Consider the following 57,671-nt stretch of genomic DNA (forward strand, 5'->3'; position numbering starts at 1 on the left):
TGATTCACACCAAAGCGATGCTGCTCATCTGTAATAACCAATCCCAGTCGACTGAATTTCACTTCTTCTTGAATCAAGGAGTGCGTACCCACTATAATATTAATTTCACCCGTAGCTAGTTCAGCTAAAATTCGACGTCTTTCTGCTATTTTAGTCGAACTTGTTAATAATGCGACTTTAACTTCTAGTGGCTCAAATAACCCAAGCAAACTCTCCATATGTTGCTCTGCTAAAATTTCAGTTGGTACCATTAGTGCTCCTTGATAACCTACACTTACTACCGCATACAAACAAATTGCCGCAACAATTGTTTTCCCACTACCAACATCTCCTTGAAGCAAACGGTGCATATGTTTTTCATTTCTTAAATCAGAACATATTTCATTGACTACTCTTTTTTGAGCTTTGGTTAATTCAAATGGTAATGTTTTGATAAATGCTTTTAACTTATCTACATCATATAAAATAGCGTTACCTTGCTCTTTGGACGTCTCTTGATTTTTAAGTTGAATCATTTGTAATTGAAATAAAAAAAACTCTTCAAAAGCTAATCGTCTTTTAGCTAAACGATTTTCTTCAATATTAGTCGGAAAATGCATCGCATAGGCTGCTTGTTTTTTAGGCATTAAACGATATTTTTCGAGTAACCATTGTGGTAGATTTTCAGCCATCTCATGACCATGCATCTCCCATGTACTTCTGATCAGATCAACCAAAGTCTTTTGTTTGATTTTTTTATTTACATGGTAAATAGGAGAAAAATCTTCTTCATCATCTTGTGTTGCTAAAATTTTCATACCTGATAAAGATTTTCTTTTACCATCCCATTTTCCGTATATGGCAATTTCTTCCGAAGCATTTATTTTTGACTTTAAGAAGGGTTGATTAAAAAAAGTAACCCCAATAACAGCTTGTTCATGCATCATTCTAAATACCAAACGACTTTTTTTGAAGCCAAAATAACTTACCACAGGATCAGCTAATACGGTTCCTTTAAGTACCACTTTCTCTTGATCTTGAATTTCATCTAACATTTTTTCTTGAATGTCATCATAGCGAAATGGATAATATGTTAGTAAATCGTAGATCGTTTGGATACCTAAACTCTGTAAAACTTCAGCCCGTTTGGGACCTACACCTTTCAGCGTCTCTATTGAATTTTTTAGATGACTCATAATCTTCCCTCCTTCATAATAAAAAAGAGGTGAGCTCAATTAAACTCAACCTCTTTTATTTTTTTGTCTTATTTATTTTACTCTGCAGCAAAAAGATAAGGATAGACTGGTTGATCTCCTTGATGAATTTCAACTTCTAAATCTTCATTCATTGAAATTAGTGTTGCTTCAATGCGCTCAGCTTCTGCCTTCACGCCATCTTCACCAATAATAATCGTTACTATTTCTGTATCTTCTTGAAGCATTCCTTTTAACGTTTCAATGGATGCATCTAAACGATCTGGATTAGAAACAACAATCTTACCTTCAATCATGCCAATATAATCATCTTTAGTAATTTCAACACCATCAATTGAAGTGTCTCTAACAGCTGTTGTCACTTGACCACTAATGACTTCTTCAAGCATATCTCTCATAGCAGATGTGTTATCTTCTAATGACATTTGCTCGTTGAAACCTAATAAAGCTGTCATCCCTTGAGAAACTGTTTTTGATGGAATCACAACTGCTGGAACTTCACTAACTTCAGCCGCTTGATCTGCTGCCATAAAGATATTTTTATTATTTGGTAAAATAATAACTTTATCCGCATGAACAGCCTCTATCGCTTTTAAGATATCTTCTGTACTCGGGTTCATTGTTTGCCCACCACTAATAATGTAGTTAGCCCCCATGCTCGTGAATAGCTCTTGAACACCTTTTCCAGCAGCAACAGAAATAATACCGTAAGGAACACGTTCTTTAGGTTTTTCAACTTTTGCAGTACTTTCAGTTTCTAAAATGGTTTCATGTTGAACACGCATATTATCTACTTTGATTTTAATCAATGAACCAAATTTTTGACCGTAGTTCATGACTTCACCTGGTTGTTCTGTATGAACATGAACTTTGATAATTTCATCATCAGCTACTACCAATAAACTATCACCTAGTTCATTTAAGTAGTTTCTAAATGTATCGTAATCAAATTCACTATCAACTGTTGGGCCTTCACCGATTCGCACCATAATTTCAGTACAATAACCAAATTTGATGTCTTCAGTTGCAACTGATCCAGAAACACTTCTGTGATGTTCAGCATTAACCATGGCATCCATTTGACCAGGTGTTGGTTGATGTAAGTCACTCTCAACAATCTTACCTGACAACGACTCTAAAAAGCCTTCGTAGACAAAAACAAGTCCCTGTCCACCGCTATCCACTACACCAACCTCTTTTAAAACAGGTAACATATCTGGTGTTTTAGCTAACATTTTTTTAGCACCTTTTAGTGCAGCTTCCATCACTTCGATACAATCATCAGAACTCTTTGCTTTTTTCTCAGCAGCAATTGCTGCCCCACGAGAAACTGTTAAAATCGTTCCCTCAACAGGTTTCATCACCGCTTTATAGGCAGTTTCAACCCCATTTTTTAATGCATCTGCTAAATTTTGAGCACTTAGCGTTTCTTCATCAATAATTTGTTTTGAAAACCCACGAAAAATTTGTGATAAAATAACCCCAGAATTCCCTCTAGCTCCCATTAATAAACCTTTTGATAAAATCGCTGCTAATTCGCCAACATGTTCACTTGTCGAATCTCTGACTGCTTTTGCGCCACTTGTCATCGATAAATCCATATTCGTTCCTGTATCACCATCTGGTACAGGGAAAACATTTAAAGAGTTTACAAACTCTGCGTTTTGATTCAAACGATTCGCACCTGCTTGAACCATTGCTTGAAATTGCCCTCCGTTGATTGCTTTCACTTCCACTAAAATGTTCCTCCTCATTTCATTCAAAAACATAATTCATCTATTGTGCGATTATTTTATTCAGGTTGCACTCTAACACCTTGGATAAAAATGTTCACAGAATTTGCGACAACACCTAGCATTGTTTCAAGGTTGTATTTCACACTTTCTTGCACATTACGACTTACTTCAGAAATTTTTGTACCATAGCTTACCATGATATAAACATCAACTGCAACGCCATTTTCTTCTTGACGAACAACCACGCCTCTTGAGTAATTTTCTTTACCTAAAATATCATTTAAATTATCTTTAATTTGATTTTTACTTGCCATGCCGATAATCCCATAGATATCTGTTGCAGCGCCGCCGACAACAGTAGCGATGACATCATTTGAGATTTCAATGGTTCCAGCCTGTGTTTTAATTTTTACAGCCATTTTGCTACCTCCCTATAGTCAGTATTTTCCCATTATCACCCCTTAGTTTATCACAATCTGCAATAATGTTAAAGAAAAAGTCACAGACTAGTGGATATAAAAAAAAGACACTAAATAAGGAAAAATTTATATTGCATAACTTTCAAATATATGATAAATTATTCTAGTGTGATTAATGTACAAATGATATATACAAAGCAAAGGAGGGATATCATGGCAAAAGAATGTTATATAACTGGGCGTAAAGCAAGATCAGGAAACAACCGCTCTCACGCAATGAACGCATCTAAACGTACTTGGGGTGCAAACTTACAAAAAGTTCGTATCTTAGTAGACGGTAAGCCAAAGAAAGTTTGGGTTTCTGCTCGTGCTTTGAAATCTGGTAAAGTTGAACGCGTTTAATAAAAAAATTATTTAAAGACACTTATATCATTTAGATGATTGGGCGTCTTTTTGTTTGTTTACAGATAAAAATGAGTTTAAGATGAATCCTTTAGAAGGAGCATCTTAAACTCATTTTTTATTTATCCTTTGATTGAATCACACACATTAGACCACTCTCAAAAGAGAAATGACTCGTTTCTCCTACAAATTCATTACTAGATAAAGAGACAGGGTAATCAAAATCAACTTGCTCTAATGTATATTTTGCATCATATAATGATAATTTTGTCACAGGTACTAGGCATACATACGCCAAATATTTCTTATCGGCTTCTTTTATAATTTCATGTGAACCCGCTTTAAAATAGGTTACTTGATTTTGATTATCTAAAATTTGAATCCGCTCAAAATATGGCATAAACCGTTCTTGTAGAGGGAGCCAGAGATTAGATAGATAATGATCCAATCTCCCACCTGTTGCACCTATTAACGTATAACTAGCCTCTGGGTAACTTTCTATAGCCTTAAGTACGCCTAACTGCATATCGGTATCATCTTTTTCAGCAGGACATCTCTCAATATCTGATAACTGATTATTCAACCATAACCACTCATCTTCTGACAAAGAATCAAAATCACCCACAGCAGCTTCAATTGCGAATCCCACTTCCAGACCATATAACGTCCCTCTATCCACGCCAATCCACTTTGTCGTATCCTTATGATAGAAACTCAAATCAGGCCAACTACTAGGATCTCCACCGCCAATGATCACAACATCTTTAATCATTACTTCGTTACTTCTCGTAACTTAGCAATTCTTTCACCTACATCAGGAGAATTATAGACGTAAGATCCAGCCACTAATACATCAGCACCTGCATCTACACATGATTTAGCCGTTTTATCATCTACGCCACCATCAATTTCAATTTCAAATGCATAGTCTTTTTCTTTTCTAATTACATCTAATTGTTTCACTTTTTCTAAACATTCTGGAATAAATGCTTGCCCACCAAAACCAGGATTAACAGTCATAATTAAAACTAAATCCGCTAAAGCTAAAACAGGCTCAATCACTGAGACTGGCGTTCCTGGATTAATCACAACACCTGCTTTTTTCCCTGTTGCTTTAATCATCTGCATCGCACGATGAATATGAACAGTGCTTTCAGCATGAACCGTAATAATATCTGCTCCTGCATTAGCAAAGTCTTCGATAAAACGTTCAGGTTCTACTACCATTAAATGTACATCTAATGGTAACTTAGTAACAGGCCGAATCGCAGAAACAATATTCGCTCCTAAAGTTATATTAGGTACAAATTGACCATCCATCACATCTACGTGAATATAATCTACGCCCTTTTCATCCACTAAACGAATATCTCTTTCTAAATTTGCAAAATCTGCGCTTAAAATTGAAGGTGCTATTTTAACCATTATTATTGCCTCACTTTTCTTTTTTATTATATTTTGGTTTTCTAGTTTTAATTTCCTCATAAAACTGTAGATAATTATCGTATCTTGATTGTAAAATGACACCCTCTTCCAAGCGATGCTTCACTTCACATTTCGGTTCTTTATGATGCATGCATTCTCTAAACTTACAAAATTCAGAAGCCTCTAAAAATTCAGGGAAATATTTAGGTAAATCTTCTAATTCCATTTCTAAAAATTCAATCGAACTAAACCCAGGTGTATCTGCCACCAAACCACCATTAAGTTCAATCAACTCAACATGTCTAGTTGTATGACGACCACGTCCCAAAGCTTCTGATATGTCACCAACTTCTAAATCAAGACTTGGGGCTATCTTATTTAACAACGTTGACTTTCCAGCTCCTGATTGACCCATAAAAACGGTTAACTTATCTTTGAAAAAAGTGGTTAAATTATCCATATTTCCTGACTCTGAATAAAGAACAGGATAACCTACTGATTCATAGTATTTTTTCACGTTAGCCATTTCCGCTTTAATTTCTTCCGTTGCTAAATCTAACTTAGTAATATAAATAATGGGTTGAATATTTTTAGATTCTAAGGTCACTAAAAATCGATCTAATAAATTAAAAGAAAAATTAGGTTTGACACAACTTGTGACAACTACCCCTAGATCCACATTAGCAACTGCCGGTCTAACCAATTCATTTTCACGTTCAAAAACATCTAAAACATAGCCATCTGTTAAATTGCTACTTTCAAACTCCACCCAATCGCCTACTAAAGGCGTGATATTTCGATTACGAAAATTCCCACGGCCTCGTGTTTGATACGTTTTTCCTTCATGAAATATATAATAAAACCCACTTAACGCTTTTCTTATTTGTCCTTTCGGCATACTTTCCTCCTTGTCAAAATAACGGTTTATTTCTATAAATCATTGTAACATAAATAACTGCAAAAAAAGAGGCTGACTCAAAATGTCAACCTCCTTACTTTATTTCTCTTTTTGTTCGTTATCAGGACTATCATTCTTATCTGGAGAGTCTTCACTCACATCTGTTGTTTCTGTTGTTGGTTCTTCTTTTGAACTTGAATGAGAGGAAGAAGAACTAGAAGAAGTCGTAGATGGTTGCGTTGTTGACGGCTGCGTCGGCTCTTTACCTGCGGAGAAAACAACAACGATTTCATCACCTTTTTTCACTTGACTACGATCACCAACTCTTGGATACGCATAAATGACATTCCCTTGCGGAACATTGTCATCGTATTGAGATCCACCGTCAGAATAAACTAAACCTGAACTCTCTAAATAACTCAAAGCACGACTTTTACTATAGTTATACATTTCTTCTAAGGCAAATGTCTCGGCACCTTCACTAACGATCAACGTTACTTTTGTTTCTTCTGGATCTACTTTACGCCCTGATTTAGGCGTTTGTTTAATCACTGCATCCGTCTTAACCGAGGCAGATTTTTCTTTCTTAACTGTGATATTCTCTTCTTTGAATCCTTTGCTTAAAAGATCATCTTTCGCATCTGTTACATCCTCATGGGTATAATCTTTCATAGAAATATCTGATTGACCAGAGCTAACATACAAGGTAATGGAGCCTGATTTCTTCTTAACAGAGGTTCCAATCGGTGGGTCTGTTTTCACAATATATCCTTTTTCAATTTTATCATCATTAATTTTTTCAGTTTTTTTAATGGCTATTTGTTCTTTTTCAAGTATCGCTATAGCTTCTGCTTCTGTCTTACCGGTAACATCTGGAACAGTCACATCTCCACCTTTACGACCTAAAACAAATAGTCCACCGCCTAATAAAATAGCTACTGCTAAAATGGCTAAAAAGATTTTCAAACCACGTTTAGATTTTTTCTTAACTTCATCTAATTCATCGTCATCATCGTCATCTAAATTAGGATTTAATTTAGGCATTGGTTTAGCTGCAGCACTTGGTACATAACTATCGTCTATAGGCTCTAGCATAATAGTTTCGTCCGTCATAGCAGAAGGTTCAAAAACTGATTCCCCTGCTCTATCAGGACTTAAGGATGTTCTAATATCTGCATACATCTCATCTACCGTTTTATAACGATCAGTCATCTCTTTAGCAGTTGCTTTAAGAACCACATTCTCTAACGGTTGTGGAATACTAAGATTACTTTCTCTGACTGAAGGCATCTCTTTTTGGAAATGCTTCAAAGCAATCGATACGGCAGACTCGCCTTCAAAAGGCACACCACCGGTTAGTAACTCATACAAGATTATTCCTAAAGCATAGATATCTGATTGTCGCGTCGCCATTCCACCACGTGCTTGCTCAGGTGATAAATAATGCACTGAACCAAGTAATGTGTTAGTCTGCGTGATTGATGTTTCAGATAAAGCAATCGCAATTCCGAAATCGGTAATTTTTACTGTACCGTCTTCATCCACTAAAATATTTTGTGGTTTTAAATCTCGGTGAATAATTCGATGCTGGTGCGCTAAAGAAATAGCCGATAGCACTTGCCCCATAATATCCACGACTGTCTCTAATGGTATATTCGGATGATTTTTTATATATTGCTTTAAATCAGTTCCCTTAACATATTCCATAACAATATACTGCATACCACTTTCTTCACCAACATCATAAACACTTACAATGTTTGGATGAACCATCTCAGTTGCAGCAAGTGCCTCTCTTTGAAACCTTCTCAGAGAATCTTGATCATTTTGGAAATCAAAACGCAATACTTTAACCGCTACTTCACGATTCAAAATCAAATCTTTTGCTAAATAAACATTTGCCATTCCTCCGCTACCAATATTGCTAACAGTCTCATAGCGTTCCCCTATCTTCGTACCCATTGCTATCATTTATCGTGGACCTCCTTACTTGGAGTTTTGAAATCAATTAATAGTGCTGTAATATTATCTGTACCGCCAGCCTCATTTGCTTCGTTGATTAATTGCTCTACACGATTTTTTAAAGAGTTAGGCTGCGAGACAATATTTTTAATATACGTATCAGATAACATATTACTCAAACCATCTGAACATAGCAAAATATGATCATCTTCAGAAATAGCGACTACTGATAAATCTACTTCCACATCTCCTGGAACTCCCACAGATCTTACTAAAACATTCTTTTTAGGATGTTTGGCAGCCATATCTGGTGTGATTTCTCCCGTTTTAACAAGTTCATTCACTAATGAGTGATCATCTGTTAGCTGCTTAATCCCATTATTTCTAACAATATACGCACGGCTATCACCAACATGACCTAATAAGATATTCTCACCTAATACAGCGACAACCACAACAGTAGTCCCCATACCGTATTTGTCTGGGTTATTATTTCCTTCTGCATAAATAATTTCATTTTCTTTTTGAATCGCTGAAACAATCCATCTAGCCACGTCATTTTGTTTGTACAAATTAGTTTCTTGCCATAACTCACCAATACCTGTTACCGCTAAATAACTTGCCGTGTCTCCTGCTTGATGTCCGCCCATACCATCTGCCACTATACCTAAAACAATCCCTGATTTATTTTCATAAACTCCCACTGTATCCTGATTACTTTTTCTTTTGCGTCCTACATTCGTCTGGAATTCAATATGCATGATTTCACTCCTTCAATCGGTCAACTATTGCTTTCTTTTTAAGCAACAAATAAAAAATCCATCAGTTTGATAATGGTGAGGGTAAACTTGTACCATTTGATCATGATAACTCATCGGTATATTTTCCGCACCCTCAATATCAATTTTTTCAAAATTAGGATGATTTGCTAAAAACTTGTTAATTACCTCTTGATTTTCTTCTGGGGCAATTGTACAAGTACTATAAGTTATTATACCGTATTGTGCCACCTTTGTGACAACACTTTCTAAAATAGCTAATTGAACCTCTTGTAATTCAAGAATATCTTCTATTTTTTTACTGTATTTAATGTCTGGTTTTCGACGTAATAAACCTAGACCTGAACAGGGAGCATCAATTAGAATCCGGTCAAAACTGTTATCTGGAAATACCGACGCTACTTCTCTAGCATCCAAAACCTTCGTTTCAATTACTTCTGAAACACCTAGACGCTCTGCATTTTCTTCGATTAATTTAATTTTATGCTCATAGATATCTAAAGCCGTAATTTTGCCACCCTTAGCTTCATCTAAATACGTTGCCATGTGGACTGTTTTACCACCAGGAGCTGCGCAAGCGTCTAATATTTTTGAGTCTTCTTGAATTTTCATGCTCGGAGCTACTAACATCGAACTTTCATCTTGGACAGTGATTAAGCCTTCTTTAAATAAAGAGCTTCCCGCCAAGAAACCTTTTTTAGCAATGATCCCAACAGGAGAAACCATACTTTCCTCTGCGTTAATCCCTTCCTCTTCTAGACGAGCAATCGCTTCTTCACGGCTAATTAAATGTGTAGCCACTCTAGCACTCGCTTTACTTGGGTTTAAGAGTGAATGACCTAATTTTTCTGTCTCTTCAAAACCAATCGTATCAACTAAACGTTTGGTTAACCACTTAGGAATGCTAATTTCTGTTGATAGACGTTTAACTTTATTTTTTATTTCTTCAGTCGGTCTTAACCCTTCACGCTGCGCACTTCTTAAAACGCCATTAACGTAACGTCCAATACCGGGGTTGCTTTTAGCTTTAGCAATTTCTACCGCTTCACTAATCACACTATATTCTGGTACTTTATCTAAATATTCCATTTGATATAAAGACATTAATAAAAGTTGTTTAACCCAATTATCTATTTTAGACGTATCTTCCACAAAATTAGTTAAACCATACTCTAAAGTTAATTTTCGACTAATTGTTCCGTAAACAATCTCTGTCATCAAGCGACCATCTTTTTCAGATAAACGGTGTTTTGTTATGTATTCTTTTACTAAAAGATTTGAATACGCATCTTCTTCTGATACTTGAACAAGCAACTCAAGGGCTGCTAGTCTTGGTGATTCATACACTTTTCTTGGTAATTTTCTATTTTTATTCAAATTTCATTCCTACTTCCATTGATCTTCCTACACCATTTAAATATTCCACGGCTTTTAGTTTACCTTTACCAGCTGGCTGTAATTCATTAACTTGTAATACTGTATTCCCACCACAAGCCACCCAAAAGTTCTTTTTGTTTAATTGAATGATTGTCCCTGGCTTTTCATCTGTCACTTCTTCAAGTGGTGTCACATCCCATAATTTCATACGTGAGCCTTCATACATACCGTAAGCCACTGGCCATGGACGCATCCCTCGAACTTGGCAATCAATCAATTGACTCGTCTTATTCCAATCAATTTGTTCTTCTTCACGCGTAATGTTAGGTGAATAAGTCACTTGTGACTCATCTTGAGGTGTCGCTTCGATATTCCCAGTTAAAAATTCTGGCAACATTTCTAGTAACATCTCTTTTCCTAATAAACTTAATTTATCAAACATACTGCCCACATCATCGGTTCTTTCAATGGGAATCGCTTTTTGGAATAGTTTGTCACCGGCATCCATTTTTTTAACCATATTCATAATCGTCACACCTGTTTCAGAATCACCATTAATAATCGAATAGTGAACTGGCGCTCCCCCACGATATTTAGGTAAAAGAGAGGCATGTACATTAATCGCCCCATGTTTAGGTGCTTTTAATAATTTTTCTGGTAAAAATTGACCAAAAGCAGCTGTCACGATTAAATCAGGAGCCAAAGCAATAATTTCTGCCATTTCATCTGAGCCACTAATTTTTTCAGGTTGCAAAACAGGTATATTTAATTTAACTGCTGCTTCCTTTACTGGCGGTGGTGTTAATAACTTTTTTCGACCTACTGGACGATCTGGTTGTGTAACCACACGGATGACATCATAACCTTCTGCCACAAGACCTTCTAAAATTGGCACTGAAAAACCTGGTGTTCCCATAAATATTATTTTAGTCATAGCCATGCTCCTCCATATATTTATCTAAATTCTCTGGTTTGATGAAGTCAATGATGTTATCCGTAAATAACTCTCCTCTTAAATGCTCCATCTCATGTTGGAAAGCACGTGCCAAATAACCTGTCGCGTCCACTTCCATCTCATAACCCTCACGATCTACATAACGCATCGTCACTTCTTCAGATCTCTCCACCGTTCCGTAGATATCTGGAAAACTTAAGCAACCTTCCACATCAATTGAAGTTCCTTTTTTAGCTACAATTTCTGGATTAATCATTTCAAACAAACCTGATTCTTCATCTAATTCAATCACAATCACACTTTTTGAAACACCAATTTGATTAGCAGCTAATCCGATAGCATCTTTGGCTTTAATGACTTGGTACATATCATCTAGAAGTTCTATCACCTCATCATCAATATAAGGTACTTTTTTAGTTGGTGTTGTTAATATCTTATTCGGATGTAGTACTATTTTTCGCATATTTTAAATCCTCTCTTAAATAAAATGTTGTGGTTCCATATCAATTGTTATTCGCAAGCCATTTCTCATTTCTTTTTGAGATTCCTCTAAAATAACTTTTAAGCCTTTGGATAATTCTGGCTCATCTTTATATTTAATTACTGTTTGATAGTAATAACGTTTATTCATTCTAGCAACTGATTTAGGCGTTGGACCTAAAAGAATCGCGTTAGGTGATAAAAAATTCTTTAGAAAATTAACCACTTCATACATTTTTTTGGCTGCTAAATGTTCTTCCTCATGACTAACAACTAATTGTGTCGTAAAGTAAAAAGGAGGATAATTACCACGATGACGTAATTTTAACTCGTGTTGATAGAAAGGTTCATAGTGTTGATTTTTAGCTAATTGGATTGCATAATGATCCGGATTAAAGGTTTGAATAATAACTTCGCCAGATTTATCCCCACGACCAGCACGACCACTAACTTGTGTTAATAACTGGAAAGTTTTTTCACTGGCTCTAAAATCTGGTAAATTAAGGGCTGTGTCTGCATTTAGAACACCCACTAAAGTAACGTTAGGGAAATCTAACCCTTTAGCTATCATTTGAGTCCCAAGCAAAATATCTGCTTCTCCAGCTCCAAATTGCTTTAATAGTTTTTCGTGAGACCCTTTTTTCCGAGTAGTATCCACATCCATACGAATCACTCGAGATTCCGGTAACAATTCTTTTAATTCTTCTTCTATTTTTTGGGTCCCCGTCCCGTAATACCTTATTTTATCCCCATCACAAATTGGACAACGATAGGGAATCCGCTCTTCATGCCCACAATAATGACATTTCATTTGTTTGGTATCCATATGTAGCGTTAAAGAAATATCACAGTTTGGACAAGGTAATACATAACCACAATCTCGGCACATCACAAATGATGAGTAACCACGCCTATTTAACATTAAAACTGATTGCTCTTTTCGTTCCAAACGCTCTTTTAATTTTTCTAGCAGCGAACCAGAAAAACTTGTGGATAATGCATTTTTCATTTCTAACTTCATATCCACAATGTTAATAACTGGTAATGTGGCTTTAGAAACGGCTCGCTCTTTTAAAATTAATAACTTATACACTGATTTCTGAGCGCGTGCTCTGGCTTCTAAAGAAGGGGTAGCGCTACCCAACAACACTGGACAACTATGGTACTTACCACGCCAGATTGCTAGGTCTTTTGCGTGATATCTTGGTGTTTCATCTTGTTTATAGCTTCCCTCATGCTCTTCATCAATAACAATTAAACCTATATTTTCTAAAGGAGCAAAAATAGCAGAGCGAGCACCTACTACAACACTCGCTTCTCCTCGTTCAATTTTACGCCATTCATCGTATTTTTCACCTTGAGATAATCCGCTATGAAGAACCGCCACATCATCGCCAAAACGTTGTTTAAATCTAGTGACCGTTTGTGGTGTTAAAGAAATTTCTGGTACTAACATAATTGCTGTTTGTCCTTTATCCAAACATAAAGCAATCGCTTGTAAATAAACTTCTGTCTTCCCACTACCTGTGACACCTTCTAATAAAAAGACATCTGGTTTCGAAGCATCCATCGATTCTTTCATTGTATCTAATGCCACTTGTTGTTCATCATTTAGTATTAAAGGTGTATCTTTTTTAAATTGGTGTAAGGCATAAGGATCACGGTAAACTTCTCGTTCCTCTATTGTTAACCATCCTAGATTCTTCCCATCGTTAATCGCACTGTTAGAAATATCATGAACTTCCATGACTTCTTTAATTCCATGCTCTTCTTCATCTATTTCAAGTAAGAAAGTCAATAGGCGCCATTTTTGGATAGCATTTTTCCTTAAATTTTCCCGCTCTTTTTCTAATAATTCATTCGTTAGCGCTTTTTTAAGAACACGTTTTGTTTTAACTTTATTTTTAGTTGTCACTTCATAACGAATATCAACGTGACCCATTTTTTTAAGTCGAAGTAAATCAGAAAAATGAGGTGAGTCTTTAGCAACTTCCCATTCAACTTCACCTAAACCTAAAAAAAGTTCTTCCTCTATTGCTTTAGGTAAAACATGACCTGTTTGGGTAACATATTTTGTATAAGAAGACTTCATCACACTTGGTAGCATCGTTTGAAGACAGGTTATTTTAAACGAATACGTTGTTTCCTTCATTTCATCTGCTAAAGCGAGTAGTTCATGAGTAAGAACTGGATGTAAATCTAGAACACTAAGAATTGGCTTTAACTCTGTTATTTCATCACTCTCTCTTAGAGAAACAATAAACCCTTGAATATGTCTGTTACCATTACCAAAAGGTACTTCAACACGCATCCCTATCTCTACAACTTCTATTAAATGAGTTGGAATTTCATAACTGAAAGGTTGATCTGTCTGCATAGCGGGGACATCTACAATAATATCTGCTATCCATTTCATTTTTCTCTCACCCTTTCCTATCTGCTTTATTGTACTAAAAATCCAAGCTTTTGTCTGTTTCTATTCTATAAAGAAATAATCTCATATTTTTACCCTAAACCAATAAAAGAAATACATTTTTTAAACCTTTGTAACATTATTTCATTAGTTTTTCCAATCAAAAGGCAGTAATTCTTTCAAGGTATAAACTTCACCGTCAGCTAATAAAATTTCCATATCAGTATTTTTATCATCTAACTGAGATAAAAACTCTCGACAACGGCCACAAGGGGACAAGTACTTTCCTTCCCTATCTATAGCTACCATCCTGACAACTTGTGTTTCTCCATGTTTTAACATATCTGCAGCCGCAGCGTGTTCAGCACAAAATCCCATAGAACAAGCCGTATCGATACAAATACCTGTATAAATATTCCCAGAAATAGTTTCCAAAGCAGCAGCAACTTGACCACCTTCAGCAAATTTAGAATATTCTCTAGGATTTATAACTTTTGAAGCTTCTATTTTTAATTTTTCAAACATCTCAAGACCTCCTAATATTTTCGAAACTAAGCTCATTCAAACATTACTTTATTACAAACGACTGAATATCTGAGCCTAAATAATAGCCAGTAAAAACAAAAAAGATTGACCCTAAAGTCAACCTCTTTTGATTTCTACATCTTACGATCCATTTGAACACGCGCTTCTAATTCTTGATGTTCACGACGTTTCATCGCTTTTTTTTCTTCTTCTTGACGCTTAATTAATTCTCTTTTTAACTCTGGATTAGGATCAATGACAACATCTCCGCTAGCAATTTCTTCTAGACCACGACCTACATTTTTGTAAGAAACAAATTTGCTTTCTTCGATCATTGGTTGTGCGCCTTCATCAAGCTCATGAGCACGTTTACTCGAAAGGATAACTAATGAATATTTTGAATCTACTTGTTCTAATAATTTATCAATTGATGGATTTAACATAATTTAAAACTCCCTTAACATTTTTTCATAGCGTCCAATTACATGTTCAACACGAAAATGTTCGCTTTCGATTATTTTTTTTATCCGATCAACAGCCATGTCTACTTTATCATTGACTACTGCATAATCGTAATGACGCATCATTTCAACTTCTGCGCGAGCTACTTTCATTCTTTCATCAATCACAGCCATATCATCTGTTCCACGATTAACGATTCTTGATTTTAATTCATCAAAATCAGGTGGTGTTAAAAAGATAAAGACACCATCCGGTACTTGTTCTTTCACTTTCATGGCACCTTGAACTTCAATTTCTAAAAAGACATCTTTACCTTCATCTAATGTTTGGTTCACGTAATCGAGCGGTGTACCGTAATAATTCCCTACGTACTCTGCGTACTCTAACATTTTACCAGTTTTAATCAATTTTTCAAATTCTTCTCTCGATCTAAAGAAGTAATCTAGGCCTTCTTTTTCTCCAGTTCTCATTTGACGTGTCGTCATTGAGATAGAGTATTCAAATTCATTGCCTTCACTGTCAAATATCGCTTTTCTTACTGTGCCTTTACCTACACCGGATGGACCAGATAATACTATTAATAATCCTCGTTCTGACATGATGTCTTCCTTTCACATACTTTTTAGTTTTATTTACTATAATGCACTCTGAAAAGAAAATTTGCAAGTTTGATTTAATTAAAAATAAGATAAATATGAATTTATTCGATATTTTGAACTTGTTCTCTCACTTTTTCAATCACAGTCTTCAAGAAAACAACATGCTCTTTAATTGTAACTGTTGTTGATTTAGAACCGATTGTATTGACTTCACGATTCATTTCTTGGATTAGAAAATCCATTTCTTTACCTATCTCACTTTCTTGTTCTAACAATTTAGCTAACTTGCTCACGTGAACTGCTAAACGATCTAATTCTTCATTAATATCACCACGCTCAATTAACAACGCAACCTCAGTTAAAATTCTAGTTTCATCAACTGATTCACCAATTAACTCTTTCAATTTCTTCGTTAATTTTTCTTGATGTTCTTTTTCAATCAACTCTGATTGCTCTTTGATTTTATCAATAGTCTTCGTAATATCTTTTTGATACGTTTCAAAGTAAGTCTGAATCCCTGAACCTTCTTCTGTTCTGCTAATATTTAATTTCTTAACTGCTTCTTCAAAAGTCGCTAGTACATCAGCTTCTAACGCTTCATCACTTTCTTCTTTATCTACAACTTCAAACAACGCAGGATGCATAATAGCACCCGTCATGATTTTAGTTGTCGAAAATTTCTGATCTTTATAACGCTCTTTTTTAGCTTCATTTAAATCATTCATCACTTGATCTAACAAGCCCCATTTAATCGCCATTGTTTGGTAAGCATCTGCTTCTTTTTTAACTGTTACAAAGCAATCAACTCGCCCTCTTACTAAATGTTCTTTAACAATTTTTTTCATTTTCATTTCTAAAGAGTTAAATTCTCTTGGCATTCTAATTTGGGTATCTAAATAACGATGGTTCACTGACTTTATTTCGATTACTATCTGATAATTTTCTTTTGTACAATTACTTTTACCAAATCCAGTCATACTTTTCATTACTTCACCTACATCTCTTTCAATTTTTTTCTTAACAGTTCAAATTCCTCATTAGATAAAGTTACTCCTTTACCCATTTTTTCATGATCTGGTGCCCAGTCTCTTAAATCAAACTTAGGAGGACGCCCGTTCCAACTCACTAAATTTAGTTCTTTACGCCACCCCTTAGGATTTTCCGATAAAACGATAATTTCTTCAACAATATCATATGAAAATTCTTGTGCCATTTACGCCAACTCACTTTCTAAAAATATTAAAAATAATCCTTCTAAACCACTCATCCAAGAAACATCCATTAATAAATAATATGCCTCTCGATCTTTCTTTACGTTGTTATTTTTGAAAAAGTTATAATAATAATAAACTCTTTGAACATCTGATACGGGGGAATTTTGCTTAACCAGCTTACTCAACCATTCTCTTACTGAATACATCATCTCATCATTATTGTCCCTATTATATCCTTTTTCTCGCTTATTCAAATTCTTTAGTATTAAATAAGACAGCTCTTCTAAACTATACAGCTTAGCAGGATCTATTTCTAGTTTTTTTGCCAAGGATTCCATTAAAGTTATACTTAAAAATTCTGGTTGTATTTTATTATTTTGAAGCCATTCCCATTCACGGATTTTTGTTTTTTTGTGAAACCATAGTTCAAAAAATTCACTTTCTCTTAAAAAAATAAGAAATTTCCGACTCATTTTTAAACTCTTTTTCTTAAAATCATCCTTGATATAAGTATACTCAATCCCTTGATATTTACCTAAAGTTTTCATGGCTTCCAAGTAACCTAGACGCATATTCCAAGATGAGCGATTACCATCAAACAGCAAAACATTACCTAATCCCCATTGACTTGAAATCTCTACCTCTACGATCTCACTAGGAACCTTCGTGGCTTTAGTTATTCCTGGACCTTTTACATCAACTACAATCAATTCTGTTGCCCCTTGATTGATCAAGACATCCTTAGGCACATTATTTCTATAACCACCATCTACATAATAAACATCGTCTATTAAACAAGCTGCCATTGCTGGAAAAAAAGAAGAAGAAGCCAGTAACCATCTAGAAAAAGTTTTCTCTGTCATCTCTTTTAAAGAAACAATTTTTTCTTCCATATTAGGCGTAGAAGTTGTCACAATAAAAAAATCTTTTTCACTATTAAAAATATCTTGTGGTGACATTAAATCCTGAATCAATTGATTTAAAGGTTCTGTACTGACACCTTTTGCTTGAATAGCTGTTTTAGTTAATTTTTGAAAATTGACTATTAATTGATTGATTGAATAGCTCATTTGCCTACTATTCTCTTCTTCTGGCACTAATAATATTTGTTGTGTTGTAATTCCTTGCCACATTTTTTCAGCTAGTTCTAAATTATCTTGTAAAATCAGACCACCATTCAACGCACCAACAGATGTTCCACTAATCAATTCAAATTGAATATCGCATGCTTTAAGTGCATTCCAGACACCTATTTGATATGAGCCTTTAGCTCCGCCACCACCTAAAACTAGCCCCGTTCGATAAGACAGATAGCAAACATAGCCCACTCCTGATTCATAAACAAAATTTTTTGATTGTAATTTTAAATCCAAACTTTCATGTTGTTGAGGAAGTTTAAATATAATCTTTTTGACAAATTTTCTTTTGGCAATTGTCAGGATTCCTAATTCATAGTCAGTGACACTTCCATCTTCAGACATCATAATTATGTTATCTACAAGCATACTATCATCTAAAAAGTGAGTTGAGATTATAAAAAGAAGCTTATTTTTCTTATACCAACCATAAAAATTGTCATTTTCATCTAATTTCACAATTTTTTCACTCATATTAAGAACAGCTTGCTTATTTGATTCATAAAAAGGTAACCATTCTTTACATTTTTCAAAATCTAATAATTTAAAATCCGTAGGGTATAGCTCTTTCATTATTTCACACCTCATTTTTTAGTCATACAGATAAACATTGATAATAAGACGTTCCCTTAATTAAAATTTAAAATAAATATTACTATTATTTATTTGACTAAGACAATTTACCTTCGTATAATAGATAACAGGGGAACATAAGGGGGCCAAAAAGATGGTTAGTAGCAATAGATCTGTGAAATCTGATTCGGATAATGGCGTTAAAAAATTTACACGCTTTATTTCTCGTTCGTCTCAACGCTTTTTCTCTTCGTTCATTGATGAAGAAATCGAGAAAGAGAAACTTTCAAAACAAATCTTTCAGCAAATTTCTCAAGCTATCACGCAAAAGAATGTTGTTGTTATTCAATATAGAGATGATTTGCAAGCTAAGTCATCTAAACGATTTGAAACGCTAGTTGGTCGTATATATCAGCATGAAACAAATCCTGAAGCACTTGTTGTAAAACTTCAAAAAAACAATCAGGTCCGAATGATTTCTGCTAATAACATAAAAAAAATATCTATCATTAAACAAAAAAATTAAAAGTTAATCTAAATAAGTCATTATTCACAAAATTATTTTTTATTTTCGTGAGTAATGACTTTTTTTGTTTAATTTTCTACCCCATCATTCTATTTTTCTAAAATAATTTGTGCTATGGCAGTTTGATTAGTATGTGATATAGATACATGGACCTTACCTTCAAAAGGAGATTTAACGACAATAGGTCGCCCATTTTCTTCTCTCAATATTTCTATATCCGTCAATTTAACTTTGCCGATGCCCGTTCCATAAGCTTTAGAAAAAGCTTCCTTACAAGAAAAACGGCCACCTAAAAACTCTACTTTACGTTTTTCCCCGAGTTTATCAAATATTTCCCGTTCATTATCAGTCAACACACGGTCTATGAATTTATCATTTTTTTGAATTATTTCCTTCATTCTATCTAATTCAACAATGTCAATGCCTATACCTATAATCATTATTATCACCTTTTCTCTACTACTCATTATAAGACGCTTCAATAAAAAAAGCTAATACCAAAGTATTAGCTTAAAAAATTATTTTGAGTTATTACGGATAACAAACCCACGTGATTTATCTTTGTTACCTTCATTTCCACGTTTACGGTTTTCACCTGGTTTAGAGTCATCTGGACGTTTTTTCTTGTTGTATTGCTCTTTTTTGCGATTATTATCACGGTCACGGTTTCCACCACGACTGCCATCACGATCGCGATCACGATTACCACCACGGTTATTACCACCACGATTGCCACCACGATTACCGCCACGGTTTCCACCACGGTTATTATTCTTACCACCGCCACCACGACGACTTGGTAATGGACGTTCTGGTGTAATGTTTACTGGCACTGCAGAAGCATCATCTTTAGCAATTTGTTTGATTAATAATGCTGCTAAATCTTCAGCAGAATATTTTTCAAGTAAATCACTTGCAGCTCCTTGGTAACTTTCTAAACCATTCTCTACCATTAATTCTTGAATTGATTCAACAGCTGAACCAATTTGTCCTTCAATCGCTTCTTTTTTAGAAGGAGGACGTAATGTAGTCATTTTTTTCTTCGTTAAGTTTTCAATAACGTGTAAATAACTCATTTCATTAGGTGTTACAAACGTTACAGACATACCTTCTTTACCAGCGCGTCCTGTACGACCAATACGGTGAACATAGCTTTCTGGGTCTTGAGGAATATCATAGTTATAAACATGTGAAACACCTGAAATATCTAATCCACGAGCAGCAACGTCTGTTGCAACTAAGATATCAATCTCATCATTTTTGAAAGCTTTTAAAATACTCATACGTTTATGTTGAGGTAAATCACCATGAATACCTTCAGCTTTATAGCCGCGCATTTCTAAACCACGTGCTAATTCGTCAACACGACGTTTTGTACGACCAAAGACAATTGTTAAATCCGGGTTTTGAACATCGAATAAACGAGTCATAACATCAAATTTTTCAAATTCTTTACATTGCACAAAATATTGATCAATCAAGTTAGCTGTCATTTCTTTAGCTTTGATTTTAACGTGCTCAGGTTCTTTCATAAACTTAACACCAATGCGTTTAATGCTATCTGGCATTGTTGCTGAGAATAATAATGTTTGTCTTGTTTCAGGAACTTTAGAAATAATAGATTCGATATCTTCTAAGAATCCCATGTTTAACATTTCATCCGCTTCATCTAATACTAATGTTTCTACTTTATCTAATTTTAAAGTACGACGGTTGATATGATCTAACATTCTACCTGGCGTTCCAACAACAATATGTGGGTTGTTTTTCAATGATTTAATTTGACGACCAATGTCAGCCCCACCATATACAGCTTGAACTTTAATTCGTTTTTCTTTACCTAAACGATAAATTTCTTCCTGTGTCTGGATAGCTAGTTCTCTTGTTGGTGCAATAACTAAACCTTGAATAGCTGATTTTTCAGTATCAATTTTATCTAACATTGGTAAACCAAAGGCTGCTGTTTTACCAGTTCCTGTTTGTGCTTGACCAATAACGTCTTTACCTTCTAATGCTAATGGAATTGTCTCACTTTGGATTGGTGTAGCTTCCTCGAACCCAATACTTTCTACTGCTTTTAATAATCTTTTGTCTAAATTTAATTCACTAAATTTCAAATGATATCCTCCTAAATTCTTTCACTCGTCCAAGCGTCTATTTTCCTTTATGAAAATAAATGAAAATAGGCATTCGTGTAATACTATCACATTCTATAAAATTTAACAACAAAACACCATCCTGTTAATGATTATTTAATAAATAATCTACTATTTCTTTTAACCCCATACCATTACTAGCTTTCAGAAAAACAGTGTCTTGAGTCTTTAATTTATAACCTAATTCTTTTTTTAAATCTTCTTTTTCTTCTTTTTTAAATAGACGACATTTGTCTGTTTCAAATTTCAATTGAATCATTTCATACAAAGCAACCATCTCAGAACCATATAAAAAAACCTCATCGATTTTTTCAGGATTGAGATGCTCACTCACACTTTCGTGCATTTCTTTTGAATCTTTCCCCAACTCCAACATATCTCCTAATACAACTACTTTTTTCCCCTGACTCTCAATCTTAGAAAATGAATCTAATACTAAATTCATTGCTGTTGGATTGGCATTATAAACATCACTTAAAATATCAATGCCTTCTTTTGTCTTTAACCATTCAGTTCTATTTTTAGTTAAATCAAAGTGCGCTAAGCCTTTTTTTATATTTTCCGTAGAGACATTAAAATGAGCACCTATTAATAAAGCAATCAAAGCATTCGTTACATTATATTGACCCAGGACTGGAATAGTAAATGTTTCTATTTTTTCAACTAACCGTGTCGTAAAAATTGTTTGCTCACGTGTTTCTTCTTCAATTACTGCTGTTAAATCAGCTTGTTTACTCAAACCAAACGTCTGAATACTTTGACTTACTTCTTTCAATAAAGGTTTTAATAAACTTTCATTTTCCGGAACAAGTAAAACACCTTCTTTTTTGAGTCCAGCTGTAATCTCCATTTTTCCTTCTGCAATTCCTGCTCTTGATCCTAAGAATTCGATGTGGGATTCACCAATCATCGTAATAGCTGCAATATCAGGTTGAGCAATAGTTGACAGTAGTTCGATATCACCTTTTCTATCCATCCCCATCTCTAATACTAGCATCTCCGTTTCTTGATCCATACTTAATATCGTATACGGTAAACCTATCTCATTATTATAATTACCTTGCGTTTTATACGTTTTAAATGTTGTACTTAAAACAGCTGCAGTCATATCTTTAGTAGTTGTTTTCCCATTACTTCCCGTAATACCACAGACTTTAGGATTAACTTTCTTCAGATAGAAACTGGCTAAATCTTGTAAAGCTTTTAATGTGTCTTCAACTAATATATAAGGTGTTTTTTCATCCAACACATGATCTGATAAAACTAAACTTGCTCCACTTTCAATTGCTTGTGGTATAAAATCATGACCATCCCGATTACCTTTTAACGGAACAAACAATGTCTTATCCTGAACTTTTCTTGTATCAAATTCAACACTAGTTAATTCCATCGTATTCGATATTTTATTTATATTTTGACCATCGACTGCTTTGACGATTTCACTGACCATTAACTTCACTTGTTTTCCCTCTTTTCAAAACGAACCAAAAAGAGGTAGACTATAAGTCTCACCCTCTTTTTAATCTATTTAAAATTTTTAATTACCTAGCTCGATATTCTGTTTTTTATCAAAGCGCAATTTTGCTAATTGAATAAGCTCTTCTAATAAATCACTATAGTTAATCCCCATATGTTCCCATAGTAGTGGATACATACTAAACGGTGTAAAACCAGGTAAAGTATTAACCTCATTTAAGAAAATTTCTTGATTAGCCGTTACAAAGAAGTCACAACGACTAAGTCCACTACCATCTAAAGCAATATACGCATCTTTAGCATAGTTGCGCATTTTTTGATGTAATTCTTCTGAGACACTAGCCGGAACTTGAAGTGTTACTTTGTTATCAATATATTTCGATTCATAATCATAAAAAGCAACATCTTTAACAATTTCACCAGCTGCTGTTGTTCTAACCTCTTCGTTTCCTAAGATCGCAACTTCTAGTTCTCTAGCTTCAATTCCTTGCTCAACTAAAACACGACGGTCATATTTAAACGCAAATTCAATGGCTGTTGCTAACTCCTCTCTAGAATCAGCTTTACTGATCCCAACACTAGATCCCATATTTGCAGGTTTTACAAAGACTGGATAAATCAACGAGCCTTCACATTCTGCTAGAACTGTTTCTGGGTCATTAGCATACTGACGCTTGATAACTGCTACATAAGGCAACTGTGGAATACCAGCTTGTTGAAACAGCTGTTTAGCGACAATTTTATCCATGGCACATGAACTAGCTAGAACACCGGCACCTACATAAGGCATATTTAAAACTTCAAACAGTCCCTGAACCGTGCCATCTTCTCCATTTGGACCATGTAATACTGGAAAAACAACACTATTAGATTCTTTAATATCACTTGGTAAAATTGGTTGAGCATTTTTTAAGGTTAAATGTAATTCTGCATCAGTTTCTGGTGCTTCATTAAAAAGAGGTCCTTTTAACCAGTCGCCTTCTTTTGTAATATAAACAATTTGTACCTCATAGTAGTTATAATAAATCGCTTTTAAGATTGAAAAAGCCGATAAGATAGAAACATCATGCTCTGCACTTTTCCCTCCATAGATTAACGTGATTTTCATGTTAGTCCCCCTATTTTTCATAGAACTTATTATACTTTATTTTTTTGAAAAAAACCAATCTGCATTTTTACTGACTTTATTAATAGTAAAACCACTAACTTTTTTGCTGTGCAAAAAAATAGTGGTTTAATTTATTGATTCATAAAGAGCGATTCAAATTTCTCATTAATAATTTTCCAACTTTTGGTATGTTGCGAGTAGACAAGTGTGCCTATTTTAAACTCTTGTTTAAAATAATAATTGTCTACTTTTCTTAAATTATCTTCAACCACATGAATAGGTATTATGTACTCACCATTTACTAAACCTACTTGAGAAAAATTAAAAACAATACCTTCTTGCATAACGCTTTTTAATTCTAATACGATATCATCCGATAATTCTGAAATAGCTTCTGTTTTCTTTTTAAAAAAAGAACGATTCCCATCAATTTGTTGATAAGTTAAAAAACTAATTTTCCTTGCTAACGTCTGATAAAACTCATCAATATTTCGATAATAAACTTTAATTGTTTTTTGATTCAATTCAAAAAAAGCAAAACTATTTTGAAGCTGATAAAAGAAAGGTGAGCGAAGTTGATTTTTCATATGACCAAAATAGAGTAATTCTGAAATTTCATTTGGGGTTAAACGCTTCAATGTATCATATTCTTTAAAATCAATCCACTTTAATTCTCTTTGTTCTCTGGCTTCCATTATAGAGAAATATCGGTCTACTTCTTTTGATCCCTTGACTACACGAAATCCTGTATGCCCTTCGTACTCCCCTTCATTTTCATAAGGGTTAAGCAATAGAAGATTTTCGGGTCGATTAATTGTATACCGATTAAAGTCTTCATGGGTCATTCCTTTAGCTAGAATTGAATTACTAATCGCATCCAGATGAATATACAAATAATCCTGCAACACCTTTCACCTCATTCCCACTTTATTCTGTTATCATAACTATACCATTTATTGGCCTTTTTTAAATCCCTATTGAACATTTGTTAAATTAAGTTTATATTACATCCCCTCTACAGAAAACGGTTACTAGAAATACTTATGTAATATTTAATAGTTCCTTTCCTTTTCCCCCATTTTTTATCCATTTATGGTATTATTATCTTAAATCCTTTAAAGGAGGTTTTATTTATCAGCAAGAAAAAAAATGTAAATAATTCAACTAATCGATCAAACAAACATAGTAAAAAACAGAAGAAATCTTTTGGTACCAAGGTTAAAAATACTTTTATTAATTTAATTATGGTTCTCCTCTTACTCGTTGGTTTTGCTCTGATTTTTAACAATCAAATTAAGAATTATTTGGTTAAAGATACGACACAAAAACACACTATTAGTAATGTAACCCGTGAAGATGTCAAGAAAAACGAAAAAAAAGACGCAACTTTTGATTTTAATCAGGTAGAATCTCTCGACTTTAACTTGGTCGCCCAAGCCACAAAGGGACGTGACACCGGCCTTGATACAATTGGAGGTATTGCAATTCCTAGTGCTAAAGTTAAAATGAACCTACCTATTTTTAAAGGCGTTTCTAACTACGTTTTAGCTGTTGGAGCTGGTACTATGAAGGAAGAACAAGTAATGGGACATGGTAATTATGCACTCGCTAGTCATTATATGTATGATCCAGCACTTCTATTTGCCCCTCTTGTTAACGTAGAGCTAGGTGATTCTATCCTACTAACAGATCTTGATTATATCTACGAATATAAAACAATTTCAAAGGAGTATGTTGAACCTACGAGCGTTGAAGTTATCGACGACGTTAAAGATAAACAACTCGTTACCCTTGTCACGTGTGACGTTAGTGGGGAAAATCGTTTAATTGTTCAAGGTGAGCTTGTTAGAAAAGTTAAAGGAAAAGACGCTCCTAAAAATATGCAAGCAGCCTTCGAAATGGATCAAACAAATTATTATTAATCAGAGTGGTGAGAAAGGCGTTAAGCTCTGAGTAACTGGAGGAAATCAACAAAAGCTGAAGCAGACAATTAAGTCAGCCTCAGCTTTTTTTATATTTTAGGTAAATAAAAATTACGGTTATCTAAGCCAAATATTCTTTCCGTGTATTCCCCTGGATCAACTTGTTTTAAAGCGCCTAACATCATTTGCATAGAAGCATCTAAGTTATCTAAGTGATGTAAAATTTCAGCCTCCATAATTTTAGGTCTGACAGGTGAACCATATTCTAGTAAACCGTGGTGCGCTAAAACAACATGCTTCAATACAAGTATTTCTTCGTCATCCTCAGCAATATTAAGCTCTACACAGGCTTTTGTTATTTCCTCATCAACCATCACAATATGCCCCAATAAATTTCCCGCTAAAGTATATTCCGTACCGATGGGACCAGATAATTCCTTAACTTTACCAATATCATGTAAAATCACTCCTGCATATAACAATGATGGATTTAATTCTACATATTGGTTACATACGCTTTTAGCAAGTTCTAACATCGTTACTGTATGATAAGCTAATCCACCTACAAAAGCATGGTGATTTCTTTTAGCAGCCGGAAAGTCAAAGAATTCTTTTTGATATTTACCCACAATATGTCTTACAATTCGATGCCATTTTGCTTGTGTAATCTCGAATAAAAACTCATTAAACGTTTCTTTAAGTTCATCTATTTGAACGGGTGGTTTTTCCATATAAAGTGCTACATCGTTTGGTTCACCATCTTGTGTTAAACGTAAACTTAAGATCTTTATTTGTGGCATATTTTGATAAACTTCTCGTTTGCCACCTAATAGAACAATTTTTCCAGCGACAAAATTTTCTATTTCATCATCTGAGGCTCCCCAGTACTTGCCATCAATTGTGCCTGATGTATCTTGAAAAGTAAAAGCAATAAATTTTTTACCATTTCTTGCTACTCTAACATCAGCTGCTTTTAATAATGCAAATAATTCAAATGTTTCATCTACAGCTAATTCTCTCAACTTTTTCACACTGAACCATCCCTTCCAATTGTTACAATTGATAAATCATGTGCTTCAAAATAAGCCTTTACTGCTTGATCTGAAGACAAACAAATTACTTGTGTATGTTTACTAAAGCCACTCAATAATCTAAATAGAGTCAGTTTTCGTTTCGTATCAAAATGAAGCCAACCATCATCAATCATCACAGGTGTATTATAATCCTCTGTATGTAAGTGGACAAAAGCAAGTCTAAATGCCATATATAATTGATCTTTTGTTCCAGTAGATAACTGAATAATTGACCATCTTTTTTGCTCTTTATCTCTTACATAAAGCTGACCATTAGTGACCAAAACTTTTATATAAGCACCATCTGTTAATATTTTGAAATATGAGGTTACTGTTGCTAACAACGCTGGTAATTGTTGATCTGATAAATATTGAAAAACATCTTGAGTTAATTCTTCTGCAATTTTATATGATATCCATTGGTCTGATAAATCACGAATGACAGACAATTGATTTTCACGTTGTTGATATAAAACATCTAATGAACCGTTTTTTTCCATTTGTGACAGTTCATATTTTAACGTTTGAAACTCATCTTGATAACGACTAATCGTCTCACTTAACTCATCTTCTTTATTTTTAATTCTAATTAAATGTTGATTAATTTCAACTAATTTATACTTTTTCGATAAATCAAAATAGCTTTCAATCGATAAGCCTAAATCTTCTTTTCGGGATTGACTTACTTTGGACATCTCTTGTTTTTTAATCCAAAACATCGCTTCATCAATACTTGTTATTTGTGGTAAATCAATTAACGAAAGAATTATGTGCTTACTTTCCGTTAATTTTTTCCTTAAACTATTTAATTGAGATTGAAAATTTTGTTGTGTATTACTTGATAAAGCTTTTTCATTTAAATAAGTTTTTTGCTCGTCAACAAATTGTTTCATTGCTTGAAAACTCTCTTTTGTTGTTCGATTTTCAAGAGGAATCCATTGTTTTGAAAAAGCTAATAAATCACTATACGAACCTAATACTCGATCTATTTCGGCCAAATTTTTGGTCATCTCTAGTTCTTTTTCTTGAATCGTTTGAAGTTGTATATAAATCGGAATACGAGACAACCATAAAGTCATTGTTTCCTTCATTGAAAAGCCATAAATTTCAGCCCAATTCTGTTTCTTTGTTTGTAAACTAGCTAATCGTGTTTCAATTCCCACAAGTTTATTTTCTAGTTCATGAAGCGAATGCTCTACTTCATCGGACTCTGATAATTGAAGTAAGTAATCATCTCTGACTTCTTCAGACGTTGTGATGCTATTTTTTTTCTTGCCTGCCGTTAAAAAGCCAAACACCCCTACACCAAATAAAATCACTACTGGAAGATATATCCAATTTTTACCTAAAACAACTGCCATTATTAAAAATAGAAGGGAAACTGCTATAGATAATCCCGAGAACATTCTTTGTGTTAAAGGATCTATTTCTTTTTTATTATCTGATTTAGCTGAATCAACAACTTTTGTTGATAGTTGATTTTCAACAGTTGTTAAGGCATAATTCATATCTTTTTGACGAATAACTAAACGGCTTTTTTCATTAGATAAGACCACTTTTTCACGAATTAACTCTTCTTCTTCTTTAGCAAGAATCATCATCTCATCTTCCACATCATCGGATAAATCAATTGTCACTATTTCTTTTGATAATCGATATTTTTTATAAAGTGTTTCTTTACTTTCTTGATAATCTAATAATTGTTCTTCTAATAATTGACGTCTTTCAGTCATTGATTCCACTGCTAATTGATCGTCTAGTAAGTCATCAAAAATTTGTTGATTTTCAATATAGAAGTGATACGCAGGTGATTGCGTTTCTAATTGTTCACCTTGACTCTCTAGCAACTCTTTTTCTTTATCTAATAAGAAGCGATAATTTCTAACCTCTTGTTTAATTTCTTCTATCTTCGAAATAGCAGAATTATCTGATTCAGAAAATTCTCTAGACAAGGATTCCCATTCGATGTACATTGGAAATCTTTTTTGTTGTTCTAACACAGTTTTTTCTAATTCTGATTGATAATCTTTCTCTTTCTCAGCAGTTTCAACTAAGTTAGTTAACTTACTCATTCGAGTATTTTTTTCTTGATAAGTTGCTTCTTGCGATTCAACTAATTCAATTTGTTGCTCTACTTTTTTTAATTGACGCAATTTTTGATTAATCTCAGGCACTCGACCGCTTGGTTTGAATAATTTTTGACGTTCTTTCATAAACGTATCATTCATTTTAGTTAAGCGTTCGCTACCCGTTAAACCAACTGTTAAAAGTAAGTGTTGTAGTCTAACTTCATTCAATTGGGTTAAGTCAGCTAGTTGTTCTTGTTGAAAACTAAAAACTTGGTCGAAACTTTCTTTTGTTAGTGGTGCTAATACTTTCTCAAGAAATAAATCATTACCTGATTGACCATTTTCTAAAGTTACTAAAGCTTGCCCTTTATTCTTCTCTTTAAAACGCTCAACCGTCACTTTACCATAAACTTTATCTTCAAAAATGACCTTTCCACCATAAATAGCACCATTAACAGGTGTAAAATCACGAATAATTTCTCTTTTTTTAGGAAATCCAAAAAGAATGGTGCGAATAAACTGATAGATTGTTGACTTACCAGCTTCATTTTCCCCAAAAAACAATTGATTATCTGAATAGATATCAAACACTTGATTATTAAATTTTCCAAACCCATCAATTTTTAATTGTAATAGTTTCATTGATCTGCCTCATTTTTAAAAATCATTTTATCTTTAATTAATTGACTGCTCTCATTAACACGCTCAGCAATATCTTCTTTTTCCCACGATAAATATTTAGCGATTGCCGTTTGTTCCGTTAAGTCGCTGACAGTTTTTTTAAAGAAATCTTCCGTTTTATACTTTCTACCTAAGTCATCAATTAAGGTTGTTTCAAATCCCATAATCAATTTATCCGAGGTACTTTGAGTTAACACTAAATCTTTTAACCATAAACGATTACCTGACTGTTTTAGTAATTGCTCTTGCAAATAGATAACTATCTCTTCTTTTTCTTTTAAAATTAAGCGAGTCGTTTCAGCAGTTGTCACTAGGTCAGCCTCTATTATATTTAAAGAATATTTATTTTTGGGTATGAATAGTGCTTCCTCTAGGCTAGATAATAATTCTTTTTTATCTAACGCTTCTGAAATACTAACTTCTTTTTTATGCCACTTGATATTAGAAACTTCTAACCACTCATAAGTTGTCCCAGCTGATTTAACATCAACAAGTAACACACCTTTTGTTTGGTTTTCTTTTTTAGTATGACCTTGTGGCGTTCCAGCGTAAACTACTACAGGATTCGTTGAAATGACCTCACTTTTATGAATATGACCTAACGCCCAGTAATCATAACTTCCTGGCAACTCACCTGGTGTAAACGGTGCATAATTTTTAGAATTATCACCATGATAAAAGCCAATATGATAAGTTGTATCAGTTGCTCTTCTCGGATAAAAAGGCACCATTGACTGATTAATCCACTGATTTTCATAAGAAAAACCACTAATTGAGACTGACTCACCATTTTTTAGCTGAATCGTTTTTGTTTGCACTTCTTCTTTTTTAAAAAGAATGACATTATCTGGCCATTCAAACCAGTAACGATTTTCTGTATAATAATCATGATTACCAAAAGACAGAACTACTTTGATATCTTCTTGTTGTAATCTTTCAAATTGGGTCATGATTGCTTTTTGTGTGTGGATAGATGACTGTGCTTGATGAAATGTATCTCCTACGATTAGCAAGAAATCAACTTTTAGTTCAAGACAACGGTCCACTATTTCTGATAAAACATCTTGATTTGACGTTTTCAATAAATTTTGAATTTCAGCTTTATCTGATTCAATTCCTGAAAAGGGTTGGTCAATATGTAAATCAGCCGTATGAATAAATCTCATCTTTATCACTCCTTCTATACATCATACCTATTTTAAGCTTATTTTTCTATAAAAAAATAAAGCAGCGTGGTGAAATGGCGTTTAGCTCCAGTTATCGCGGGAGCTGATTTTTTATTCCGAACTATTAAAATATATTCAGATAAATAAGAAAGAGGCTGACTTTTGAGTCAGCCTCCTATAAGTCTTATTCACCCATTTGATATAATTCTTGAACAGGTTTCATGATGATACGGTTTAAATCGTTCACGATCATGCTAAAAGTTTGTTCTTTTTGCATTAAATCTTGAATGACTTCAGCTTCTTGAACTTTAGCTGCCATTTCTTGCGCTTTTAAAACATCTTCTTCAGATAATTCTAAACCTTGCATTTGTTTTTGTTGTAATTCCATTTGTAACTCTTGGAAACTTTGGAATAAGTTAAATGATTCTTCTTCTTTTTTCATTGCATCAAAAGCTTCTTTTAAAGCAATAAATTCGTCCATTTGACGGATTTCGCGTTCGATTTGGTTGGCACTATCATAAATATTAGCAGTCATGAAATAAGCTCCTTTAATTTTAATTCTTCTTTATTATTGTAACATTGTTATAGGTAAAAACCTACCCATTATTGAGTGACTTTATTCCAAAATCCGTTCCACAGCTCCCCTGCAGTATCCACACCTTTTTTAATGCCATCACCAATTGTATTAGCACCTTCTTTAACCTTATCTCCGATATCATTCATCGACTCACCCAGACCAGCTCCTGGTTTTGTTTCTTTTTCTTCCGCATTCTCTTGAGTCACATCTCCCACAGTAAAAGCGGTATTAGGTGAAGCGGCTAAAATACGTTGCGTTTCATCTTTAAAGATACTCGATAAATTACTACCACTACTTCCGGTTAAGAAATGATCTGGACCACTTTTATCAAAACCAATCCAAGTTGACACAACAACATCTGGCGTATAACCAATAATCCATTGATCTTTAGACATACCATCTGCATTAATATTTTCTGTGGTTCCTGTTTTCCCAGCAATTGTATAACCTGCTGGCTTGGCTTCAATCCCAGTTCCTGAGCTGAAAACACCTTGCAGCATGCTTGTCATTTCATCTGCTACTTCTGGAGTTGTAACTCGTTTGGATTTAGATTTCTCGTTTTCATAGATTATAACCCCGTTAGCATCCTCTATTTTAGTAATAAAATGAGATTCCATTTTTTGACCCTGATTAGCAAAGACACCATAAGCGCTAGCCATATTAAGAGGTGTCGTTCCTTTAGTTAACCCACCTAGTGCTAAACCAGGATATTTGTCTTTTTCATCTAACTTAATACCGAACTGTTCTGTTTTCTTAAAGCCACGATCGATGCCAATTTCATTTAATAACCACACAGCAGGTGCATTTAAACTTTGAATGATTGATTGGGTCATTGTTGCTTCACCTGAATACGTTCTCGAATAATTCTGAACATCATAGTAACTTTGCGCTTCGTCTTTTAAAATATCATCCGGTTTATATCCTGCTTCAAGAGCGGGTGTATAAACTGAAATTGGTTTTAAAGTTGATCCAGGTGAAAGTTCAGATTGAGTCGCTCGGTTCCAACCTCGATAGGTATAATCACCCCGTCCGCCGACAATTCCCATCACTCCACCTGTTTTAGGATTCAAAGCAACCGATGCCCCTTGAACAATGGCACCATCACTAGCTGCTTGCGGAAATAAACTATCATTAGCAAAGCTTTGATCCATGCCTATTTGATACTGTTGATCCAACGTCGTAAATATTTTGTATCCACCTGTTGAAAGTTCCGTATCTTTAAGTCCTGATTTATCCACCGCCTCAGCAATCACCGCATCAAAATAATACGGATATTTATACGAGTCATGTTCTGGTTGGTAGGCGTCATGTATTTCTAAGGGTTGTTTCATTAAATTATCTGCGGTTGCTTTGTCTAATTTACCATTATCCACCATCACAGAAAGAACTGTATCTCGACGATTAATCGCGCTTTCCATGTCATCAATTGGATTATAAAGATTAGGACCTTTAAGCATACCGACTAACACGGCAGCCTCATCAATGGTCACATCACTCGCATTTTTACCGAAGTATTTAAGTGAAGCATCTTGAATCCCAAAGACCCCATTACCAAAATAGGCTTTGTTTAAGTACATTTCTAAAATCTCATCTTTAGTATATTCTTTCTCAATTTCAATCGCTAAAAATAATTCTCTGGCCTTTCTCGTCATGGTTTGATCCTGTGTTAAAAAAGCATTTTTAGCCAATTGTTGCGTGATGGTACTACCACCACCACCACTATTATTTCGCCTAACAACTTTTCTTACCACGGCCCGTGAAATCCCTTTAATACTATAGCCTTTATGTTTATAAAAATCACGGTCCTCTGTAGAAATCAACGCATCTTTAATATAAGGTGAGATATTTCCAAATTCTACAAAGCTTCCTTTAGATCCATATTTAGCTAACGTTCCTGCTTCGTCTCCGTCCTTATCATAAATGGTCGTTACTTGTTCTAAACCTGTTTTAAGACTTGAGACATTGGTGCTTTTGGCTAAATAGAACAAATAAATACTTGTGACTAAAACAACAGTCATTGTCACTAATATCAAAATTTTATTAATATGATACTTTTTCCAAATACGCTTTCTAGCTGCTCTAAATTTTTGAAAATGTGGTTTAAACCACGTCCAAAACTGCATGGCATATTTTTTTATGCTCTCCCATATTTTTTTTATATTATCCATGTTAACTCCTCATTGTTCATTTTATTATACTCATTCTAACATATACAACAAGTTAGAAGATGCGGCTAAAGCCTTAACTTATTCGCGCTAGCCTATCTTAACATGAAGTTGTTACCGAAATATGTTACAATTTTAAAAAATATATAAAGTTTTATAAATATAGTATACGGGAGTTTTACATGAAGTTCACATTCGTTCTACCAAAAGAGCTTAAGCCAATGCCATTAACTGACTTATTAGAATCAGAATGGTTAATTCCAAGAAAAGTTAGACATTTTTTAAGAGTAAGAAAAAATGTAGAAATTAACAACATAGTAGGAATGTTCCATCAAGAAGTTCATCCTGGAGATAGTATCACTTTAACTTTTGAAGAAAGTGACTATCCATTACCTACAATACTTTTAGGTAATGCTCAAAATATCCAACCTATTTGGGAAGATGAGCACATAATTATTATTAATAAGAAGCACGGGCAAAAAACACATCCGAATCAACCAAATGAAACAGATACCTTGTTAAATGATTTAGCTGCCTATTTAAAGCCTAAAAACCAAGTTCCTTATGTTGTTCATCGTTTAGACAAAGAAACAAGTGGTGCAATTATTTTTGCTAAAAATCCAATCATCTTACCTATCTTAGGCCGAATGCTTGAAAAAAAAGAAATTCATAGAATATATGAAGCTCAAATCGAAGGTTCTTTACCTAAAGAGAACTTGTGCATTAATAAAAAAATTGGACGAGATCGACATGATCGTCGTAAACGCGTGATTGATGAAAAAAATGGGCAGACAGCAATTACTCATATAAGTCTTCAAACAAAGGAAGAAAAAACATCTTGGGTGTCTTGTTGGCTTGAAACAGGCCGTACCCACCAAATCAGAGTTCATCTTACTTCAATAGGAAAGCCTATTTTAGGAGATCCTTTGTATCATCCAGTACCTAATTCCAGACCGAGACTGCAACTTCATGCTAAGGAATTACAACTGACACATCCGTTTACTAAACAAGATATAAAAGCACACGCATATCCCTTTCTTTCTGAGGGCAAATAAAAGAGAGTGGGTTAAAAGTTGTTTTGCTCTGAGCAACTGGAGGCAAAAACGAACAATCGGTCTTTTTGATTGATCGTTTTTGGTGAAGTTGTCGTGAGAGCAGACTTTTTATCCCCTGACTATTAAAAATTATTCATATAAATAAAAATAAGACTGACATTTTGGTCACCCTCTTTACTATCTTAAGCATAGAAAGAATTCATCATTAGATCTAATTTCTTTAAATTATCACTTACTATTACGTCTTTTGCTAATACTGCTGTTCCTTCTATCCTCAATATTTCAACACTTTTAAAGCCCATTATTTCTTGAAATATTCCTTTAAGATACAGTGTACTAATGTCTAAATCTTTGTATCTATCTTCTTTTGTATAAATCGAACCGCTAGCTTGTATCACAAGTAACCTATAATCTTCAGTCATTAACCCAACTGAACCTGTTTCTGTGTACTTGAACGTTTCTCTAGCAATTAAAATATTATCGATATAATCTTTCATTCTTGATGTCACATTAAAATTATGAAGAGGTGTAATCAATACAATTCTTTGATGTTCTTTGAATTGACTCAACAACATTTCTGAAACTTTTTTTAATTGCTCTTCTTCATTGCTTAACAACTCATTGGCAGCCTCTTTGTTCCAAATACTCAATAACTGCCCCTCCTCAATCCGAGGTATTTCAATTTCATACAGATTCAGAACAGTTAAATCCTCACTTGAAAAGCCTTCATTAAATTTTTTCATAAATTCTTTTTGAAACATAATTGAGTAATGTTCTTCATTCCTATAATCAGGATGCGCGTTTATTATTAATGTTTTCATATGCATTTACCTCTTTCCTTTGATATATTAATTGTATAATAAAAAGGTGACAATTATAGTCACCTTAAAATAGAAAGGCTTAAAACAATATGAACAAGTCAGAAAGACTCAATCGAGAATTAATATTTCTAAAAGATAAAACATCCTTCCAATTAAAAGATTTCATGACTGAATTTAACATTTCCAAGAGAACAGCTATTAGAGATGTGCAAGCACTGGAAAATTTAGGATTAGCTTTCTACGTTGAACCTGGTAGGGGCGGTAAATATCAATTAATTCAACAAAATTTGTTAACACCTATCTATTTTAATGAAACAGAAATCCAAGCAATTTTTTTCGCTATTAAAGCATTGGATCTCGTCTCATCATCTCCTTTTGAAAAATCATACTCACAAATAAGAAGTAAACTATTTGAAACATTGCCTAATATTCAAAAATATAACGTCAAAAAAATACTCGATGTTGTTAGCTACCATCACGTCTCCCCTGTAAATAAAGTAGATAATTTGGCAACGTTACTTGATGCTATTCTAAATAACACGATTATTTCTATTACTTACACACAATATGAGCCTCAAAATATGACCCTTCAACTGTTCGATTTATTTTACAGAAGCGGACTTTGGTTCTGTAATGCTTTTGATATGAATGAAAAAAAATGGGGTGTCTTTCGTTGTGACTATATGTTAGATATTAACTTAGCTAACACTTCTTATTCACCCTATTCTAAAGAGAAAATGACTGAATTTTTGAGCATTTACGAAACCAATTTCCCTGACATTGAGTTCAAATGCCAACTCACACCCTACGGTAAAGAACTATTCTTAAAAAGACACTATCAAAATATGGAACTATTAGTAGAAGAGGACAACTACTATCTTGTAGGTAAATACAACAACGAGCATTTAGAATATATGGTTCAGTATCTAATTTCACTAGGTAAACACGTCAAAATACTATCTCCTAATACTTTGAAAGATGCCTATTTAAACGAGCTTCATTTGATTTTTAATGATTATAATTAATAAAGACGAGGACAACTTTTTCAGTCATCCTCGTCTTTTACTTTTACAATCCTTATTTAGTCATCTATGACAATTTGCTTTCTCTTTTGAACCCACCAGATATAACTTCCACTAAATAACATTGTCCATCCGACTATTCCAAAATAATCGACCTTCTCACCTGTTTTAGGCAATGTTTTTGAGGCTTGTCCACCACTTGGTATATTCGGTATTAGGTACGTTTTGGGCATAATTGGTTTCACCGGTTGAACAGGTTTCGTTGGCTCAATCGGTTTTAAAGGAACTATGTCGATAGGTTCATTCGTAACAGTTAAAGTAATCATTTCTGCTTTCTGCTCTTTTTTAATTTCAAAGACATTTTTTTCTTTCGATAATTTATAACCTAATGGCGCTTTCGTTTCCACAAAATAATAACTACCTTCATTTAAATTATCAACTAGCAAAACACCTGCTTCATCTGTGATTAATTTTTCTTTAATCAGCTTTCCGTCAGCCGTATATAGGGAAAATTCAGCGCCTGACAATACTTTCTGATGATTGTTTTTATCAACTTTCGTTAAACTAACACCACCCACATAGATAACTTCTGGTATCTCTCTATTAGTTACTGTTACTTGTGCCATTTCATTGGTTTCATTTTCCTTTATAGTAAATGAATAGTTTTCTTCCGATAATTCATAACCTTTTGGTGCTTTCGTTTCTTTAAAATAGTAGTCACCTTTTGGTAAGTTTTCTACTTTTAATTGACCATTAGAATCTGTGGTCAATTTATTTTTAATTGGCTTACCTTCAGAAGTATACAATGAAAACTCTGCTCCAGGTAAAAGTTTTTCATTGTCTGATTCATCTACTTTTGTTAACATCACTGAGCCGACATAAGGAACTTCTGGGACTTCTGGTATTTCTTTATTAGTTACTGTTACTTGAGTCATTTCATTGGTTTCATTTTCTTTTATAGTAAATGAATAGTTTTCTTCCGATAATTCATAACCTTTTGGTGCTTTCGTTTCTTTAAAATAGTAGTCACCTTTTGGTAAGTTTTCTACTTTTAATTGTCCTTCTCCATCAGTAGTTAAATCAGTGTGAATTAATTTCCCTGTTGCTTGATACAGTGAGAATTCAGCGCCAGATAAAACTTGATTATCATGATTACTATCTACTTTAGTCAATAATACATCGCCTACATAAGGTTCTTGAGGCACTAAATTATTTGTTACTTTAACCTGCTCAACTTCGCTTATTTCACTATCTTTAATGGTAAAAGAATATTTTTCTTGCGATAATTCATATCCTTTTGGTGCTTTGGTTTCTATAAAATAATAGTCACCTACCATTAAATTAGATACTTTCAATTGACCATTTTGATCGGTTACGACATTTTGTTTTATTAATTCTCCAGATACTTTATATAATGAAAACTCAGCACCAGATAAAGCAACACTATTATCTACGCTATCTGTCTTAGTCAAAATAACAGCTCCTAAATGAGCTAATTTTTCATTCGTCACTTGGATAGGTGTTAAAGTTTCTAATTGTTCTGCTTTTATCTCAAACTCAATTTTTTCAGATGATAACGCATATCCCTCGGGTGCTTTAGTTTCTACAAAGTAATAACCCCCTTCTTTAAGATTATCTACTTGTAGACGACCGCTCTCATCCGTTACTACATTAGCTTGAACTAATTTCCCATCCTCTGTATAAAGTGAAAATTCAGCATTTGATAACTTTATTCCTGAATCTTCCGTATCAGATTTTTCAAGAAGGACAGATCCTAGAGAAATTTTTTCCTGATTCGTTGCTTTCATTCGAATAATTTCAGTCACATTTTTTTCGTTAATATCAAATGTGTATTTTTTATTCGATAACTGATACCCTTCTGGTGCTTTCGTTTCTTCAAAGTAATAAGAACCTAGTGGTAACTCTTTTACCTCTAACACTCCATTTGCGTCTGTTACTAAATTCTCGTTTAATAACGTGCCATCTGATTTATATAATGAAAATTCTGCTCCAGGTAACTTAGTTTGATTGTCACTTTCAGATACTTTCGTTAGTATTACTGACCCTAATTTTGGCGTTGGTTTTTCTTTATTTGTCGCAGTTAATCGAACTACTTGACTAACAGTATCTGCCTTAATATCAAATGTGTATTTTTTATTCGATAACTGATACCCTTCTGGTGCTTTGGTTTCTTCAAAGTAATAAGAACCTAGTGGTAACTCTTTCATAGACAATGTTCCACTTTCATCTGTTACTAAATTTTCGTTTAATAACGTACCATCTGATTTATATAACGAGAATTCTGCTCCAGGTAATTTGGTTTGATTATCACTTTCAGATACTTTCGTTAGTATTACTGACCCTAATTTTGGCGTTGGTTTTTCTTTATTTGTTGCAGTTAATCGAACTACTTGACTAACAGTACTTGCCTTAATATCAAATGTGTATTTTTTATTCGATAACTGATACCCTTTTGGTGCTTTGGTTTCTTCAAAGTAATAAGAACCTAGTGGTAACTTATTAATTTCCAATATTCCTTCTTTATTTGTCGTTAATTTATCATATAATAATTCTCCTGCTGAAGTGTATAATGAAAATTCAGCACCATTCAGTGCGATGTTTTTATTATTTTCGTCAACTTTTTTTAATTCAACAGAACCTGCTTGTCGAGATGGTTTTTCAAAATTTGTTATCTTCAATCTTACTATTTCACTTGTTTTTTCTGCCTTAATCTCAAAAGGATAGTTAACCTTAGACATTTCATAACCAGTAGGTGCTTTGGTTTCCACCACATAATAATCACCTACTTCAAGATTATCATATCTTACTTCTCCTAACTCATTAGTGATTAATTCTTTAGCAACCAACTCTCCATTACCTTTATAAAGAGAAAATTCGGCACCTGATAAAACAATATCAGAATTTTTACTAGAAGATTTTGTGATTATCACTGCACCCTTTGGTTTTTCTTGTTCTTTATTGGTTACACTTAATTTACTCACTTGACTGACAGTATCTGCCTTAATATCAAATGTGTATTTTTCTTTTGATAATTGATACCCTTTCGGTGCTTTCGTTTCTAAAAAGTAATAAGAACCTAATGGCAACTCTTTTACCTCTAACACTCCATTTGCGTATGTTACTAAATTCTCGTTTAATAACGTGCCATCTGATTTATATAATGAAAATTCTGCTCCAGGTAATTTGGTTTGATTGTCACTTTCAGATACTTTTGTTAATATTACTGAACCTAATTTTGGTTTTTCTTGTTCTTTATTAGTTACACTTAATTTACTCACTTGACTGACGCTATCTGCCTTAATATCAAATGTGTATTTTTCTTTTGATAATTGATACCCTTTCGGTGCTTTCGTTTCTAAAAAGTAATAAGAACCTAACGGCAACTCTTTTACCTCTAACACTCCATTTGCGTCTGTTACTAAATTCTCGTTTAATAACGTGCCATCTGATTTATATAATGAAAATTCTGCTCCAGGTAACTTGGTTTGATTGTCACTTTCAGATACTTTTGTTAATATTACTGAACCTAATTTGGGTTCTTCCTGTTCTTTATTTGTTGCGGTTATTTCTATTGTTTGATTGTTATTCATTAGATTAATTGTAAAGCTGTATTTTTCTTCTGAAAGTTCATATCCTTTTGGCGCTTTCGTTTCTATAAAATAATAGGAACCAAAAGATAAATCTAGTACTTCTAAACGTCCATTAGAATCTGTTTTCAAATGCGTTTTTAAAGGAATATTTTTACCATCATCCTTAAATAAGGAGAATTCAGCCCCCTCTAACAATTTATTCGGCATTGTTTCAGACACTTTAGTTAAAATGATTCGACCTTTGTTTACTTGCCAATCCCAACCATGTGTTTCCCCAGCACCTCTAAAATTATCCACAATAATATTACCATCAATGTTTTGCCCACCACCTAATGAAGCAGATGGTGCTAAAATACTACCTAACCATGTTTTATCAAGATTAATGTCTCCTACAAATGGTTTATTGTCACTACTGAAAGTCCATAAAACAGTGCTATCGCTAAAATCAGTTGTTTCTTTATTACCTCTTCGTGAGCCATCTGTATATTCAAAAATAATTTGACTATTTACTGTGTAACTGTTGCTATTACCTGTATCTACATTAATATAGACATTTTTAAAGTCTCCATTCCCCTGATTTTTTTCTAATCCCGATATGATTATTGATTTATCAGAAGACAACACTTCAGGCTTGAGATTTATATAAATATCTTTTGAATTAAAAAGGCTTACGTCAATTATACGTTCAGGCTTCCCTTCAAAATCTTTATTACTATAACTTTTTTCAACTGGTTGATTTATAAATGTTTGACTTGCTTGGTTTAGTTTTTTAAACTCTTGATCAAAATTAATATATTCATTTTCATTTTTATCTTGATAAATATCATCTCCTGATACTCTATCCATTTGCCTACCATTGACTTTTGGTCGATTATATTCTGATAAATCTATACTAACATTTTTACCAAAAACCATTTTAGTGTGATTCTGTATTCCAGAAGCAGCATTAATATTTGTCACCCTTTGAGCATAATTATATTCGGTACCTTTTATATGAGAAGTACCAAAGTTAGCATCTCCCGAAAGTTCTCTTGTTGCAACATTTCCATTTGTATGATTTCTTAGATTGGCCTTATTTGCAAAAATATGAAAATACTTAGCAGCACCTAATTCGTTGTTCCTTGCTTCAGGTACATCATCATAAAAATTCCCTGCATCTTTAACATCTTTCGAAGCGGCCTCATAATTTACATGACTCACAGTTCCTAAACAAAAAAGTAATAAAAAACCTAGCAAACGAACAACGTTTTTCTTTGACATGCTCATTTTTTTTCCTTCTTCCTTTTTTACTTGTATAATTTAATCATACCACCATAAAAATTTTTTTCATCCTATTTACGAACATATGTTATGTAATGTTTTATTTATTACAAAAAAAGCTCTATTAAAAAACACAATAAAAGTCGTTTAACTTCTATTGGTCTTAAAAATAGGCTTTTTAAAGTTATTCAAAAAAGACTAACACTGTCAGTCTTTTTTATTTTTATATCGCCATTCTTTCATAAAATGTTCCACCGACATTACTGGGTGGTAAATCAGCATTCTTGGTCCAGAATAACGCATAATTTGTTGCATTTTATCTTTATAACTTTTTTTATAACAGTGAACAGGACAAACTTTACAGGTTGGTTTTTCTTCACCAAAACGGCAATAATTAAGACGAGCCATAGCATAGGACTCTACATCATCCTTTTCAATCTGATGTGTCTCATCCTGATACCTTTTATAGTAAATCTCAATCATCGCTTTAACCGTTTTTTTCTCAAAAGAGATTTTAGGTCCTTCATTTATTGCTCTAACCATGCTTGCCTATTCCTTTCTTAATCTTCTAAAATTGCCGCTAATTTTTCCGTATTTAACCTCTCTTGTTGATTAAAATACGTTGCTAATTTTGTGAAAACTACTTTATTTTTATTTAACTCATCATTTTCAACTTGCAAAACTAGTAAAGGTTCATGTAAACTCATTCGTAATAAGAACCAACCAGATCCGTAAGTTTCTGAAACGTTCACACGAATCCCTTCTTCATTTTCAGAATCAATCGTGAAACCAGCTTCTTGACTAACAAAATCTCTTAGTTTCTCAATGACTTCATTTCCATACACTCGGTAGGCTTCGCCTGAAATTTTAAAACGAACCTCTTGAGCTTCAACAGGTTGTTTTAAGGTAGCAATCAAATCACCTATCGTTTTATTTTCTTTTTTTAACTTAGGTAGTAACATTAAAATCTTAGCAATCACATAAGCCCCGTCATCTAAGAAATAATTTTCTTTGAACGCCGCATGACCACTTGTTTCAATCGCAAGAGGTGTTTCAATCCCTTGATTATTCAACTCAATAGCTTTATTTATCACATTACGATAGCCACATAAATAACGCACTTGTTTACCGCCTAGTTCCTCGATGAAAGATTTTAAATGACTTGATGTTGGTGAATTAGTTACAATGGTTTGACCCGTTTCATTTTCCAAAACAATTTGAGCTAAAACAGCAATCAAACTATTACGGTTAATTACTTCACCAGTTTTATCAACCACTGCCGCACGATCCACATCCGTATCAAAGATAACTCCTAAATCAGCCTTGTTTTTGAGAACCGCTTGTTGGATACTTTCCATGGCTTCTTTATTATCTGGATTCGGCATGTGATTAGGAAAATGACCATCTGGATCTAAAAACTGACTCCCAGAAGTATCTGCCCCTAATACTTGTAATACTTTCTCAGCAAAGAAACCACCCGCACCATTTCCAGCATCTAAGACAATTTTAAAACCAGATAAAGGTTTTTCTTCACCTGTTTCTTGTTGAATTTTTCTTACTAAATCGGCTGAATATAAAGAAATAATTTCTTTTTTAGTCACACTCCCTTTATCTTCCAAATCAGAAACAAACGGTGTGGTATGGGCTAAGATATAATCAATATCTTCATGCTCAGCTCCGCCATCTTTAGAAAAAAGCTTAATTCCATTATAGTAAAAAGGTAAGTGACTTGCTGTAATCATAATTCCACAATCTGCATCAAATTCTTCAAATTGAGTTGCCATAAACATTGCAGGTGTTGTGGCTAATTCAGCATCTAGTATTTCGACTTCTTCTTTTATAAAGCCTTCAACTAATCCGCCTTTAATATCTGACGCAGATAAGCGGCTATCGTGACCAATCGCAATTCTCATAGGTGTTCTCGTTACTTTTTTCTCAGATTTTAACCACTCAATAATCCCACTAGCAATCACTTGTGCTTCTTTCTTAGTTAAATTTGCCGTAAATTCTTCGTGAGAAATCGCAATCCCTCTAATATCTGATCCGTTTTGTAGCGCTAACAATTCTGTCATTTGATTTCCTCCATAAAATTATTCAAGATAGGATAAAAATTTTCCGTTCAACCTTTTGGCGTCCTCTTCTGATCTGGAAATTAAAACGATGGTGTCTGTCCCAGCTAACGACCCAACAATTTCAGGAATCGATAGTTCATCTAAATCAGCTGCCACAATATTAGCTGCCCCAAGTGACGTATTGATGACATTCATTACTTGAACATGAGTTACTTGGGTTACATACTCTTTAAAAACCTCTTTTAAGTGATCAATCGGTTCAATTTTTTTCTCAGGTAACACGCCATATTTTATTTTACCATTTGTGTCGTGTGTTTTTACAATTTTTAATTCTCTGATATCTCTTGAAATCGTCGCTTGTGTCGCTTCAATCCCAGATTCATTCAATTTATCTAATAATTGCTGCTGACTCTCAATTTGGTGTTGAGAAATAATTTGTTTAATTAAAAGCTGACGTTTTTTCTTTGCCATACCATTACACATCCTTGCCTGTTTATACTAGATTGATTATACCAAAAAAATCAGATTATTAATGACAAGGATCTAACAATTTTGAAATTTATTTTTTTTTAGAGACTTCTATTAATTTTTCACATAGATCATCATAGTCTAAGCCAGACGCTTTGGCTTCTTGAGGTAATAAACTAGTTGGCGTCATCCCTGGTAATGTGTTGGCTTCAATGCAAAAAATCTCATTCTTTTGATTCATCATAAAATCGATTCGAGAATAACCAGATAGCCCCAAAATATGGTGCGTTTTTAACGCCATACTTTGCATCTCTTCTGTTAAGTTCAAACTAATATCAGCAGGTGTGACTTCTTCCGCACTTCCCGCTTGATATTTATTTTTATAATCATAAAAACCAATTTTAGGAATAATCTCAATAATCGGTAAAGTCTCACTACCTAAAACACCTACCGCAAATTCACGCCCAGATACTTTTTCTTCTAATAAGATGTCTGTTTTAAATCTTTTAGCAGCCTCAATAGCAACGTTAAATTCTGTTATCGTATCAACAATTGCAATGCCGATACTTGAGCCATTATTATTAGGTTTCACTACACAAGGTAAGTTAGGAATGATACCTTCTTCGTAGATTTGCCATTTTGGTGTGTTGATTCCATGAAATGCCATTAATTCTTTGGCTAGTAATTTATCCATCGCAAGGGCACTTCCTTTATGGGAAGAACCTGTATAATTTATATTGTAAATATCAAACAAAGCTTGGAGTTTTCCGTTCTCTCCAATTCCTCCGTGAAGCGCTAGAAAAACCATATCTGCTGATTGGCACAAAGGAATAATATTTTCTCCAATCTCGCTCGTCAGCTTATAGTCTGCTTTTATTTTATCTAAATCAGGGGCTGTTTCTGGAATCACATAGCTGTATTCTTCTTTTTTTAGTTCCTTATATGCCTCATCAAAAGTGGTAAATTCAGGCGTTCCTTCAATTAGATCCACTAACAATACTTGGTGTTTTTTACTCATTAAAGCGTTTGCGATTTGTGAGCCAGAAGACAATGACACATCTCTTTCATCACTTAATCCACCTGCTAATACGACTATTTTCATCTCTTTTTCCTCCACATGTTTAAATGTTAAGCTTTAGTATAGCAAAAAAATTATTGGAATTTCCGTGATAGGATTAAATTTAATGAAAGTTAAGGAAATAAGAAGGATATAGAAAAAGTCATCATATTGCTATAATCTTGATTAATGGAAGTTTTGGTAGAACGTATATCTTAAATGTTAATTTTTATTTCTGGCAAATTATCGTATAATTTAGTTATTATTAAAATAAAGATATAAAATTTTAGATATTAATGATGACAATAGAAAATATTCTAAGTGTAACAGTTGGGAGTTAATCAATAAAGATAAACTCAAAAATTAAATTCTTTCACAAAAAGGAATTATCCGATTCAAATAATCTTCACATTTTCAAGCTAATATATAAATATACCAACAAAACAACCCTAACAAACTTTTTCATTTTATTTACTCCTCCAAAGTAAATAAACAACTCCTTTTTTGCCTCTAGCAATTAGCTAGGGGCTTTTTTTATACAAACACCTAAGCCATCCTTTTAAAATCTCCTGTGATATAATTATCTCAACAAAATAATGGTTTTAGAAAGGAATTTTATGATGACTATCTATGATTATTCAGCTACATTAGAAAACGGAGAAATATATTCCCTAGAAAAATATAAAAATAAAATAGTTATTATTGTTAATACCGCAACAAAATGTGGCTTCGCTCCTCAATTTAAAGAACTGGAAGAAATCTATGCTACTTATAAGGATAAAGATTTAGTCGTACTTGGCTTTCCTTCAAATCAATTTAAACAAGAGGTAATAAGTGCCAGTGCCGCTGCCCAAGCTTGCCAACTAAAGTATGGTGTAACCTTCCCGATGCATGATATTTGTATGGTTAATGGAGATTCAGCATTACCTCTTTTTAAATACTTAGAAAAAAATAGCAAAGGCATTCTTGGAAATAATATCAAGTGGAACTTCACTAAATTTTTAATTAATAGAAATGGAGAAGTCTTTAAACGATATGCACCTAAAGACAGCCCTAAAAATATGATTGAGGACATTGAGTATTTGCTTAATCAATAGCAATTTCACAAAAACAAATACTTCGTTTCAAACAATCTTCACATTTTCAGACTAATATATAAGCATACCAACAAAACAACCCTAATAATAAATTTTTTCATTTTATTTACTCCTCCAAAGTAAATAAACAACTCCTTTTTTGCCTCTAGTTTTTAGCTAGAGGCTTTTTTATTTGAAAAAAAATCAATGAACACAAAAATAAAGACTCGCTAGTGATTCCATTTTGGAATCATTCGCAAGCCTTACACCTTTATAGATATTAACTCTATTCTAGATAAAATAATTTTTATCTATGTCCATCTAAATAACTAAAATTGATCTAACACTTCTTGCAGTCTAGTTAAAAACCGGCTGACATGAAAACCGTCACACGTTGCATGATGAACCTGTACTGCTACAGGTAGTAACCTCTGTTCCTTTTCTTCTATCATCTTTCCACCTGTAATAATCGGTCCTAAAAAATTATCATTATGTTTAATGGATAAATTAAAACCATCAAAAGATGTCCACGGAATCATTGAAATTGGCACGATATTTGCTGGAAAATCTAATTGTGGAGCCATTTTTTTAGAATTTTCATATGCTTTTACTGTTTCTAAATATGCTTTTTGGAAAATTTCAACATCAACATCCCACTTTGTCCAAACACTAATGAAGTTATCGCTAACTTTACTAGAAATTGTATAGTTCGGCTCTAAATTATCCCATAAAATAAGCTGACCTTCTTCAGTAATTGCCACTTTAAAACAATCAAACTCATTCACCACTTGTGTCACTTGACGGATGAACGCTGGATAAAACTTTGCTTCTCGTTTCTTAATCGCTTCATAAAAGTTAGTCACATCAAGCTTAGTCGTCAAACTAAAACGAGTTCCTTGTGCCATGAAAGCTTCAAAGTGTTCTTTTCTATGCCATGTTTCTTGATTAATTATTTGATAATTCATTTTTTCCTCCTAATATTAAATCTTTGTGATATTAAGAGGCTAATTTAACTGACTTGATCATTTTTTTGTCACTCCTTTAAAAATATTTTAACAGAAAAACAGATTTTTTATTGACATTTATCTCATTTCCCTTTAATCTTTTATTTATAATTTTCTGACAATTTAGATAATTAAACAAATAACCCTTATTAAAAAGGAGAGATTACTATTCGTATTTTTAAAAAAGAATCTGTACAAACATTTTTAAATGCTGACGCTAACTTAACCAGAAGCTTACGAGCGAGAGATTTACTTGCTTTAGGGATTGGTGCCGTCATCGGAACGGGAATTTTTATTTTACCAGGACATGAAGCCGCGCAACATGCTGGACCTGCCGTTGCCATTGCCTTTTTAGTTGCTGCTTTATTATCAGGACTTGTAGGTATGGCTTATGCTGAATTTTCATCTGCCATGCCCGTTGCCGGTTCTGCCTATTCATTTGGTTCCGTGGTTTTCGGAGAAATTGTTGGTTGGCTACTCGGTTGGGGCTTAATTTTAGAATATTTTTTAGCCGTTTCAGCAGAAGCAACAGGATTTGCTGCTTATTTTAACAACAATGTTCTATCTGCCTTCAATATTACCTTACCAAAAGCACTGCAATCAGGCCCCTTAGAAGGTGGCATGGTCAATATCACAGCCGTGTTAATCGTCTTTGTGGTTGCATTCATCGTAAGTAAAGGGGCAACACTTTCTAAAAATATTGAAAATGTCGCTGTAATTATTAAAATTGCGATTATTATATTGTTTATTGTCGTTGGTTTCTTCTATATCAACACGGATAACTATGTGCCATTTTATCCAGAAGAGTTTCACAGTGCCCCACTTGGATTTGGTGGAATCTCAACTGCTGCTGCTACAGTTTTCTTTGCCTTTATTGGTTTTGATGCCTTAGCTTCTAACTCAGCTGAGACGATTAATCCTAAGAAAAATATGATTCGTGGGATTTTAGGAACTGTGATTGTTTCTGTTATTCTTTACGTTAGTTTCTCACTTGTTTTAACTGGTGTGGTTCACTATACAGAGTTAAATGTAGATGATCCCGCTGCCTACGCATTAAAAGCTGTTAACTTATCAGCATGGAATAAACTAATTTCAATCGGTGCCTTAGTTGGGATTTTCACGGCTATGATCACGATGTTTATGGGTGGTTCAAGACTTGTTTATGCTCTAGGTCGTGACGGTCTACTTCCTAAATCATTAGGAACTGTTGATAAAAAATACAGTGTTCCTAAAAAAGCGATTATCTTAGCAACAGTGGTTCAAGCCTTCTTTGCTGGGATGGTTCCTTTAACAGACTTAGCATCATTAATTAATGCAGGGACACTTCTTGCCTTTGTCTTCATCTCATTTGGAATTATTCCTTTAAGAAAAAGAAAAGACATTCCAAATGATGGTTTCAAAATGCCACTGTATCCAGTCTTACCAATCGTTGCCAGTCTCTTTAGTATTTACTTCATCATCATGTTACCAAGCTTCACGAAAGTAGCTGTAACGATTTGGATGATTGTCGGTTTAGTCTTCTACTTAAGCTATGGATTAAGACACTCTAAGTTACAGAAAAGATAAGCACTATTTGCAAAAAAACGCCAACTCGAACACGGGTTGGCGTTTTTACATTTTTTTATCAAAATTCTTTAAAGCAAACATTTCTACTAATTGACCAATAATAATTAAATCAAACGCAATCATCAGTCCTCTATTTAAAGAAAAAGAAATATCCATTTGAGGAATAAATAAAATTAATGTCATCAAGATAGCTATCACAACAATCAAAAATTGATAATACTTCAAACTGATTTGACTTGCTTTTTCTTTAATTAGCGACCATCGTTCATCATTTCCATACTCCATTTGTTTTTTTGATCGGTAAAACAAATTGTAAAAATAAGCAACTCCTAGAGATACAATAAAGATTAGCATAATTAACTGACTCATGATAACTCCTCCTCATATATAAAAATTTGACTTATATCCTCTTGAAAAACTTTAGCAATCTTAAACGCAAGTTCTAGCGATGGTAGATACTTATACTTTTCAATTGAAATAATTGCTTGCCGTGAAACGCCGACTTTTTTAGCTAAATCTTCTTGTGTCCAATTATTTTTAGCACGATAAACCTTGATATTATTCTGTATCATTTTATTCCCCACCCACATTGATTATCTAAGTATATTGTAACGTCTTATTAACTAAATGTAAACAAAACGTTACATTTAGTATAAAAAAAGAAACCCTGATTGCTCAAGGTTTCCTAATAATTATTTAAAAGTTTTAAAACGGTCTGCGTCGTTCATGTACTCTTTTTCGCCAGCTGGTGTTTCGATTGAACCAAATGGCATTTGAGCTCTTAAATTCCAAGAAGCAGGGATTTCCCATTCTTTAGCAACCGCATCGTCGATTAATGGGTTGTAATGTTGAATGCTTGCGCCAATATTTTCTTCTGATAAAGCAGTCCAAACGTTTGCTTGAGTTAAGCCACTTGCTTGTTCTGACCAGATTGGGAAGTTATCAGCATATAAAGCAAATTGTTCTTGTAATGATTTCACGACATCAGTGTCTTCAAAGAACAGAATTGTTCCTTTACCTGCTGCAAAGCTTTTTAATTTAGCTTGAGTGCCTTCAAATGCTTCTGCTGGTGTTACCACTTTTAAAGCAGTTTCAGTGATACTCCATAATTTTTGATTTGATTCTCCAAAAAGAATAACTACACGTTGAGTTTGAGAGTTAAATGATGATGGTGATTCTCTCACAACTTCTTTAATTAAACTTTCTACTTCTGTTTCAGATAAAGAGATATTTTCTCCTAAGTGGTAGATTGAACGACGTTTTTTTAATGCTGTAATAAAGTTAGACATATATTTTCACTTTCCTTTTCGTTTTTAAGTTTTATTGTTTTGTTAATAAAGCAATAATAACAGCTAACTTTTAGTTAGTAAAATAATATGCTCACTTTTTGTAAGTTTTTTAATTTGCTTGATATTTCTTTAAGCCAGGAATATTCAACATGATACATAAACTAATAATATAGATAACTGAAAGGAACATCACAACCACTGTTAGTGAGTAATTATCCATTAAGAAGCCAATCACTACTGATGAGAAACCACCAATGGCACGTCCCACATTCATAATAAAGTTATTGGCTGTGGCTCTAATTTCTGTTGGGTATAAGAAACTAATGATTGCACCGTATCCACCGTACATTCCGTTAATAAAGTAACCTACCACAACCGCTGCTAGAAGTAATGACCATTGCCCTTTAGCGAAAGTTAGTAAGTAGACTGATAGAGCTGAGGCAATTAAGAATAATCCAAATGATAAACGAGGACCTAATTTATCCATAATTGTTCCGAATGTCAGCATCCCTAGTGACATTCCGAAAATTGTACTAATCATCCATAATGATGAACCTGATACTGATAAGCCTAATTGTTTTTGCATAATCGACGGTAACCAGTTCATCAAACCGAAGTAGCCTGCGATTTGAACTGTTACCATTAAAGAAAGCCCAACTGTTTGCCAAGTCGTTTTAGCATCTTTAAACAATAAACCAAATTTAGCCTTGTTACCATCTTCTTTTAATTCTGAAAAATCTTCTGGTTCTTTTAAATCTTTTCTAATCACTAACACTAGTAAAACGGGTAACACACCAATCACATAAAGCATCTTCCAGCCAAACACTGGGATGATCAATGAGGCCAAAATCGCTGCCATGATTGCTCCAACCTGTCCTCCAATTGCTACAACAGAGGTTGCACGAGCTAAGTGTTTCTTGTTGAATGTTTCAGAGACAAGAGACATACACGCCCCGTATTCACCACCAGCACCAATTCCTGCGATAAAGCGGAATAAGTAAATCCAATAAATATTACTAGCAAACATCATTAAGAGTGACGCCACTGAAAAAGTAATAACGGTATAAGAAAAAATTTTCACCCGTCCAAACTTATCCGCTAAAAGTCCAAAAAAAATACCACCCACAAGCATCCCTAGGTTGGTTATAGTTGATATAAATCCAGCTTGAACGCTAGTAACATTTAATGAGGTAATAATTGATGATAAAGAAAAAGCTAAAAACATGATATCCATATTTTCCAAACCAATTCCTGCTGCTGTTGAGACTAATACTTTACGTTGATATTTCGACACAATCCATCTTCCCCTTTTTTTCCATTTTTACTATTAAATCATATTTCAAAATAGAATAAAAGACAAAAATATATTAATAGTCCATTTTCTTTTAAATGTTAAATTAAGAGTATTAGGCAAAAAAGAAAGTTTCGATCATTTTATCCGCTATCTTTTTTACAATCAAACGAAAAAAATAGTTAAATCTATTTTTTTGTTATTTTTACCCAAAGATCTAAAACAAAACACTCATTAATATTTAATATAAGAGTGATGAAAAAGGCGTCTAACTCCAAGCAACTGGAGGAACTTAAAAACAGTCCGTGCTCTTGGGACTTTTTTTAAGTTTTGAAGTTGTCGTAGGAGTTGCCTTTTGAATCCAGACTATCAAGAGTGATGAAAAAGGCGTCTAACTCCAAGCAACTGGAGGAACTTAAAAATAGTCCGTGCTCTTGGGACTTTTTTTAAGTTTTGAAGTTGTCGTAGGAGTTGCCTTTTGAATCCAGACTATCAAGAGTGATGAAAAAGGCGTCTAACTCCAAGCAACTGGAGGAACTTAAAAATAGTCCGTGCTCTTGGGACTTTTTTTAAGTTTTGAAGTTGTCGTAGGAGTTGCCTTTTGAATCCAGACTATCAAGAGTGATGAAAAAGGCGTTTAACTCCAAGTAAGAGAAAAGAAAAAATCCACTTCCAGAGGTTACCCTAAAAGTAGATTCTTATTCTATATACTCTCACGCCATCTCAACAGTCGTCTCTCTAGTAAATCAATTCCTAAAAACAGCAGAAAGGCAACAGCACTTAACACCAAAATACCACTATACATATCTAAATAATCAAGTCGCCCCCAAGCATCCATTACAAAATACCCCAGTCCAAATTGCGTACCGTAAACTTCGGTAAAGAAAAGAATCGCAATCGCTGTTCCTAAGGCAATTCGAATCGCACTTAAAATTGAAGCAACACCTGCTGGTAAGGTAATTTCTACAAATTGCTGTAGCGAACTTGCTCCTAGCACTTGCAGATTTTTATAGTAACTTTCAGGAATCGCCTTAATCCCATCTCGCACAGATAAAATCACTTGAAACACCACAATCAGCGTAATCAAAATAATTTTAGATAAATTTCCTAAACCAAATAACAGCATAATAATTGGTAATAACGCAATTTTAGGGATGGGATAGGTTAGATAAACAATCGGATCAAGTAAACGATTCATGATTTCCACACGCCCCATTAAAAGACCAATACCAAAACCAAGGACTACTGCGATTAACATACCCCAAAATAAGCGAACCAAACTATTATAAACATGTAACCCTAAGTTTGCCATATCCATTTGAAAAAGGTGCTGATATACAGTCACAGGACTTGGTAGCATCTCTTGCTTCAAACGCCAACTAGCTAAAGCCCACAGAGTATTTAAGATTAAAAAGGCAAGTAGAGCATGTATTCCTCTATTTTTCTTTGTCATACCCGGTCAGCACCTCTCTTATCTCTTGAATAGTTTGATAAAAGGAGTCACTCAAGCGTTTCTCTTCAAGAGCTAATGAAAAACTTGGGTTGTCCCAAATCCTAATTATCTCCCCAGGTTTTCCAGACAATAAGGCAATTTTACTCCCTAAGAAAACTGCCTCTTCCACATCATGAGTAATCACAATCGTTGGGGCTTGTCGTTTCTGCCATTCATCTAAAAAAAGAGCCTGCATCTTTTCCCGTGTGATAGCATCAAGGGCTGAAAATGGTTCATCTAGTAAATATAAATCGGAATTCATGACCATCGCTCTAGCAATTGACACCCGTTGTTGTTGCCCACCACTAAGTTGGTGTGGGTATTTTTTTAGTAATTCTCCTAATCCAAGCTCAGAAACTAATTTTTCAAACGTTGCTTTCTCACTTGCTACTTTCCCTCTAATTTTCAATCCCATATTAATGTTATCCGCCACGGTTTTCCATGGTAGTAACCCATAATTTTGAGGAATCCAACCAATCGTTTGTTTTTTCGTGTCAATTTTTTGACCATTCAGTAAAATATCTCCTGAAACAATTGGATGCAAATTGGTAATACTATTAATCAACGTTGATTTCCCCGTACCACTAGGGCCAATCAATGCCAAAATCTCAGTTTTTTTGACTTCTAAATCAATATTTTTTAAGACCACTTGCTCATAGTAAGCAGTGGTTATATTTTTAATTTCTAACATGGATTAATCCTTTAATAATGGACTTAAAATATCTGAAGCCTTAAATTCTTTTTTATAAATCCCTTGCTCTTCAGACCAGTTAAAAGCATTCGTTAACTGCTCTTCTTCAATTTGTTTAGCATGTGTATACTCAGGTAATTTCACTTGGTCTTTAATTTCATCTGTAAAACCAATTTTTTCTTTTAACACATCATAGTAATCATCTAATTTATGCTCATTAATGTAGTCCACACCTTTGTTATAACCACGGTAAAACGCTTCAACTGCCTCTTTGTTATCTTTCAAACTCTCAGCTGTAAAGCCAAATACAGTAGCATGAATCCCCATCTCACTACTATTACCTAATTCTTTCAACCCACTAGAAAGACCAATCGTTCTAAAAGGTTCAGGAACAACCGTTGCATCTAATTTTTGATTTTTAACTAACTCAATTCGAACTGGAATTTGAGGAACTTCTTCATATCCAACTTTACTAGGGTCAATGTTTTCTTTTTTCAAAGCCTCATTTAAAAAGTAGTAAGGTGCTTGGTTTTTCAAATGCCCCACTTTTTTACCTTCTAAATCAGCTAAATTTTTAATCTCATCATTTCCAGTTAAAATCGAAAAATTGCCAATGGATTGACTAACCACTTTCACGTCCATACCACCTTGTAGATACGTGCTTAAAGCGATTAAATCCGTATTAGCGCCATCTAAGTTCCCACTTGATAAAGCCGCATCACGATCTTTGGGTGATTTGAAACTTTGTAAATCTAAATCCAAGCCTTCTTCTTTAAAGAAACCTTTTTTATCTGCAATATAAACAGGCAAACTATCTACTGCTGGCATGGTTCCTACGCTAAGAGATAAGTTTTTTTCCTCTTTTTTATCTTTTGTAGATTCTTTAGCTGGCTTTTCAGTTCCACAACTTACTAACACCACTGAAACTGCAGCCAAAAGACCTAACAATACTGTACTTTTCTTCATTTATCCCAATCTCCTTATACATTTTTTTAATGAATCACTTTGTTTAAAATACCACAAACTAAACTTTTTTTCTAGGAAAGCTGACTTAAAAATCAACTTCTCTTTACTTTCCCCACTCACTTTCTCTATAAGAACGAATCATTAAACGTTTTGGAATAATTTCTATTTTTCTGCCAACAACCCTTCCTATTTTGACACTATCTTTACTTTCAATTCATAAAGTACTAAAATGAACATAAGGCTCATACTTTATTATAAGCTAACAGTAATTATAATAAAAATTCCCCCACATTGAGGTGACAAAATGGATTTTATTAAACAATATAAATTTGAAGTAGTAGGACTTGTTGCAGGACTTATCATATTAATCATCGGTTTAGTTTCTGGAACAGAGCTCGTCCTATTCAAGATGGACGGCTTCTATTTTTTCATGATTGGTATTCTATTAATTATCGCTAGTGCCGGTTCCATAATTTCTAAAAGAAAAGAAGAAAAAAAAGCCAATTCTTAAAATAAGAATCGGCTTTTTTTATTATTAGAGTAAGGATCTTCACTTTACTCTTTTGAAACATTTTTATAATACGGACTACCTAACGCTCGGTAAACCAAATTTTTGACCTCAGGTTTAACTAAGAAACTCTCACTACTTTGATAAAGAGGTGTATAAGGTAATTCTTCCATCATGCGTTTATGAGCCTCAATCAGCGTATCCCAACGTTTGGCATTGTCATTAGAATAAGTTGTCGAAGACTCTTCTAAAAGTTTAGCATAGGTTTCATCTTCCCACTTACCATAATTTTGAACCGTTCCAGTATTAGCCAGCTGTAAGAAATCATAAGGATCACCAAATGTCGCTGCCCAACCTGCTAATACGACATCAAAATCACCCTTAGACATTTTATCTAAACGGTTGGCAAATGGAACCGTGCTAACATTTACTTTTAGACCCTCTAACTCACCTTCAAGCGTTCCCTGTAAGTACTCTGCTGTCTTCTTAGCTAAGTCTGTATCAGACGCTAGTAAGCTAAATTCTAGCTTTTCACTACCTAACTCTTTTTTAGCTTTGGCCCATGCCGCTTTAGCTTCTTTACTTCCTGATTTTATCAACTTGCCAGATTCCTTAGCAAAGTCTTTTCCTGTTTCAGGATTAGTAATTCCCGTTGGAACAAAGCCTTCAATAACTTTAGAGCCATCCCCTAAAATACTATTAACTAACTGTTCCGAATCAATCGCATACGTAATTGCTTCACGGACATTTTTGTTAGCAACTAATTTATTTTTAAGATTATATTGTAAATAATAAGTTGACGGATACTCTCGGATTACTAGATCCTTATTATCTGCTTGTTGTTGTGCAAACTCACCCTTCACTTGAATGATATCCACTTCATCAGCTTGGAACATATTTAAACTCGTTCCATTTTCTTTAACCACCTGGACATCAATCTCATCTAATTTAACTTCTTTTGCTTTACGGTACTGATCATTTTTTACATACTTCCATGAGATATTCGTTCCATCCCAATCAGCTAGTTTAAACGCACCATTGTAAACTAAATTCTCACTACTTGTCGCATACTTATCTCCTTTTTCTTCAACCGTCTTTTGATGTTGAGGATAGAAAGTCGGCTTAGCTAAAAGAGAACTTAAGTATGGAATCGGATGATCTAACGCAATTTCTAAAGTATAATCATCTTTTGCCGTAACACCTAATTCAGTTGGTGCTTTCTCTCCTTTTTTGATTGCCTCGTAATTTTTAAAACCTTCAAATAAATGAGCATACTCAGAAGCAGTCTTCGGGTCCGCTGAACGTTGCCATGAGTAGACAAAATCATGAGCTGTTACAGGATCTCCATTACTCCACTTACCGTCTTCTTTTAATTCGATCGTGTACTTTTTACCCTCATCTGTTGGTTCAACTACCGACTTAGCCAAAGCTGGCTGACTCGTACTATCATCAGCAAACTCGTATAGTCCTTCCATTACCTGGCTAATAGCAGAAAAACTCACCACATCTGTCGCCTTAGATAAATCCATTGTTGGTAATTCAGCAGATTCGACTACTTTTAATGTTTTTGATTCAGTTTTACTCTCTTTTTTGGTATCCTTCTTATCTTTTGACTCATTATTACCACACGCAACTAATAATGTTAAAGATGCTACCATCATCCCCTGAACTATTCGCTTCATTTTCATAAATTGTCTCCCCTTTTTTCATTAGAATAAGATTAGAAATATTAGAATTTGATAATAATATTATCTGTGTTCTTTATTAAAGTCAAGATAATTACCTTATCATTTGTAAAAAAACATAAAATATCGTATATTAAACTTAATAAAACTTATAAATACTTATGTATTAATCTCTAGAGATCACAAAAAATTATAAGGTGGTAAGAAAATGAACCAAAATGAACGACTCCTTGAAATCATTACCTTACTCGAAAAAAAGGAACACATTCAACAAGAAGAACTCATGACATATTTTAATATTTCCAAAGATACAGCTAGAAGAGATATTTTAAAATTATTAGAAAAAGATCTTGTCGAACGAACGAAAGGAGGGATACAACTTCCCATAATAAAAAAACAGATCACAGAATATCAAAATCGATTAGTAAAAAACAGCCAAGCAAAAAAAAATATAATAAAAAAAGCACAACAACTCATCCTAGAAAATCAGACTATTTGGTTAGATGTCTCAACTACAATCGAACTACTAGGACAAGATAACACTTATAAAACAAACCTTTTTGTCACTAATTCAGTCGACAATGCCATCAGTTTCTCTGAAAATAAAAATAACGTTTACCTGCTTAGTGGCTATTATCAACCTAAATCCCATTTACTCAATGGGCCGATGATTATGTCTCAATTAACTCATTTTTACTTTGATATAGCTTTTATCGGCGCATCTGGAATTTCTGAGGAGGGAATATTCTTTGATGAATTAGACGACATAGAATTACACCAACAACTAAGACAGCAAGCAAAAAAAATTATCTTACTAGTCGATGACAGTAAAATAAATCAAACAACCTCTTTCAAAATAAACTGGGAAAATATCGATACACTCATTACCAACAAAGATTTACCAAAAGAAATAGAAAATAAATTAATAACACATAATATCAAAATACTAACTAAATAGGGGATGCTAAACATATATGAAAACCTTACTAAAAAACGCAAAAATAATAACAGAAAATAAAGAAGAATATGTCGATATAGCAATTACTGATAACTTGATTTCTAAAATAGAAAAAACAATAAATAAATTGAATCCTGCCGATTTTAATCAAGTTATAGACATAAAGAATCAACTTTTAATTCCAGGTATGATTGATGTTCATATTCACGGTGCTAATCATTACGATATGATGGATGGCACCACTAAAAGTATTCAAGAAGTGTCCAAAAAATGCTTAGAAACAGGTTGTACAGGCTTTTTAGTAACCTCAGT

Annotated in this window: 53 protein-coding genes (2 of these 53 cut by a window edge); 10 read left to right on the forward strand and 43 right to left on the reverse strand. The window is 33.7% G+C overall.

Going from position 1 to position 57,671, the window contains the following annotated elements; translation table 11 throughout:
* The 3 genes from recG to FM121_RS06040 form a co-directional block, all read right to left on the reverse strand.
* Positions 1-1,175: the 5' portion of an ATP-dependent DNA helicase RecG gene (gene recG / locus FM121_RS06030; RefSeq protein ID WP_086951258.1), read on the reverse strand. Its footprint begins 865 nt before the window's first position; the window shows 1,175 of its 2,040 coding nt (coding positions 1-1,175); its start codon is at positions 1,173-1,175; its stop codon lies beyond the left edge, outside the window.
* A gap of 77 nt (positions 1,176-1,252) precedes the next feature.
* Positions 1,253-2,890: a DAK2 domain-containing protein gene (locus FM121_RS06035; RefSeq protein WP_256958419.1), complete on the reverse strand. Its 1,638-nt coding sequence runs from the start codon at positions 2,888-2,890 to the stop codon at positions 1,253-1,255.
* A gap of 95 nt (positions 2,891-2,985) precedes the next feature.
* Positions 2,986-3,348, reverse strand: coding sequence for an Asp23/Gls24 family envelope stress response protein (locus FM121_RS06040; protein ID WP_086951259.1), 363 nt, complete (start codon positions 3,346-3,348; stop codon positions 2,986-2,988).
* A gap of 213 nt (positions 3,349-3,561) precedes the next feature.
* On the opposite strand from FM121_RS06040, the gene rpmB reads away from it, so the two are divergent.
* Positions 3,562-3,750, forward strand: a complete 189-nt coding sequence (gene rpmB / locus FM121_RS06045) for a 50S ribosomal protein L28 (protein WP_086951260.1) — start codon at positions 3,562-3,564, stop codon at positions 3,748-3,750.
* Positions 3,751-3,868: 118 nt separating this feature from the next.
* Here the strand turns inward: rpmB and FM121_RS06050 are convergent, their stop codons facing one another.
* The 15 genes from FM121_RS06050 to FM121_RS06120 all read right to left on the reverse strand — a co-directional run bounded on the left by FM121_RS06050 (position 3,869) and on the right by FM121_RS06120 (position 18,548).
* Positions 3,869-4,522: a thiamine diphosphokinase gene (locus FM121_RS06050; protein WP_086951261.1), complete on the reverse strand. Its 654-nt coding sequence runs from the start codon at positions 4,520-4,522 to the stop codon at positions 3,869-3,871.
* On the reverse strand, positions 4,522-5,175 hold the full coding sequence (gene rpe / locus FM121_RS06055; RefSeq protein WP_179203801.1) for a ribulose-phosphate 3-epimerase: 654 nt from the start codon (positions 5,173-5,175) through the stop codon (positions 4,522-4,524). Before rpe ends, FM121_RS06050 begins: the two co-directional genes overlap by 1 nt.
* 10 nt (positions 5,176-5,185) lie before the next feature.
* Entirely contained in the window at positions 5,186-6,073 is an 888-nt protein-coding gene (gene rsgA, locus FM121_RS06060; RefSeq protein WP_086951263.1) for a ribosome small subunit-dependent GTPase A, read from the reverse strand.
* Positions 6,074-6,172: 99 nt separating this feature from the next.
* The gene (gene pknB, locus FM121_RS06065; protein ID WP_086951264.1) at positions 6,173-8,044 is read right to left on the reverse strand and encodes a Stk1 family PASTA domain-containing Ser/Thr kinase; all 1,872 of its coding nucleotides are present in this window, start codon (positions 8,042-8,044) and stop codon (positions 6,173-6,175) included.
* Positions 8,041-8,796, reverse strand: a complete 756-nt coding sequence (locus tag FM121_RS06070) for a Stp1/IreP family PP2C-type Ser/Thr phosphatase (protein ID WP_086951265.1) — start codon at positions 8,794-8,796, stop codon at positions 8,041-8,043. Before FM121_RS06070 ends, pknB begins: the two co-directional genes overlap by 4 nt.
* Positions 8,797-8,820: 24 nt before the next feature.
* A complete protein-coding gene (gene rsmB, locus FM121_RS06075) occupies positions 8,821-10,191 on the reverse strand; it encodes a 16S rRNA (cytosine(967)-C(5))-methyltransferase RsmB (RefSeq protein WP_086951266.1) in 1,371 nt (456 codons plus the stop codon).
* Positions 10,184-11,125, reverse strand: coding sequence for a methionyl-tRNA formyltransferase (gene fmt, locus FM121_RS06080; RefSeq protein ID WP_086951267.1), 942 nt, complete (start codon positions 11,123-11,125; stop codon positions 10,184-10,186). The genes rsmB and fmt overlap by 8 nt, the downstream gene beginning before the upstream one ends.
* Complete coding sequence (gene def, locus FM121_RS06085) at positions 11,118-11,609, reverse strand: peptide deformylase (protein WP_086951268.1); 492 nt, start codon at positions 11,607-11,609, stop codon at positions 11,118-11,120. The genes fmt and def overlap by 8 nt, the downstream gene beginning before the upstream one ends.
* A 15-nt stretch (positions 11,610-11,624) precedes the next feature.
* Positions 11,625-14,042 (reverse strand): primosomal protein N', encoded by a 2,418-nt coding sequence (gene priA, locus FM121_RS06090; RefSeq protein WP_086951269.1) that lies wholly within the window; start codon positions 14,040-14,042, stop codon positions 11,625-11,627.
* Between the two features lie 144 nt (positions 14,043-14,186).
* Entirely contained in the window at positions 14,187-14,564 is a 378-nt protein-coding gene (locus tag FM121_RS06095; protein ID WP_086951270.1) for a cytidine deaminase family protein, read from the reverse strand.
* 134 nt (positions 14,565-14,698) lie between these two features.
* Entirely contained in the window at positions 14,699-15,010 is a 312-nt protein-coding gene (gene rpoZ, locus FM121_RS06100) for a DNA-directed RNA polymerase subunit omega (RefSeq protein WP_086951271.1), read from the reverse strand.
* Complete coding sequence (gene gmk, locus FM121_RS06105) at positions 15,011-15,625, reverse strand: guanylate kinase (protein ID WP_086951272.1); 615 nt, start codon at positions 15,623-15,625, stop codon at positions 15,011-15,013.
* 101 nt (positions 15,626-15,726) lie between these two features.
* Complete coding sequence (locus FM121_RS06110) at positions 15,727-16,611, reverse strand: YicC/YloC family endoribonuclease (protein WP_086951273.1); 885 nt, start codon at positions 16,609-16,611, stop codon at positions 15,727-15,729.
* A gap of 8 nt (positions 16,612-16,619) precedes the next feature.
* A complete protein-coding gene (locus FM121_RS06115) occupies positions 16,620-16,838 on the reverse strand; it encodes a YdbC family protein (RefSeq protein ID WP_086951274.1) in 219 nt (72 codons plus the stop codon).
* Complete coding sequence (locus FM121_RS06120; RefSeq protein ID WP_179203802.1) at positions 16,839-18,548, reverse strand: patatin-like phospholipase family protein; 1,710 nt, start codon at positions 18,546-18,548, stop codon at positions 16,839-16,841.
* A 154-nt stretch (positions 18,549-18,702) separates the two neighbouring features.
* Between FM121_RS06120 and FM121_RS06125 the strand changes: the two genes are divergently transcribed.
* Positions 18,703-19,074, forward strand: coding sequence for a hypothetical protein (locus FM121_RS06125; RefSeq protein WP_086951276.1), 372 nt, complete (start codon positions 18,703-18,705; stop codon positions 19,072-19,074).
* 89 nt (positions 19,075-19,163) lie between these two features.
* Here FM121_RS06125 and acpS read toward each other — a convergent pair whose 3' ends face one another.
* The 5 genes from acpS to FM121_RS06150 form a co-directional block, all read right to left on the reverse strand.
* Positions 19,164-19,514 (reverse strand): holo-ACP synthase, encoded by a 351-nt coding sequence (gene acpS, locus FM121_RS06130; protein WP_086951277.1) that lies wholly within the window; start codon positions 19,512-19,514, stop codon positions 19,164-19,166.
* 78 nt (positions 19,515-19,592) lie between these two features.
* A complete protein-coding gene (locus FM121_RS06135) occupies positions 19,593-21,191 on the reverse strand; it encodes a DEAD/DEAH box helicase (protein ID WP_086951278.1) in 1,599 nt (532 codons plus the stop codon).
* Between the two features lie 124 nt (positions 21,192-21,315).
* Positions 21,316-22,689 carry a UDP-N-acetylmuramoyl-tripeptide--D-alanyl-D-alanine ligase gene (locus FM121_RS06140; RefSeq protein ID WP_256958414.1) on the reverse strand — a complete coding sequence of 458 codons (1,374 nt, stop codon included), beginning with the start codon at positions 22,687-22,689 and terminating at the stop codon, positions 21,316-21,318.
* Between the two features lie 78 nt (positions 22,690-22,767).
* The gene (locus FM121_RS06145; protein WP_086951279.1) at positions 22,768-23,814 is read right to left on the reverse strand and encodes a D-alanine--D-alanine ligase; all 1,047 of its coding nucleotides are present in this window, start codon (positions 23,812-23,814) and stop codon (positions 22,768-22,770) included.
* 131 nt (positions 23,815-23,945) lie between these two features.
* Complete coding sequence (locus FM121_RS06150) at positions 23,946-24,722, reverse strand: hypothetical protein (RefSeq protein ID WP_143597065.1); 777 nt, start codon at positions 24,720-24,722, stop codon at positions 23,946-23,948.
* A 336-nt stretch (positions 24,723-25,058) separates the two neighbouring features.
* Between FM121_RS06150 and FM121_RS06155 the strand changes: the two genes are divergently transcribed.
* Positions 25,059-25,736 carry a class A sortase gene (locus FM121_RS06155; protein ID WP_086951281.1) on the forward strand — a complete coding sequence of 226 codons (678 nt, stop codon included), beginning with the start codon at positions 25,059-25,061 and terminating at the stop codon, positions 25,734-25,736.
* A gap of 89 nt (positions 25,737-25,825) precedes the next feature.
* On the opposite strand, the gene FM121_RS06160 is transcribed toward FM121_RS06155, so the two are convergent.
* The 5 genes from FM121_RS06160 to FM121_RS06180 form a co-directional block, all read right to left on the reverse strand.
* On the reverse strand, positions 25,826-26,767 hold the full coding sequence (locus FM121_RS06160; protein WP_086951282.1) for a 3'-5' exoribonuclease YhaM family protein: 942 nt from the start codon (positions 26,765-26,767) through the stop codon (positions 25,826-25,828).
* Positions 26,764-29,520, reverse strand: coding sequence for an ATP-binding protein (locus FM121_RS06165; RefSeq protein WP_086951283.1), 2,757 nt, complete (start codon positions 29,518-29,520; stop codon positions 26,764-26,766). The genes FM121_RS06160 and FM121_RS06165 overlap by 4 nt, the downstream gene beginning before the upstream one ends.
* Complete coding sequence (locus FM121_RS06170) at positions 29,517-30,725, reverse strand: metallophosphoesterase family protein (RefSeq protein ID WP_086951284.1); 1,209 nt, start codon at positions 30,723-30,725, stop codon at positions 29,517-29,519. Before FM121_RS06170 ends, FM121_RS06165 begins: the two co-directional genes overlap by 4 nt.
* Positions 30,726-30,909: 184 nt before the next feature.
* Complete coding sequence (locus FM121_RS06175) at positions 30,910-31,260, reverse strand: YlbF family regulator (RefSeq protein ID WP_086951285.1); 351 nt, start codon at positions 31,258-31,260, stop codon at positions 30,910-30,912.
* A gap of 68 nt (positions 31,261-31,328) precedes the next feature.
* Positions 31,329-33,470 carry a transglycosylase domain-containing protein gene (locus FM121_RS06180; protein ID WP_086951286.1) on the reverse strand — a complete coding sequence of 714 codons (2,142 nt, stop codon included), beginning with the start codon at positions 33,468-33,470 and terminating at the stop codon, positions 31,329-31,331.
* 179 nt (positions 33,471-33,649) lie between these two features.
* Here FM121_RS06180 and FM121_RS06185 point away from each other — a divergent pair, with 179 nt between their 5' ends.
* The gene (locus FM121_RS06185) at positions 33,650-34,522 is read left to right on the forward strand and encodes an RluA family pseudouridine synthase (protein WP_086951287.1); all 873 of its coding nucleotides are present in this window, start codon (positions 33,650-33,652) and stop codon (positions 34,520-34,522) included.
* Positions 34,523-34,704: 182 nt separating this feature from the next.
* Here the strand turns inward: FM121_RS06185 and FM121_RS06190 are convergent, their stop codons facing one another.
* Complete coding sequence (locus FM121_RS06190) at positions 34,705-35,343, reverse strand: FMN-dependent NADH-azoreductase (protein WP_086951288.1); 639 nt, start codon at positions 35,341-35,343, stop codon at positions 34,705-34,707.
* Positions 35,344-35,432: 89 nt separating this feature from the next.
* Here FM121_RS06190 and FM121_RS06195 point away from each other — a divergent pair, with 89 nt between their 5' ends.
* Positions 35,433-36,368, forward strand: coding sequence for a helix-turn-helix transcriptional regulator (locus tag FM121_RS06195; protein ID WP_086951289.1), 936 nt, complete (start codon positions 35,433-35,435; stop codon positions 36,366-36,368).
* 56 nt (positions 36,369-36,424) lie between these two features.
* Here the strand turns inward: FM121_RS06195 and FM121_RS06200 are convergent, their stop codons facing one another.
* The 5 genes from FM121_RS06200 to FM121_RS06220 form a co-directional block, all read right to left on the reverse strand.
* Positions 36,425-41,242, reverse strand: a complete 4,818-nt coding sequence (locus FM121_RS06200; RefSeq protein ID WP_086951290.1) for a SpaA isopeptide-forming pilin-related protein — start codon at positions 41,240-41,242, stop codon at positions 36,425-36,427.
* A gap of 201 nt (positions 41,243-41,443) precedes the next feature.
* The gene (locus tag FM121_RS06205; protein WP_086951291.1) at positions 41,444-41,779 is read right to left on the reverse strand and encodes a nitrous oxide-stimulated promoter family protein; all 336 of its coding nucleotides are present in this window, start codon (positions 41,777-41,779) and stop codon (positions 41,444-41,446) included.
* 17 nt (positions 41,780-41,796) lie between these two features.
* Positions 41,797-43,308, reverse strand: a complete 1,512-nt coding sequence (locus FM121_RS06210; RefSeq protein ID WP_086951292.1) for a phosphomannomutase/phosphoglucomutase — start codon at positions 43,306-43,308, stop codon at positions 41,797-41,799.
* Positions 43,309-43,326: 18 nt separating this feature from the next.
* Entirely contained in the window at positions 43,327-43,779 is a 453-nt protein-coding gene (gene argR, locus FM121_RS06215; RefSeq protein ID WP_179203803.1) for an arginine repressor, read from the reverse strand.
* 88 nt (positions 43,780-43,867) lie between these two features.
* Positions 43,868-44,878 carry a D-alanine--D-alanine ligase family protein gene (locus FM121_RS06220; RefSeq protein WP_086951294.1) on the reverse strand — a complete coding sequence of 337 codons (1,011 nt, stop codon included), beginning with the start codon at positions 44,876-44,878 and terminating at the stop codon, positions 43,868-43,870.
* A 575-nt stretch (positions 44,879-45,453) separates the two neighbouring features.
* Between FM121_RS06220 and FM121_RS06225 the strand changes: the two genes are divergently transcribed.
* Positions 45,454-45,930 carry a glutathione peroxidase gene (locus FM121_RS06225; protein ID WP_086951295.1) on the forward strand — a complete coding sequence of 159 codons (477 nt, stop codon included), beginning with the start codon at positions 45,454-45,456 and terminating at the stop codon, positions 45,928-45,930.
* Positions 45,931-46,238: 308 nt separating this feature from the next.
* Here the strand turns inward: FM121_RS06225 and FM121_RS06230 are convergent, their stop codons facing one another.
* Complete coding sequence (locus FM121_RS06230; protein WP_086951296.1) at positions 46,239-46,874, reverse strand: CatA-like O-acetyltransferase; 636 nt, start codon at positions 46,872-46,874, stop codon at positions 46,239-46,241.
* 207 nt (positions 46,875-47,081) lie between these two features.
* Between FM121_RS06230 and FM121_RS06235 the strand changes: the two genes are divergently transcribed.
* Positions 47,082-48,479 (forward strand): APC family permease, encoded by a 1,398-nt coding sequence (locus FM121_RS06235; protein WP_256958420.1) that lies wholly within the window; start codon positions 47,082-47,084, stop codon positions 48,477-48,479.
* Positions 48,480-48,524: 45 nt separating this feature from the next.
* On the opposite strand, the gene FM121_RS06240 is transcribed toward FM121_RS06235, so the two are convergent.
* The 7 genes from FM121_RS06240 to FM121_RS06270 all read right to left on the reverse strand — a co-directional run bounded on the left by FM121_RS06240 (position 48,525) and on the right by FM121_RS06270 (position 54,208).
* On the reverse strand, positions 48,525-48,848 hold the full coding sequence (locus tag FM121_RS06240) for a DUF2178 domain-containing protein (RefSeq protein WP_086951298.1): 324 nt from the start codon (positions 48,846-48,848) through the stop codon (positions 48,525-48,527).
* Entirely contained in the window at positions 48,845-49,051 is a 207-nt protein-coding gene (locus FM121_RS06245) for a helix-turn-helix transcriptional regulator (protein WP_086951299.1), read from the reverse strand. Before FM121_RS06245 ends, FM121_RS06240 begins: the two co-directional genes overlap by 4 nt.
* A 120-nt stretch (positions 49,052-49,171) precedes the next feature.
* Positions 49,172-49,768, reverse strand: coding sequence for a nitroreductase family protein (locus FM121_RS06250; RefSeq protein ID WP_086951300.1), 597 nt, complete (start codon positions 49,766-49,768; stop codon positions 49,172-49,174).
* A 109-nt stretch (positions 49,769-49,877) separates the two neighbouring features.
* Positions 49,878-51,062: an MFS transporter gene (locus tag FM121_RS06255; RefSeq protein WP_086951301.1), complete on the reverse strand. Its 1,185-nt coding sequence runs from the start codon at positions 51,060-51,062 to the stop codon at positions 49,878-49,880.
* Positions 51,063-51,762: 700 nt separating this feature from the next.
* Positions 51,763-52,512, reverse strand: coding sequence for an ABC transporter permease (locus FM121_RS06260; protein WP_086951302.1), 750 nt, complete (start codon positions 52,510-52,512; stop codon positions 51,763-51,765).
* Positions 52,496-53,242, reverse strand: coding sequence for an ABC transporter ATP-binding protein (locus FM121_RS06265; protein WP_086951303.1), 747 nt, complete (start codon positions 53,240-53,242; stop codon positions 52,496-52,498). The genes FM121_RS06260 and FM121_RS06265 overlap by 17 nt, the downstream gene beginning before the upstream one ends.
* A gap of 3 nt (positions 53,243-53,245) precedes the next feature.
* Positions 53,246-54,208: an ABC transporter substrate-binding protein gene (locus FM121_RS06270; protein ID WP_086951304.1), complete on the reverse strand. Its 963-nt coding sequence runs from the start codon at positions 54,206-54,208 to the stop codon at positions 53,246-53,248.
* Positions 54,209-54,512: 304 nt separating this feature from the next.
* Between FM121_RS06270 and FM121_RS06275 the strand changes: the two genes are divergently transcribed.
* A complete protein-coding gene (locus tag FM121_RS06275; RefSeq protein WP_086951305.1) occupies positions 54,513-54,719 on the forward strand; it encodes a hypothetical protein in 207 nt (68 codons plus the stop codon).
* A gap of 44 nt (positions 54,720-54,763) precedes the next feature.
* Here FM121_RS06275 and FM121_RS06280 read toward each other — a convergent pair whose 3' ends face one another.
* Complete coding sequence (locus tag FM121_RS06280; protein WP_256958415.1) at positions 54,764-56,404, reverse strand: peptide ABC transporter substrate-binding protein; 1,641 nt, start codon at positions 56,402-56,404, stop codon at positions 54,764-54,766.
* Between the two features lie 205 nt (positions 56,405-56,609).
* On the opposite strand from FM121_RS06280, the gene FM121_RS06285 reads away from it, so the two are divergent.
* Both FM121_RS06285 and nagA read left to right on the forward strand, forming a co-directional pair.
* Complete coding sequence (locus tag FM121_RS06285; protein WP_086951306.1) at positions 56,610-57,359, forward strand: DeoR/GlpR family DNA-binding transcription regulator; 750 nt, start codon at positions 56,610-56,612, stop codon at positions 57,357-57,359.
* A 16-nt stretch (positions 57,360-57,375) separates the two neighbouring features.
* Positions 57,376-57,671: the beginning of an N-acetylglucosamine-6-phosphate deacetylase gene (nagA, locus tag FM121_RS06290; protein WP_086951307.1), read on the forward strand. It continues 847 nt past the right edge of the window; 296 of the gene's 1,143 nt are visible here — the first part of the coding sequence; the start codon lies at positions 57,376-57,378; the stop codon falls past the right edge of the window.

Source organism: Vagococcus fluvialis bH819, from assembly GCF_900163795.1.
GTDB classification, from domain to species: Bacteria; Bacillota; Bacilli; order Lactobacillales; family Vagococcaceae; genus Vagococcus; species Vagococcus fluvialis_A.

Bases quoted from the DNA above. Each gene is read 5' to 3' on its own strand.
- FM121_RS06120 (WP_179203802.1), bottom strand. From the start codon at position 18,548: ATGAAAGAGCTATACCCTACGGATTTTAAATTATTAGATTTTGAAAAA.
- FM121_RS06200 (WP_086951290.1), bottom strand. From the start codon at position 41,242: ATGAGCATGTCAAAGAAAAACGTTGTTCGTTTGCTAGGTTTTTTATTA.
- gmk (WP_086951272.1), bottom strand. From the start codon at position 15,625: ATGTCAGAACGAGGATTATTAATAGTATTATCTGGTCCATCCGGTGTA.
- FM121_RS06275 (WP_086951305.1), top strand. From the start codon at position 54,513: ATGGATTTTATTAAACAATATAAATTTGAAGTAGTAGGACTTGTTGCA.
- FM121_RS06240 (WP_086951298.1), bottom strand. From the start codon at position 48,848: ATGAGTCAGTTAATTATGCTAATCTTTATTGTATCTCTAGGAGTTGCT.
- FM121_RS06225 (WP_086951295.1), top strand. From the start codon at position 45,454: ATGACTATCTATGATTATTCAGCTACATTAGAAAACGGAGAAATATAT.
- FM121_RS06035 (WP_256958419.1), bottom strand. From the start codon at position 2,890: ATGGTTCAAGCAGGTGCGAATCGTTTGAATCAAAACGCAGAGTTTGTA.
- FM121_RS06195 (WP_086951289.1), top strand. From the start codon at position 35,433: ATGAACAAGTCAGAAAGACTCAATCGAGAATTAATATTTCTAAAAGAT.
- FM121_RS06155 (WP_086951281.1), top strand. From the start codon at position 25,059: ATGGTTCTCCTCTTACTCGTTGGTTTTGCTCTGATTTTTAACAATCAA.
- FM121_RS06125 (WP_086951276.1), top strand. From the start codon at position 18,703: ATGGTTAGTAGCAATAGATCTGTGAAATCTGATTCGGATAATGGCGTT.
- FM121_RS06210 (WP_086951292.1), bottom strand. From the start codon at position 43,308: ATGACAGAATTGTTAGCGCTACAAAACGGATCAGATATTAGAGGGATT.
- FM121_RS06265 (WP_086951303.1), bottom strand. From the start codon at position 53,242: ATGTTAGAAATTAAAAATATAACCACTGCTTACTATGAGCAAGTGGTC.
- FM121_RS06190 (WP_086951288.1), bottom strand. From the start codon at position 35,343: ATGAAAACATTAATAATAAACGCGCATCCTGATTATAGGAATGAAGAA.
- rsgA (WP_086951263.1), bottom strand. From the start codon at position 6,073: ATGCCGAAAGGACAAATAAGAAAAGCGTTAAGTGGGTTTTATTATATA.
- FM121_RS06180 (WP_086951286.1), bottom strand. From the start codon at position 33,470: ATGGATAATATAAAAAAAATATGGGAGAGCATAAAAAAATATGCCATG.
- FM121_RS06145 (WP_086951279.1), bottom strand. From the start codon at position 23,814: ATGAAAATCACGTTAATCTATGGAGGGAAAAGTGCAGAGCATGATGTT.
- priA (WP_086951269.1), bottom strand. From the start codon at position 14,042: ATGAAATGGATAGCAGATATTATTGTAGATGTCCCCGCTATGCAGACA.
- FM121_RS06040 (WP_086951259.1), bottom strand. From the start codon at position 3,348: ATGGCTGTAAAAATTAAAACACAGGCTGGAACCATTGAAATCTCAAAT.
- argR (WP_179203803.1), bottom strand. From the start codon at position 43,779: ATGGCAAAGAAAAAACGTCAGCTTTTAATTAAACAAATTATTTCTCAA.
- FM121_RS06175 (WP_086951285.1), bottom strand. From the start codon at position 31,260: ATGACTGCTAATATTTATGATAGTGCCAACCAAATCGAACGCGAAATC.
- rpe (WP_179203801.1), bottom strand. From the start codon at position 5,175: ATGGTTAAAATAGCACCTTCAATTTTAAGCGCAGATTTTGCAAATTTA.
- FM121_RS06245 (WP_086951299.1), bottom strand. From the start codon at position 49,051: ATGATACAGAATAATATCAAGGTTTATCGTGCTAAAAATAATTGGACA.
- FM121_RS06070 (WP_086951265.1), bottom strand. From the start codon at position 8,796: ATGCATATTGAATTCCAGACGAATGTAGGACGCAAAAGAAAAAGTAAT.
- FM121_RS06230 (WP_086951296.1), bottom strand. From the start codon at position 46,874: ATGAATTATCAAATAATTAATCAAGAAACATGGCATAGAAAAGAACAC.
- FM121_RS06115 (WP_086951274.1), bottom strand. From the start codon at position 16,838: ATGGCACAAGAATTTTCATATGATATTGTTGAAGAAATTATCGTTTTA.
- FM121_RS06170 (WP_086951284.1), bottom strand. From the start codon at position 30,725: ATGAGATTTATTCATACGGCTGATTTACATATTGACCAACCCTTTTCA.
- fmt (WP_086951267.1), bottom strand. From the start codon at position 11,125: ATGACTAAAATAATATTTATGGGAACACCAGGTTTTTCAGTGCCAATT.
- FM121_RS06260 (WP_086951302.1), bottom strand. From the start codon at position 52,512: ATGACAAAGAAAAATAGAGGAATACATGCTCTACTTGCCTTTTTAATC.
- FM121_RS06050 (WP_086951261.1), bottom strand. From the start codon at position 4,522: ATGATTAAAGATGTTGTGATCATTGGCGGTGGAGATCCTAGTAGTTGG.
- FM121_RS06165 (WP_086951283.1), bottom strand. From the start codon at position 29,520: ATGAAACTATTACAATTAAAAATTGATGGGTTTGGAAAATTTAATAAT.
- FM121_RS06220 (WP_086951294.1), bottom strand. From the start codon at position 44,878: ATGAAAATAGTCGTATTAGCAGGTGGATTAAGTGATGAAAGAGATGTG.
- FM121_RS06110 (WP_086951273.1), bottom strand. From the start codon at position 16,611: ATGAAAAGTATGACTGGATTTGGTAAAAGTAATTGTACAAAAGAAAAT.
- FM121_RS06185 (WP_086951287.1), top strand. From the start codon at position 33,650: ATGAAGTTCACATTCGTTCTACCAAAAGAGCTTAAGCCAATGCCATTA.
- def (WP_086951268.1), bottom strand. From the start codon at position 11,609: ATGCGAAAAATAGTACTACATCCGAATAAGATATTAACAACACCAACT.
- acpS (WP_086951277.1), bottom strand. From the start codon at position 19,514: ATGATTATAGGTATAGGCATTGACATTGTTGAATTAGATAGAATGAAG.
- FM121_RS06285 (WP_086951306.1), top strand. From the start codon at position 56,610: ATGAACCAAAATGAACGACTCCTTGAAATCATTACCTTACTCGAAAAA.
- FM121_RS06280 (WP_256958415.1), bottom strand. From the start codon at position 56,404: ATGAAAATGAAGCGAATAGTTCAGGGGATGATGGTAGCATCTTTAACA.
- pknB (WP_086951264.1), bottom strand. From the start codon at position 8,044: ATGATAGCAATGGGTACGAAGATAGGGGAACGCTATGAGACTGTTAGC.
- FM121_RS06095 (WP_086951270.1), bottom strand. From the start codon at position 14,564: ATGTTTGAAAAATTAAAAATAGAAGCTTCAAAAGTTATAAATCCTAGA.
- FM121_RS06205 (WP_086951291.1), bottom strand. From the start codon at position 41,779: ATGGTTAGAGCAATAAATGAAGGACCTAAAATCTCTTTTGAGAAAAAA.
- FM121_RS06270 (WP_086951304.1), bottom strand. From the start codon at position 54,208: ATGAAGAAAAGTACAGTATTGTTAGGTCTTTTGGCTGCAGTTTCAGTG.
- FM121_RS06250 (WP_086951300.1), bottom strand. From the start codon at position 49,768: ATGTCTAACTTTATTACAGCATTAAAAAAACGTCGTTCAATCTACCAC.
- rpmB (WP_086951260.1), top strand. From the start codon at position 3,562: ATGGCAAAAGAATGTTATATAACTGGGCGTAAAGCAAGATCAGGAAAC.